Origin of the sequence: Streptomyces sp. SudanB182_2057 (assembly GCF_964272715.1) — a bacterium.
GTDB lineage: Bacteria > Actinomycetota > Actinomycetes > Streptomycetales > Streptomycetaceae > Streptomyces > Streptomyces rubradiris.
The window spans coordinates 287,883-345,553 of sequence record NZ_OZ186798.1 but is presented as its reverse complement, the minus strand read 5'-3'; the positions used below and the strand labels follow the sequence as shown (position 1 = coordinate 345,553).

The window sequence follows — 57,671 nt, the reverse complement described above, 5'->3', positions numbered from 1 at the left end:
CGGTTCGGGCCGCGCGCGCCGGGGGCCGCCGACATTAAGTCATTCGACTGTCGTCCCCGGCCCCTGCCTGAACGATGCTGGGACAGCCGCCGGTGCCCCGGTGCCAATGGTCGTCGTGCTCGGAGGAGCCAGTCGTGAAACGTACTCCCGTCGTCTTCATCCACGGCGTGTGGCTGCACGCGCGCTGCTGGGAGTCGTGGGTCGCGCGCTTCACCGGCATGGGCTTCCTCGCCCTCGCGCCCGGCTGGCCGGGGGAGGCCCCGACCGCCCCGGACGTGCGCGCGTCACCGGAGCCGCTCGGTCGTGTCGGGCTGGACGCGCTGATCGAGCACTACGCCGGAATCGTGCGGTCGTTCGATGTCGCGCCGGTGATCGTCGGACACTCGGTCGGCGGGCTCATCGCGCAGCACCTCGTCGCCGCCGATGTCGGCCGTGCCGCCGTCGCCATCGCCCCCGCCCCGATCAACGACGTCCCGCTGCCCGCGTCGCCCGGCCGACTGCCGCCGCCCGGCCGGTGCGGCCCCGCCGAGGAGGAGTTGGTGACCCTGTCCAGGGAACAGTTCCACCAGGTCTTCGCCGGCACACTCGAAGCGGAGGAGTCCGGCCGGCTCTACGACCGCTACGCCGTCCCGGCACCGCGCCGTCTGCTCGCCGACCTCGGGTGCGCGGGCGTTCCCCGCAGCCCGCGCGCCGTGGCGGACGTCGGGAACGCGGCACGCGGCCCGCTCCTGCTGATCTCCGGACAGGAGGACAGACTCGTACCGGACGAGGCCACGCGCGCGGTGTACAAGCAGTACGGCGACACCACCGCCGTCACCGACCTGAAGCAGTTCCCGGACCGGGGCCACTCCCTGGTCGTCGACAGCGGATGGCGCTTCGTCGCCGACTACGTGCTCGGCTGGCTGGACGAGCACGGCATCCGGGCCCACGCCCCGCAGGGCTGACACACCGCGGCCCGCGCGCGGAACCCCGGGACGCCGGGCACCGCCGCCTGCCGCTGTCAGGCGTCCTGGCCGTTGGGCAGCTTGCCCAGGGCGTCGCGCAGTGCGGCACGCGAGGTGATGCCCAGCTTGGGGAACACCCGGTACAGGTGTGAGCTGACCGTGCGCGGCGACAGGTGCATACGCGCGCCGATCTCCTTGTTGGTCAGACCGCCGGCGGCGAGGCCCGCTATCCGGCGCTCCTGCCAGGTCAGCGTCGCCAGGTGTGCCGAGGAGGCGAGCGGGGGCGCTCCGGCGGCCCGCAGTTCGGCACGGCTGCGTTCGGCCCAGGCGGGCGCACCGAGGCGTTCGAAGGTCTCGGTGGCGAGGGTGAGGGGGAGACGGGCGGCTTTGCGGCCGTGGGCGTGGCGCAGGTGGATGCCGTGGGCGAGGCGGATCCGGGCGAGTTCGTAGGGGAAGGAGGCGGCGGCGGGGTGGGTTTCGGCCCGGTGGTAGTGGTGGTCGGCTTCCGCGGGATCGGTGGCGGTCATCGCGAGGGCGCCGTGGGTGACGACGGCGAGGCGGGGGGAGATGTCGGGGAGCCGGGCCTGCCGGGCGGCGAGGGCATGGGTGCGGGCTTCTTCGTGGCGGCCGGTGTGCAGGGCCGCTTCGACGAGGTCGAGGAGGGTGCGGGGGGCTTGATGGGCGTAGGGGGTGAAGGTGCCGGGGGACGTGATGCCGATGGCGTGGAGGTAGGCGGCTTCGTAGTCGCCTTCGGTGAGGGCGGTGGCTGCGCCGGTGGCGTCGGCGATCTGGGTGAGGAAGCCGACGCCGCGCGGCCGGGCCCAGGCGTCGACGGTCGCCTGGAGCATGCGGGCGCGGTCGCTCTGGCCGCGCATCGCGGCCAGCAGGCCGAGATATGCCCGGGCGTGGTGCGCGAACAGCATGTGGCGATGGGACGTCGCCAGGTCCAGGCACCGCTGCCCGGTCCGCTCGGCCTCGTCCCACTCGCCGACCGCCATCTGGTCCAGCATGATCTGGTGCAGCATCGTCATGCTGGTCGCCATGGCTCCCGTCCCGGACTCACGGTCCAACGCGCGCTCCAGCAGGGGCCGGTACTGGCCGAGGACGTCCACGTGATAGGCGGCGACGCCCAGCCGCGTGATGTCCCACGGCTCGGGATCGCGCAGGGCGGCGAAGGCGTTCTCCACCCGCTCGCGCACACCGGAGCCGCGCCGCACCACATCCCCCCAGGCATCCTCGTAGATACGGGAATGGGCGGGCACCAGATCGCCCAGGCCGTCGAGCAGCGCGTGCGTCCGCTCCCACGCCGTCTCGTCGCTCGCGTACTGGTCGATGGCCAGCAACAGGTTGATCAGTCGCGTGAGCGTGAGCACCTCGGGCGAGTCCTTGACCCCGCTGTCCCGCAGGTTCTCGATCGCCGCGACGACATGGCGCCGCGAGGACCGTACGTCCCCGTCCTCGTACAGCGCCGCGTAGGCGGCCGCGACCACCGAGGCGGGGGAGTGGCCGTCGCCGGGGGCGGGGCCCGAGCCGACCAGCTGCCGGGCCTGGCCGAGCAGGCCGGCGTGCCCGGCGACGAACGCCGCGTCCCCCAGCCGCCTGGACCGCTCCTCCGGCCGCTCGCTCAGCTCCGCCGCCCGGGTCAGCCACGACACGGCGACCATGGCGCCGCCGCGCCGGGTCACCGACTCGGCCGCCGCCTCCAGCGCCGCCGCGACCTCCTCGTCCGGGTCGACCGTCGCGGCCGCCAGGTGCGTGGCACGCCGTTCCACGTCTTCACGGTGCACCTGGGCGAGGGCCGCGTGCGCCGTGCGCCGCTCGTTGGGGGTCGCCAGCTGGACGACGGTCGAGCGCACCAAGGGGTGCCGGAAGACGAAGTCGCCGCTGAGCGGATCGACGTCCAGCAGGCCGCCGGCCGCGGCCTCGTCCGCGTTCAGCATGCGGTAGCGCGTGCCACGCGGGTGCCGGGCCGCCGTGCCCGCTCCGACGCCGTCCAGGGCGCCGCGCAGCAGCTCCGTGCGCACGGCGTCGCCCAGCGCCCTGATGCGGTCGCCGTACACCTGCTGGAGGCGCTGGGGCAGGGGGAGGCCCGTGTAGCCGGACAGGGCCTGGCGGTTGTCCGCCGGAAGGCCGCTGCGCAGCACATGGGGCGGCAGTTCCAGCAGGGCCAGCGCGTTGCCCTGGGCCTCGTCGAGCACCAGACGCCGGACCACGGGGTCCAGCCCCGGATGGCGCAGGTCCAGGAGCTGCTCGGACGCCTTCTCCGACAACGTGGTCACCGCGAGTCGGGGCAGCGCGGCCGTGTCGAAACCGGAGGGCACGTCGGAGCGCAGGCCGACGAGGAGCTTCACCGAGCTGCCGGTGAGCCGTCGTCCCACGAAACCGCACACCTCGATGCTGGCGGTGTCGAGCCACTGGCCGTCGTCGAGCACCAGCAGGACGGGTTGCTGCGACGCGGCGAGCGAGAGCACGTCGAGGACGGCGATGCCGAGGGTCATGACCGAGGGAGGTGAGCCCTCGCCGCGGCCGAAGACGACGTCGAACGCCTCCCGGTGGCCGTCGTCCAGCCGGTCGATGTGCGGGAGCAGCGGGTAGAGGAACTGGTGCAGGCCGGCGAAGGGCAGCTGTGACTCGGCCTCCACACCGGCCGCCCGGACGACTCGGTGCCGCTCGCCCGCGGCGAGGGCGGCGGCGTGTTCCAGCAGGGCGCTCTTGCCCACGCCCGTGTCGCCGCGCAGGACGAGGGCCCGGCCCTCGGCGGCTGTCACGAACTCGGACAGCACCTCCTGTTCGCGCTCACGGCCGACGATCGTCCCGGCGATCGATTCCATCGTCCCCCACTTCCTTCCCCGCTGGACGGGACCGGCTCACACGTCACGGTCGCCGCCCACCCCCGCCATGTGCCGGCCTCACGCGAAAGACTAGAGGTCTTCAGGGTATTCCGATACCGGGTATGGCCGGACACGTGTGACCCGGTCCTGGCCGGATGTCGTCGGCGGGACACACCGGCCCGGCGTGGCGACTTGAACACGTGTGAGCCGGTGTCGGGTGTGCGTCCGCGCCGCCCCGGACCGCTGAGGGCCCGTCGCCCTGTCAGGAGGCGCCGAGGCCGTGCAGCAGCGTGTCGACGACGACGTCCGCCGCCCGGCCGGGGCTCAGTTCGGGCCGCTGCCGGGACACCAGGTGCATGAGGTTCGGCAGGAGTGCGCTCGCCCACCCCTCCGGCAGCCCGGGCCGCAGAAGCCCCTCGTCGGTGGCCCGTTCGAGGAAGGCGTCCACCTCGCGGACGGCCGCGTCACGGCGTGCCCGCACGCGCTCGTCGGCGAGCATGCGGGCGAGGTCCACGGGCCAGGTGCGGTTGACGGCGATGATGTTCTCGACGTAGCGGTGCAGCGCGACGGCCACGGGTGCCTCCCGCAGCCGGGCGTCCTCGATGGCCTGCTCGATGGCCGTCAGCCGGGCTTCGTAGATGGCGGCGAGGAGGTCCTCGCGGGAGGCGAAGCGGCGGTAGACGGTGCGCCGGTCCACACCGGCCTCGGCGGCGATGCTCGCGATGCTCGCGCCCGGGTCGGCGGCGAGCACGCGCGCGCCGGTGGTCAGGACGGCTTCCAGGTTGCGTGCTGCGTCGGCTCTCACGGAACCGAGTCTAACCGTGGAATGTGGAGCCTGAGGCATTTAATGCCTCAAACACGCGAAAGCTAGTGCACTAACAGTGACATTGATGTGGCAATTCTTGGCCTTCGCGGCAGGGCCGCGGATCACGTTCGCGACCACCGCGTGAGTGCCGTCTTCGACGGCGGTGAGCAGCCAGGCCTGGTACACCTGCACGCCCGCGCCCACCCCCGACCAGCCGAGCCGACGGGGTGTCACCTGCTCTCCCAGAAAGACCTCGAACCGCTGCCCGTGGAACAGCACCTCGTACGTCCTGGCGAGCGGACCGGCCCGCGCCTCGGTGATGCCCGGAACCCACTCCGGCCACCCCGGTACGTCGGCCAGCAGGGCGAAGGCCGTGGCGGGCGGGGCGTGCACGACGACCTCGGCCTGGCAGAAACCGTGGGCCTGCGCGGGTGAGAAACCCGACGGCCAGTGGAAGTCCGGATGGCTGTCCGAGGCGTCGGGCATCCGGTCCTCCTTTCGCGTCGCCGTCGGCGGCTCCGGGGACGGCCACCGCGGGAGAAGGCTCCAGAGCCGCTCCGGCGTCCACTGTGCGCGGGGCCCACGGACCCGGCATACGTCAAATGACTGAGCGGACGCCCGAGTCGTCGGCGCCTCCCACCCCTCGTCACTCCTCCCGGTCGAGGCCCAGCTCGGAGAGCGCGTCCCGCAGCGCGGCACGGGAACTGATGCCCAGTTTGGGATAGATCTGGTAGAGGTGCGTGCCGATGGTCCGGTGGGACAGGAACAGCCGCTCCGCGATCTGCTTGTTGGTCAGCCCCGTCGCCGCCAGCGTGGCGATCTGGAGCTCCTGGGCGGTCAGGGTCACGGGCCCAGGCCGCACGGAGGCCCGCGCGGACAGGCCGCTCGCCCGCAGTTCGGCCGCCGCACGCGTCACCCAGGGCTTGGCGCCCAGCCGCTGGAACGCCTCCATGGCCTGGGTCAGCTGCTCCCTGGCCTCCGTGGTGGCACGCAGCCGCCGCAGCCGTTCGCCGTGGAAGAGACGGACCCGGGCGGCGTCGAACGGCCAGCGTTCCGGCCCCGGCAGGGCCAGTGCCCGCTCGAACAGGGCGACGGACTCCTCGCCGGGAGTCGTCAGCGCCTCACAGGCCACGACCAGCAGTTCCAGGCGGGGCGACAGCTCGGCCATCGCGGACGCGCGCATCGCCGCCGCGTGGGCGGCCGCCTCCCGCTCCCGTCCGGTCCGCAGAGCCGCCTCGACCAGGTCCATGGTGCCCCACATGGCGATCGGCACGTACGGGGCCACGGTCCCGGGCGGGCTGAGCGCGCGGGCGTGCCGGTAGGCGGTCTCGAAGTCACCGTCGCCGACAGCGGCCAGCGCCCTGGCGTGGCAGGCGAAGAACCGCGCGCCGAGGACCCCGCGGGGCGTGGCCCACCGGACGATCTCCTCGGTCAGCGCGGCGGCGGTCTCCGCGTCGCCCCGTACCGCGGCCACGGCCGCCCGCACGTACTGGAAGTACCACGCGAAGAACCGGTAGTCGTGGTCCGTGCACAGGGCGAGCCCCTCGGCGGCCAGCTCCGCGGCCTCGTCCCAGCGACCCAGGTGGAAGTAGTCCAGGCCCAGGTGCATCAGCGCGCCCAGGTGCCGGCGCACCGGCGAGGTGCCGGCACGGCCCTGCTCCACCAGCCGGCGGGTGGCGAACCGGAAGTCCCCGAGCCGGTCGGCGAAGACCGAGGCGGTGCCGACACGGATCACCCGGGTGGGATCGTCCCCGACGGTGGCGATCAGCTCCTCCAGCCGGGGCAGCGCGGAGGGACCCGTGCGCGCCGGGTCGGCGAAGGTCCGCACGATGACCCACAGCAGCTCCGGCGGTGCGGGGGTGAGCCGGTCCACGAACGTCAGCAGCGGCTGCCACAGCGCGGGCTCACCGCCGTACCAGCACAGCAGCACCATCAGGTGCAGGGCCTCGACGAGGGCCTCGTCGGAGGCGTCGTAGCCGTGGTCACCGGACTCGATCGCCCCGACCAGCAGCCGGTAGGCGGTGTCGATGTCGCCGTCCCGGTTGATCAGCAGGAACACGGACGCGGCCGCCGCGTGCAGCGACTGCCGCCCGGTACCGGGGTGGGCCAGCCGGGCCCCCGCCAGCAGACGCGAGGCGTCCTCCAGTTCACCGCTGGAGTCCACGCCCACGTACGCCGCCTCGGCCAGCCGTCGGCTCTCGTCCGCCGCCGTGGGGCTGAGCCCGGCGGCCCGGGTCAGCGCCGTCACCGCGCCGAGCGCGTCGCCGCGGCGAAGCCGGCGCCGCGCCGCCTCCTCCAGCAGGGCCGCGACCGTCGCGTCCGGGCCCCGGGCCGCCTCTCCCAGATGCCAGGCGCGCCGCTCCAGCTCGTCGCCGAGCGCATCGCCGAGCGCGTCGGCGAGCGCCTGATGCGTCCTTCTGCGTTCGGAGGCGGTGGCCATCTCGACCACCGCGGAGCCGATCAGCGGGTGCCGGAAGGACAGCCGCCGGTTGTCCGCCGAGACCGTCACCAGCCGGCCGCGTTCGGCGGGGGCCAGATCGTCGAGGGCGGCCCGGCCGGCCGCGGCCGCCTCGATCGTGGCCAGGTCACCGGTGCCGTCGAGGGCGGCGATCAGCAACAACTCCCGGCTGCGCTCGGGCAGCCCGGCCACGCGCGAGGCGAACATGGCCTGCAGGCGCTCGGTCAGGGGCAGCACGGTGGGCACCGCGGCAAGGGTCGCGCGCTGCTCGGCGGAGAGCGCCACGGGCAGCTCCACCAGCGCCAGCGGGTTGCCGCGTGCCTCGGCGGCGATCCGGCGCCTGACCGCGGGGGAGACATCGGGGTGGGCCAGAGCGAGCAGCTCGGCCGACGCCGCGTCATCGAGCGGTGCCAGCCGGTGCTCGGTCAGGCCGCTGGACTCGAAGAAGCTGTCGGAGCCCGCGCGGGAGGCCGCGAGGAAGCCGATACGGCTGCCGACGAGCCGCCGCGCCACGAAACCGAGCACGGCGTTGGTCGCCCGGTCCAGCCACGGCAGGTCGTCCACGACGAGCAGCAGCGGTGTGTCGGCGGCTATCAGCCGGAGCAGCAGCAGGACCGCGGTGGAGGTCAGCAGGCGGTCGGGAGGCGGCCCGCCGCCGATGCCGACGGCGACCCGCAGGGCGTCGCGGTGCGGGTTGTCCAGGATGTCGAGTTCGTCGAAGAGCGGCACGAGGAGCTGGTTGAGCCCCGCGTAGCCGATGTCCGCCTCGAACTGCACACCCGCCGCGCGCAGGACCCGGACGCCCTGGTGCGCGGCGCCGGCCGCCACCGCGTCGAGGACCGCGCTCTTGCCCACCCCGGCCTCGCCCGACAACAGCAGGGCCGCACCGTGGACCTCGGTGTTGCCGAAGAAGGAGTGGATGAACGACAGGTCCGCGTCGCGTCCGACCAGCCGTGGCGTGGCCGGGCGGACGGTCGAGTCCGGGTCAGTCATCGGGTTGCCTCCAACGGCCCGCGCATGGAGGCCCGGTTCCTTGCGCCGGCCTTGCTGTTCCCGCATCCAGGATCCGCGCGTCCCCATACGGTCACCGCAGTCTAGAGGACGCCGGGAGCAGCACCCCGGCCGAACGCCGGCCCGGTCCGGTACGCGTACGAAGGGGAGTTCGTACGCGCCGCGCCGGACCGTGGGGGACGACGTCCGGTTCGGCGCACAGGGCCGTTGGCCACCCCTTGGCCGGCGCCCGCGTTCACTGCCGGGGGAGGTGCCCGGGCTGCCGAGGAGTCCCGCCCTTCGCCGTGTTCCGGGCGGGCGGCCGCGCGGTCCAGGAGCCGAGGATGCGCAGGGCGTCGTGGGAGGGGGTGCCCGGCTCGGCGGTCAGGACCATCAGGCGTTGTCCCGAGCCGTCGGGGCCGGCCCAGGTGTCGCAGTCGAGGGTGAGGTCGCCGACGAGGGGGTGGCGGTACCGCTTGGTGCCGTAGGTGGCCGTGACGACGCGGTGTTCCGCCCACCACGTGCCGAAGTCGGGGTCCCGGCTGATCAGTTCGCCGACGAGGCGGGCCAGGTGAGGATCGTCCGGGTCGGCCGCGGCCTCCATGCGCAGGGCGGCGAGGGCGTCGCGGGCGTCGTGTTCCCAGTCCCGGTGCATGCCGCGGACGGCCGGGTCGGTGAACAGCAGGTCCACGTAGTTGCGGCGGTCGGGCGGGAGGGTGGAGAAGTCCGTGTAGAGAGCGACCGCTGCCTGGTTCCAGGCAAGGATGTCCAGGCGCTCGCCGAGTACCAGGGCAGGGGTATGGGTGAGTTGGTCGAGCAGACGGCGCATGGCGGGCCGCGGACGCTCGGCGGGCCGTCGGCGGCGTGGGCGGTCGTCGCCGCGGCCGGCGAGCTCGTACAGGTAGCTCTGCTGGTCCTCGTCGAGACGGAGGGCGCGGGTGAGGGTGGCGAGGACGGGGGCGGACGCGCGGACGCGGCCCTGTTCGAGGCGGGTGTAGTAGTCCACGCTGATCGCGGCGAGCCGGGCGACCTCCTCGCGGCGCAGCCCGGCGACCCTGCGGCCGGATCCGGTATCGGGCAGGCCGCACTCCCGCGGCGTCAACTGCGCCCGGCGCGCTCTGAGGAAGGCACCCAGGCGGGCATGGGGGTTCATGTCATTCACCGTCACATGTCAGTCGGTCGGACACGACGAGGCCGGGAACGGGCACCGTCTCCGGCTTTCCGCCCCGGCGCGCTTTCCGCCCCGGCGCGCGACCGTGCCCAGTACGGCGCTCGGAGGCGGCACCGGACGGCACCGGGCTGCGGGAACCCGTTCGCTCAGTACCGCGCTCGGGGTGGCACTGCGCTGTGGGAACCCGTCCGGGCCCGGTCCGGCGGAGCCGGGGAGGGTCAGCGCACCGTGGCGCGGGCGGCCCGCTCGATGACGTCCGCGACAAGGTGGGGGCGGGAGACGGCGACGGAGTGCGAGGCGGCCACCTCGGTGACGTGGGCGTGGGCGCGCGCGGCCATGAAGCGCTGGGCGGCGGCCGGGATGTTGAGGTCCTCGGTGGTGATGATGTCCCAGGTGGGCTTGGTCTTCCAGGCGGCTGCGGTGGCCTTCTCCGCCAGGGCGGCCTGGGCGATCGGGCGCTGCTCGGCGGCCATGAGGGCGGCCTGCCCGCTGGGCACGTCGGCCGCGAACTGGCGGCGGAACGCGGACTGCCGGATGTACAGGTCGGTGGCGCTGGTGCCGTCGGCCTGCCGGTAGGTGACCGGGTCCAGGGCGTCGGAGAGCGTGGAGCCGGGGAACTTGCCGGTGAGCTCCAGCGCGGTCTCCCCGGGGGCCGGGAGGAAAGCGGCGACGTAGACCAGCGCCTTGACGTCGGGGTCGCCGACGGCGGCCTCGCTGATGACGTTGCCGCCGTAGGAGTGGCCGACGAGGACCTTGGGGCCCTTGATGTGATCGAGGACCGTACGCAGGGCGGCGGCGTCGGAGGCCGGGCCGCGCAGCGGGTTGGCGGCGGCGACGACGGGGTAGCCGTCGGCGCGCAGGTCGGCGATGACACCGTTCCAACTGGAGCCGTCGGCGAAGGCGCCGTGTTCCAGGACGACGGTCGGCTTGACGCGCGGTCCGCCGGCGGCGGCCTCGGGGCCGGTCGCCCCGTCGGCGGTCCCGCTCAGGGCGAACGCGCCGAGCGCGAGTCCCGCCGTGAGCGTCGGGACAGCACCCGTCACCACTCGCTTGCGCCCACCCTTGATGCTCACCACGACATACCTCTTTCACATGTTTCGGAAGTGGGCGGACCGGCTTCGCCGGATCATCACCGCCCTGAATGGTGACGAATGTGTCAGATCTAATCGTCACCAGTCGCGCTGGTGACGAATGGATGGAGATTCGCTGCTCGGGGCTGCGGTCTCGGTGATCCACCCGCAGCGCACCGCCGGCTTCGCAGCGGGTCGCGTGTCAGAGGTGGGCGGCGTCGACGACCGCCTGGGCGAAGACGGTGGGCGCCTCCTGCGGCAGGTTGTGGCCGACGTCCGCGAGGGTGCGGTGCTCGTAGGGGCCGGTGAAGTGGCCGCGGTAGGCGGAGCCGTCCCCGGGCGGGGTGAAGGGGTCCAGGGCCGGGTCCAGGGTGATGGTGGGGACGCCGATGGGGGGCTGGGCGGAGAGCCGCTGCTCGTAACGGTCGTAGCGGGGCTCGCCGTCGACGAGTCCGATGCGCCAGCGGTAGTTGAAGAGCACGATGGCGGCGTAGTCCGGGTTGAGGAAGGCCTGGGCGGTGCGCTGGTACGTGGCGTCGTCGAAGTCCCAGTTGGGGGAGACGAGGGTCCACACGTAGCGGCACAGGGCGAGGCGTTCGTCGGGATTCTCCATCGCCTTCTTGCCGCGCTCGGTGGCGAAGTACCACTGGTACCACCAGTTGCGCTCGACGGCGGGAGCGGCCGGCTTCAGCTGCGCCGTGCGGTCGGTGATGACGTAACCGCTGGTGGAGACAAGCGCCTTGACGCGGCCGGGCCACAGGGCGGCGATGATGTCGGCGGTGCGCGAGCCCCAGTCGAAGCCGGCCAGCACCGCTTCGTGGATCTTGAGCGCGTCCATCAGGGCGATGATGTCGAGGGCGATCGCGGACTGCTCGGCGGTGCGGGGCGTGCGGCTGGACAGAAAGCGCGTGGTGCCGTGGCCGCGCAGGTAGGGCACGATCACGCGGTAGCCCAGGCCGGCGAGGAGCGGGGCGACGTCGACGTAGCTGTGGATGTCGTAGGGCCAGCCGTGCAGGCAGATGACGACCGGGCCGTGGTGGGGCCCGAGCTCGGCGTAACCGACGTCCAGGACACCCGCCTTGACGTGCTTCAGCGTGGGGAAGGTGGTGTGGGTGCCGGGGGCGACGGCGGGCACGGTGGGAGCCGCCCCGCCTCCCGGCTGCCGCGCGGCGGTCGTGGCGGACGCCTGGCTCTGCGGGCCGGTCAGTGCCACGGTGGCCGCGCCGGTGCCCAGGCCGACGGCCTTGCTGAAAGTACGCCTGTCGATCATTCGGAACCCCTCCGTCGTGCGTGTCCGGTGACCTTCGCATGTGATTCGTCACCAGTCAAGTAGGTGACGCACTCCTGAGGGTATCCGCGCACGGGCTGGAGGCTTGTTTTATGTATGACGGCACCAGGCGACACGTGTGTCTTGCGACCGAGCCGTGCGCGAGCTTGTCTCCACTCGAATGAGTCGCTTACTCAAGTAAGTGCTACATTCAAGTGACATTTGGTGGGCGCGCCCGGCCACTCCGGACGCGCGCCGGACGGAAGAGGGGAAGCAGATGATCACCTACGACCGGCTGTACATCGGAGGTCGCTGGGTCGAGCCGAGCGACCCGCGGTTGCTCGACATCGTCTCGCCGCACGACCGGTCGGTGATCGCCCGCGCCGCCCAGGCGCGGCCGGCGGACATCGACCGCGCGGTCGCCGCCGCCCGGAAGTCCTTCGACGGGGGCGTGTGGCGGCTGACCCCGCCGGCCGAGCGGATCGCTGTCCTGCGCCGGTTCAACGCCCTGCGCGAGGAGAACGCGGAGGACATCGCGGAGCTGATCTCCAGGGAGAACGGCTCGGCCGGCTGGTTCACCCGTGCCGGGCAGACCGGCTTGACCCGTCAGGCCAACGCCTACCTGAAGGCGGCGGAGGGGTTCGCGTGGGAAGAGACGCTGGCCCCCTCCGATCCGGCCTCCCCGGTGCGCAGCGTGGTGCGCCGGGAGGCGATCGGCGTCGTGGCCGCGGTCATCCCGTGGAACTCGCCGTTCTCGTCGGCCACTTCGAAGATCATCCCCGCCCTGGTCACCGGGAACTCCGTGATCCTGAAGGTGTCTCCGGAGAACTCGCCGAGCATGGGCTTCCTGGCCGAGCTGATGGAGCGGGTGGGCCTGCCCGAGGGTGTGCTGAGTGTGCTGCCGGCGGATCGGGAGACCAGCGAGTACCTCGTGTCCCACAAGGACATCGACAAGATCGCCTTCACCGGTTCGACACGCGCCGGCCGTCGTATCGCCTCGATCGCGGGAGAGCGGTTGAAGCGGGTGAGCCTGGAGCTGGGCGGCAAGTCCGCGGCCATCATCCTGCCGGACGCGGACCTCGGGAAGGCGGTCGCGGGCCTGAAGTCCGGTTCCCTGCTCAACAACGGCGAGTCGTGCGTCGCGCAGACCCGCGTCCTGGCTCCCCGCAGCCGGTACGAAGAGGTGGTGACCGCGGTGAAGGAGCTGGTGGAATCGCTGAAGGTCGGTGACCCCGGCGACCCCGAGACCTTCATCGGCCCGATGATCCGCCCGGACCAGCAGGAGCGCGTGCGCGACTACATCCGGCTCGGCATCGAGGAAGGCGCCCGCCTGGTCACCGGCGGCCCGCACATCCCCGAGGGCCTGGAGAAGGGCAACTACGTCACGCCCACCGTCTTCGCCGATGTCGACAACTCCATGCGGATCGCGCGGGAGGAGATCTTCGGTCCGGTCCTGGTCGTCATCGCCTACGACGACGAGGACGACGCGGTGCGCATCGCCAACGACTCCGAGTACGGCCTCTCCGGCGGTGTCTGGTCCGCCGACGAGGAGCGCGCCCTGGCCGTGGCCCGCCGCCTGCGCACCGGCACCGTCACCGTCAACGGTGCCTCCCTCGCGTTCGACGGGCCGTTCGGCGGCTTCAAGGCCAGCGGAATCGGCCGCGAGTACGGCGCGGTCGGCATCGGCACCTACACCGAGTACAAGACCATCACCGTCTGATCCCCGGGAGCCGAACCGCCGACGGCGGCAGGTGGCCTGCCCACCTGCCGCCGTCGGGTGTGAACGGAACACACGTGTCTGTTACGCCGGGACCACCCGGTAGCTGAGCGCCGCCCACGGAAGGTTGGACTGTGCCAGCGAGCCGCTGCCCCAGGCGTAGCCGGTGCAGCCGGTCCCGGAGTAGATCACCACGGAGCTGGAGCCGGAGACGATCTGGATCGACCGGGACGGCTCCGACGGGGTGTGACACGTGCCGAAGTCGCCGAGGTCGACCGTCGTCACCGCGCCGGTCCCGTTGCTGCCCGCATACAGGTAACCGCCCTCCTGGAGCGGAGGCCAGCCGGCGGCCCCGGCCGCCCCGGCACCGAGGCCGATCAGGGCCGCGGCCATGGTGGCGGCGACGGCCGCGCTGCGGATTTTCGTCCTGCGGAGAAACATGTGACCCACCCTTTCGTCTGCGTGCCGCCGCGAACGCGCGTCGGCACCAGGGGTTCGGCATATGACCGCCGCAGATCATTGCACATTGAAGCATGTGTCGAGCAGGGCCAATCCGGCCACACCGGTGGAACGTGTCATCAGGGTGTGTGCCATGAAAGATGCGTCACCGGCTTGACTGGTGACGTAAAAGGGTTCAGGCTGGAGTCGTCCCCGGGGTGACAGGGGGCGCCTTCCACGATCGAGGAAGTGGACCATGGCCATGAACCAGGAACCCACCGTCGACGCGGCCGCCGAGGCGGCCCGGCACGCGCGCTACGGCAGGCTGCCCGAGCGCATCCGCTTCGAGGAGATGACCGAGGGGGTGGAGACCGGGCCGAGCGACGGGACGCGCGCCTCCTACGACCGGGAGGGCGCATGGAAGTACTACTCGTGCCTGGCCCTCGATCTGGGCCTCTAGTTCGGGAAACGGCACGCGCGCCGCAGTCGGCGTCCGTGTCGCCGCGCGGATCCCGCGGTCCGTGGGTCAGCGGGCGAGGGAGACGGCGAAGGGCTCGAAGCCGTGCCGGCGCAGGATGTGCGGCACGACCAGGATCATGGCCTCGGTCGCGCGGGCCGTGGTGATGCCGCCGAGATCCTCGATCCATTCGGGCCGCCAGCCCAGATCACCGAGCAGATCGGTGACGGTCTTCTTCGCGTGTTCGTCGTCGCCGGAGAGATAGGCGGTCGGCGGGGTGGCCAGGGTTTCCGGAGCGGTCATGACCATGAAGAGCATGGTGTTGAGAGTCTTGACCACATGTGTGCCGGGGAGCGCCGCCTGGAGTTTCTCGGCGAGGCTGCTGCCGGGAAAGCAGAGGTCGCCGGGCAGACCGTCATCGTCGTCGCGCGTGGCATTCGAGACGTCGACGAGGATCTTGCCGTCCAAGTCGGCGCGCAGGTGGGTGAGGCGGTCCAGGGAACTGTCGCCGGGCGTCGCGTTGATCACGATGTCCGCGGTGCGGGCAGTCGTGCGCTGGTCGGCGAAGCCGATCCGCGACGGGAGCCCGGCGGCGCGGGCGGCGGTGTCTTCGGGGTTCCGGCCACCGAGGGTGACGTGGTGTCCGGCCGCGGCGAGCTTGCCGGCGAGGTTGGTGCCGACGCGGCCGGTACCCAGGATGCCGATGCTGGTCATGTGGTGGTGCTCCTTGCGGTGTTGAAGGGTGGGAAGCAGCGAGAATTCCCCGGTCAGGCGGTCGTCGAGAGGATCTTGAGGGCGGCGCCGTGGATGCCGGGGGCGGCGGCCAGGAAGTCGCGGCTGCCGGTGTTCCAGGGCTCGCCCGTCAGGTCGGTGACGGTGCCTCCGGCCTCGGAGACCAGCAGGGCACCGGAGACCAGGCCGGAACGGACGTCGGAGAACTGCCAGAACGCGTCCATGCGTCCGGCGGCGACGTGGATGAGCTGCAGTGTGGCGGGCACGGACACACGCACGACCAGGCCGTTGCCGAGCATCGCGGTGACGGAGTCACCGATCCGCCGGAAAGTGCGCTCGCTCTCGCCGGGCTTGGCCTGGCCGGTGCCGATGAGCGCCGCGCCCAGGTCGGTCTTGGCGGACACCTTCAGGGGCCGGCCGTTGCAGCGGGCGCCGCCGTCGGCGACCGCGGTGTAGGTGTCGCCGGTCAGCGGCAGGTTGACGACGGTGAGCACCGGCCGGTTGTCGCGGACCAGGGTGGCGGTGACGGCCCAGTCCGCCATGCCGTGCACGTGGTTGATGTTGCCCTCCGCCGGGTCGACGACCCACCATTCCCCGGGCGGGAGCGCGCCGCCGGCCAACTCGTCCTCGGCCCACCGCGACCCTCGCCGGACCCGCAGCAGCGGTTCCCGCAGCACGTCCAGCACCGCGTCGTCGTTGGCGTGGATCTCGCCCACTATCTCGTCCAGACTCACGCCCCGGGCGTGCGAGGTGGCGCGGTCGCGCAGCGTGTCGCCGGCGGTCCGCACGGCGGCCGTCACGTCGGCCAGCAGTGTCGTACCGGCGCCGAAAGGCATGACTGTGCTCATGGCGGGCTCCTTGGGATCGGTCGAAGCGGGGCGGTCGTCCGCCCCCGCGCTTCGACGTTAGGCCGCCCGATCATTGACAACAAGTGCATGCTTGTCACTCGTAGAGTTACTCGCATGCAACTGGATCTGAACCTGCTCACGGCCTTGGACGCGCTGCTGGAAGAAGGCAGCGTCGCCGGAGCCGCAGCACGCCTGCACGTCACCGCACCGGCGATGAGCCGCTCCCTGGGCCGCATCCGCAAGGTCACCGGTGATCAGATCCTGGTCCGCACCGGCCGCAGTATGGTTCCCACCGCCCGCGCGCTGGCCATGCGCGCCGAGGTCCACGCCCTCGTACAGCGGGCCCACCACCTTCTGTCCGCGCGGGAGGAACTCGACCTGGCGGCTCTGGACCGGGTGTTCACCGTGCGCTGGCACGACGCCCTGACCGCCGCGTGCGGCACCGCCTTGACCGCGGCCGTCCACCATCAGGCCCCGGGTGTCCGGCTGCGCCTGTCCGCCGAACCCGGCACCGACGACGCCGAACTCCGCCGGGGTGAGGTCGACCTCGCCTCAAGCTCCAAGGCACCGACGCTCCCCGACATCCGCCACCGCCTCGTCGGCGAGGACCGGCTGGTCGTCGCCGTCCGCCCGGGCCACCCGCTCACCGCGGGCCCGCTGAGCCCCGAGCGCTACGCGGCCGCCGAACACCTCACCGTTTCCCGGCGCGGAAGCCTGCGCGACCCGATCGATGACGCCCTGACCGCACACGGCCTCGAACGACACGTCGTCGCCGCCGGGCCCACCGCCGCCTTCGCCCTGCGCCTCGCCCTCGACACCGACCTGGTCGTCACCCTTCCCGAGGCGGTCACCCGGGCGGCCCGGGACGAACTCGGCCTGGTCACACTGCCGCCGCCGCTCCCGCTGCCCGACGTACCCCTTTACCTGCTGTGGCACCAGCGGTACGACAACGACCGCGCCCACGCCTGGCTGCGGGACCTGGCCACCGAAACCGTCGAGGCACTCTTCACACCACCGGCCGCCCCGCGACAGCCCGTCGCCGCCCGGACCGGGACGTGACGGGCCGCCGAGCTGCCGAGCGGTCCGGGGACGGTGTCATGGTTCTCCCGTGGTCGGGGTGACCCCGGCCAAGGGTGTCTCCTCGGGCCGCCGGCGCCGGTCCCGGTGGTCCAGCAGGGCCAGCAGCGGCGCCGTCATCACCGTGGTCACCAGGGCGACGATCACGAGGACGCCGAAGAGCGCGGGAGACGCGATGCCCGCGGACAGGCCCACGTTGATGGCGATGAGCTGCATCAGACCTCGTGCGTTCATCAGCGTGCCGACGCGGACGGCGACGGCCTGCGGCTCGCCCAGCAGGCGCGCCGTGGCCCAGCAGGCACCGAACTTGCTGATGATCGCCACCGCGACACAGACCACCGTGAACAACAGCAGCCCCCCGTCGGACAGCAGGGTGAAGTCCGTGTTGAGGCCGGAGTAGGCGAAGAACAGGGGCAGGAACACGATCCGGCTCACCGGCGCGACGGCCTCCACCGCGCGGGTCACCACCGGGTCGCGGGGGAAGGCGACGCCGAGGCTGAAGGCGCCGAACACGGCGTACAGGCCGATGCGGTCGGTGTACCACGCGGCGAGGAACAGCAGCAGGACGGTGACCAGCAGCATCTGTTCCCCGGTCAGGCGCCGGGCCCGCTCGAGAGCGCTGGGCCGCAGGCGGAGGAAGATCCCGAGGAACACGGCGAGCCCGACCGTACCGATGACCGCGCGCAGGAAGGTCTCCGCGCCGCTGCCCGCCATGCTGAGCACCCCTGCCAGCAGGACCCACGCCACGGCGTCGTCCAGCGCGCCGGCGGCCAGGGAGACCGCGCCGAAACGGGTCTTCGTCAGGCCCCGCTCGGTGATGATCCGGGCCATCATCGGGAAAGCGGTGATCGCCACGGTGACGCCGACGAACAGCGCGCCCACCGAGGGTGAGATCCCGTCCGGGTAGAGGTCCACCGCGTCGTGCGCCGCCCAGGCCAGTCCGGTGCCCAGGAGGAGCGGTACGACGATGCCGGCCGCCGAGACGGGCACCGCCGTACGGCCCACCGACCGCAGCCGGTCGGTGCGGAACTCGTAGCCGGACAGGAACATGAAGACGACGAGACCGACCTGCCCCGCCACGTACAGCACGGGACGGATCTCGTCCGGGAACACGGCCTTCTCCAGGCCGGGCGAAAGGAGGCCCAGCACGGAGGGACCGAGGGCCACGCCGGCGACCATCTCGCCGACGACGGGTGGCTGGCCGAGCGGGCGCAGCAGCCTGCTGACGAGGCGGCACGCGGTGAGGATGACGACCACGGCGAGGAAGAACGCCGGGCCCATCTCGGTGGTCGACAACGGTGACTCCTTGACGAGGAGACGTATGGGGGGTGTTGCCGCTGTCAGGCACCGCGGCCGGTGAACGGGCAGGCGGCAGCGGCCTGTTCGGGCCCCGCCGCGCGGCCGGGCGGGGGGTGCGGGCCGTCCAGCGGACGGCCCTCGGTGTCGTGCCGGGCGAAGTACGTCGTCGCGGGCCTGGTGCGGCGGGCGTCGAGCACCATCCAGGTGCCGAGGACCAGTTGCAGCAGGCTGCGCCCGACGTCCTCGGCGCGGTCGCGGACGGTCAGCGCCGTGCGCAGGACGCGGCGCGGACGGTCCGGGACCGGCCGGCCCCGGGGGAGGAGCAGACACGGAGCGCGGTGCGGGATGGAGCGGGTGTGGCCGACGGGGGAGTCGAGCACGTACCGGGCCAGCACCTCGCGGGTCGCGGCACGCATGACGACGGGTGCGAGGCGCCAGGCGGGACAGGGCCGGTTGGCGGCGACCCCGAAGGGGATGTGGTGGGCGTTCTTCGCGGAGAGCGCCGCCCAGCGGTCGGGGTCGAAGCGGTCGGGGTCGGCGTAGCCGGTGGCGTGGTAGTCGGGGTAGCTGAAGGTCAGGACGGAGCCCGCCGGGATCGTGGGCAGGCCGTCGAGGGTGATGTCCGCGGTGGTGATCCGGTGGGCCACTCCGAACAGCGGGTAGAGACGGAAGGTCTCGTTCATGACCTGGGTCAGGTAGCGGTCGTCGTCGGGGCTGGCCGCCACCCGTTCCTGCACGTCCGGGTGCTGGGCCAGGGCCAGCAGAAGGTGGGCCGTCGCCTCGGACATCTGCACGACGGCGGTGTTGAAGAAGGTGCCCTGGAGGTAGTGGGCCTGCTGCCGGCGGGTCAGGCCGGCGGGCAGCGCGTGCGGTACGTCCCCGGCGGCCAGGCGGCGCAGCAGGTAGCGGGTGAGCCGGTTCCTGCGGCGCATGTGGCGTGGACGGGTGCACTTGAGGGCGTTGACGACGTCCTCGGCGTGGGCGACGATCAGCCGCCGGGCCTCGGCCGGGCAGGGCTCCTCGAAGACCAGGCCGTAGAAGAACTCGGCCCACACCGGCATCATCAGATCGCGCAGCCGTACGACGCGCACGCGGCCGGTGTCCGCCGCGTCCAGGGCCTGCCGGGTGTGCCGTGCGGCGGCTTCGTACAGCTCCGCCGACGGGCCGGACAGCAGGTCGAGCGTCCGGCGGGCGACCTCGTCGTAGCGGGGTCCGGCCTCCAGGTGTTCCTGATGGATGTCGGCGCCGGGCGCCAGCCAGTACCAGAACAAGTCGGACAGCGCCGCGCCCTTGCTGCGGCCCCCGGCGGACGGGTGGCCGTAGACCTCCTGGAAACGGTCGGGGTCGAACGTGGCGTTGGGGAGGAGCATGCCCTCGTCGCCGTTGACGCGGGCGAAGACCTTCGTGCGGAGGGCGACGACCTTGCCGGGCAGCCAGGACGGGGACGACAGCAGCAGCGCCCCGCCCGCGGCCAGCGCCGCCGCCGTTCTCCTGCTCACCATGCGCGTTCTCCTCTCCAGGGCCGGTACGGAAGGCGGCGTGCGGCCCCCTGTCCGGCCGCGAGACCGTACGGCGGGTACGGCAACCCGCGCGGCACCACCTGGTCGGTCGTCAGATCCCGCGGCCGGCGCCCGCCGCAGAGGGCGAGCACCTGCTCGAAGTCCTCGCGCAGTGCCGTCAGCGCCTGGCGTACGCCGTCCTCGCCGCCCGTGGCCAGGGCCCACAGCACGGGCCGGCCCACACCGACGGCCCGGGCTCCGAGGGCGAGGGCCAGGGCGATGTCGGCGCCCCGGCGCACTCCCCCGTCCATCAGGACGGGCACCCGTCCGGCGACGGCCTCGGCCACGGCCGGGAGCGCCTCGACCGACGCCGGAGCGGCATCGAGCTGCCGTCCCCCGTGATTGGACACGACCAACGCGTCCACGCCCCGGTCGACGGCGGCACGCGCGTCCTCGGGGTGCAGCACGCCCTTGAGGACGAGGGGCAGGCCGGTCAGTTCGCGCAGCCGCGCCAGGTCGTCCCAGCCGGCCGGCCACATGGCGATGTCGCGGGTGGTGCCGGGTGGCACGCCGGGCAGGTCCCGCATGTTCTCGGCGGCGAGGCCGGGCGGCAGGTCGTGGAATCCGTTGCGCAGGTCCCGGGTGCGGGTGCCGAAGACGGGCGAGTCGACGGTGACGACGAGGGCGGAGCAGCCCGCCCGTTCGGCCCGGAGCACCAGCTCGGCGGTGACCTCGGGCTCCGGTTGCAGATACAGCTGGAACCAGACCACGGCCTCCGGGTCCGCCTCGCGGGCCGCGGCGACGACGTCCGCGACGGCGGTGGTGGCTGCCATGCCGGTGACCAGCGGGATGCCGGCCGCGGCGGCGGCGCGCGCGGTGGCCGGTTCGCCGTCGGGGTGGGCGAGGCGGTGGAAGGCGGTGGGCGCGACGAAGAGCGGCGCCGGCCAGTCCCGGCCCAGCACGCTCACCCGGGTGTCGCGGTCGCCACCGCCGCGCAGCACCCGGGGAAGCAGGGCCAGTCGGTTGAAAGCGTCCGCGTTCTCCCTGAGCGCCGTCTCCTCGCCCGCGCCGCCGGCGAAGTAGTCGTAGTGCTCGGGGCTGAGTTTCTCGCGTGCCGACTCGGCCGGATCGTGCGGCGGGCCGGGGCGCGGGCCGGTCATGCCCGGGGCGCGGCGATGTCCTCGCCGGCCGCGAGGTCGGCCCCGGCGGGCAGCCGGGACGCGAGGAAGGAACGCAGCGGACCGACATGGACGTCGGGGTTGTCCCACTCGTTCTCCAGGTTCTCCGTGATGTGGTGCTCGGCGACCGGCTTGCCGGTGCCGTCGGGCAGGAACTGCCGCACCACGGGGTGCAGGTAGCGCGCGTCGAGGCCGCTGGTGTCCTGCTGGGGCGTCCTGCTGACGGTGATGTCGAAGGGATCGACCTGGTCGTGGTCGGCGCCGTACTCCAGCGTGACGGTGAAGTAGGAGGCCAGGTCGCCGAACCGTCCCTGGGCGGCGGCATGGTGCAGGTGTGCCACCGGGATCTCCTCGCAGTGGCGCACCGCTCCATCGGCGGTGACGAGCACCGCGTCGCCGAGGAACCCGAAGAGCTGCCACAGGGCCGAGGTCCGGTTGACCCGCTCGATGAGCGCGTCGGTCACCGGGCCCGCGGCGGCGGGCAGGGCGGTGTGCGGCCAGTCCTGGTCGTGGTAGCGGAGTTCGAGGATGCGGTGCAGCGCCTTCACCCCGTACCGGAACCCGTGGATGAATCCGCTGGTCGACTTCTTGAAGTCCAGGGACTGGGTGATGGTGCCGGCGAAATACAGATCGGGCACGTTCACGGATTCCCAGGCGTCGGTGAGCTTCGGGAAGCGGTCCTTGATGACGAGGTCGGGTCGGCAGTCGTCGTCGAAGATCGAGGCGTCGAAGCGGAAACCGGTGGCCAGGATGACCCGGTCGTACGGGATGTCCTTCACCACTTCCGCGACGCGTGCGAATTTAACACTCACGACATAGGTGCCGTCGGGGTTCCGTGCTATACGGAGGATGTCGCCGTCCAGTACGGCGTTCTGGGACTTGAGCTGGTAGGTGTCCAGGAAGTTGTTGTTCACGGCCCGGAGATGTCCGACGAAATGCGTCCGCCAGGCGAGCTTGAGCGAGCCGGGTCCGGCGACGTGGATGACGGCCGCGGTCTCGATGAGATGGTCGGCGGTCTCGAACGCGGAATTTCCCCGCCCGATGATGAGTACCCGCTTGTCGGTGAATTCGGCGGGGTCGACCGACACCTGGGCGTAGTGCTCGGCCTCCGCGGCGCCCTCGATGGGCGGCACGTACGGCCGCGAGACACCGGTGGCGACGATGACCCGGCGGGCCCGGACAACGTTGCCATTGTCGTCGGCCGCCACGAAGAAGCCGCCGTCGGGCCGCGAGATACGGGTGATGCGGGTGTTGAACCGGATGTTCAACCCGTGCGTCCGGGCGAAGTCCGCGAGGTAGCGGACCATGTCGTCGGCCGGCGGGAAATAGCGCGGGGAGTAAGCGGTGAACAGCGGGCCCTCGTCCGAGAGCAAGGAGTTCCAGTCGACGCGCAGACGCATCTCGGGGTCGCTCCAACCGGTGTGCACCTTATTGGAGGAGATAAGGGTCCGGTGTCTGGGAAAACGGGTGAAGAAAGCGCCGGGAGCGTCGCTCTCCTCCACGATGAGGTAGTTTCTGCCGCTTTTCTGGAGGAAGTACCCGGCTTGGAGGCCCGCGGGGCCGCCGCCGATGACGAGATAGTCAACCTGTCCTGAATCGGACATGGCCTTCTCCTGCCTGACGTGGGGGTGGGAAGGACGGTACTTGACGGTTAAAGCATGGAGCCACCCCTAGTGTTGTGTGATCTAGATCACACAACACTAGGGGTGGCGCATTTCCTCCTTCGGCTAACGTGAAGTCGTGAGGGGCGGTCCGGAGTGTCGGGCGCGCCGGCCATGGTCGTTTTCCAGTCATTCACACTGCCTTTACATCGGTTATCGGCCCAGAGTGGAGACGAAGTGGACGAAAAGCCCGGGGAAGTCTTTCCGCAACCGCTCGTCGACGCGTTCCGCGAAGCTCCCGGTCTGCCCGCTTTCGAGTACCGGGGGCGCGCGGTCACCAGGGGGCAGGTGCTCGTCCAGATCGCCGGGTTCGTGAGAGGGCTGCGCGGTGCGGGCCTGACCGCCGGATCCCGCGTGGCCCTCGACACCGGTGTCACGCCCGAGGCGTTCGCCGTCCGCGTCGCCGCCCATGTAGTCGGCTGCCAGGTGGTGGCACTGCGCCCCGGGCTGACCCCCGAGCACCTGCGCGACATCCTCGCCCGCGGCATCAGCGCCGTGGTGACGGACGACCCCGCGAGCCGGCCGGCACAGGCCGCCGAAGCGGGCGGGATCCCGCTGCTGGACACCGGCGGAGCGCTACGGCCCCCGGCACCCTTCACGCCCGGCCCCGAGGACCTCACCGCCCGGGGCGACCGCGACGGCATCGGCGTCATCCACCTCACCAGCGGCAGCACCGGCCGGCCCAAGGGCACGATGGTGACCTACGGCGCCCTGTCGGAGGCATGGGCCCTGCGACCCGGCCGCTGGACCGACCGCACCCGGCGCCTCGCGGCACGGTACGCGCGCTTCCTGCTCTTCGGCACACTCAGCAGCGCCGTCATGTTCGAACACGTGTGTCTGTCGCTGCTGGGCGGAGGCACCGCCGTCATCCCGGACCAGCCCCTGCGCTTCCCCGAGGTCTTCGCCGAGCACCGCGTCAGCGCCTGCATGACGACGGTGCCGCGCCTGTACGGCATCCTCGACGCCGTCCGCGACAGGGCCGTCGACACCGGCAGCCTGCGCGCCCTCGTCGTGGCGGGCTCCCCGCTCGCCCCGCACCGGCTGACCGAGGCGGCCGGGCTGCTCGGTCCGGTGGTCCACCACGCCTACGGCCAGACGGAGACGGGCATGCTGACCGTCCTCGAACCCGGGGAACTGGTGGCCGATCCCGGCCTGGCCGACAGCGTCGGGCGTCCGCTCGACACCGTCGAGATGACCGTGCGGGATCCCGACGGACGAGACCTCCCCGCGGGCCGGACGGGCGAGGTGTGGGTCCGGCTGGCGGACGCGTTCCACGGCTACTGGGAGGACCCTCGGGAGACCGCGGAGGTCCTGCGGGACGGCTGGGTCCGCACCCGGGATCTCGGCCGGCTCGACACACGGGGGTATCTGCGGTTGTCCGGGCGCACGCGCGACATCGTCATCGTCAACGCCGTCGTCCACTACGCGGGCCCCATAGAGCGGGTCCTGGCCTCCCATCCGGACATCGACCAGGCCTACGTCGTCGGAGTCCCGGACGACCGCACCGGCGAGGCGATCCACGCCTTCGTGGTCCCGCACCCCGGGGCCGTACCGGCCGTGGACGCGCTGCGCGAACTGGTGGCCCGGGAACTGGGGGAGGCCGCCGCCCCGGTCCGGGTCGACAGCATCACCGAGGTGCCCGTCGCACCGAGCGGCAAGCCGGACAAGGCGGCGTTGCGCGCCTTGCTGGAGACCTCCTGACCGCACACGGGTCACCTGGCCGTCCGCCCTTGCCGCTGACGCCGGGCAGGCGCGCGCCGCGACCCCCGATCCCCGGCCGAGAGCGGCCGGGACAGGCCCCCCGAACCTGATCGAGCGCCTCGTCCGGGCACCGCGGCTGTCGGGCCGTCGGGAGCGGACGTCACTCACCTTGCCCGGACCTTTCTCCACGATGACGCGGAGCGCCCGGCGAGGGGCGCCGAACGTGGACGGCCGTCCGCTCTGCCGCCGCACCGGAAACTCCGATGCGTCGGTTCCCGCGCCCCTGCGATCATCCGTGCATGGCACATGGTCTCGCAGCACTGGTCATCCGGCACACGCACCGGGTTCCCTGCCCCGGCGGCGCTGCCGGGGAAGGCGCCGCCGCTGCACGGCAGTTCGACGCGGCGTTGATGTCCGTCGGCTTCAAACTCTCGGCGCGACTGCTGGAGCGGCTCGCCGGAAAGTCCGAGCCTGCCGTCCTGCACACCGCCAAGCGGGTGCTGCGCACCGTGAGCGAGATGGTGGGGGACCACGTCCGGCACAACGCGTACTTCATCGACTTCCCGGCGAACGTGCCGGACACCGAGGAGTTCTGGACGCGGTGCGTGCCGGCGGCCCTCGGCGACGAGGAGTCGCGCGACAACGTGCGGCGACAGGCGGCGAACGGGACGCTGGACCTGCTCGGTCTTCCCGCTTACGGCCGCTACCAGCACACCTACGAGGAAATGCTCGCGGCGCAGGACGAGTTGATCGCCTCGGCGGGCGACCGGGTGACCGTGCTGCACCTCGGGCGCGACCTGGACGACGAACTCACCGACCTGTACCTGGCGTTGGCGGGCAGCCCGACGCCCCTGGCCGAGGAGCACCTGAGCGATCTCAGGATTCTCGCCGAGCGGTGCGCTCTCGGCCCCCAGCCGGAGTCGATCCCGGTCCGGGAGAACCGGGCGGTCGTCAACGCGGCCCGTCTCACCGCCGGAGCCGACCTCCTGCTGGACACCGTCGTCGACGTGCTGCGACTGGCCTGCGCCCTCTCGGGCGGCGACGTGACGCTGCGGGAACCCACCCGGTTCCGCGCGCTGCCACGGGCGGTCCGCCGTGCGCTGCTCGCGGGCCTCGACGCCGTAGTCGCGGCGAACCCCGCCAAGCTGGCCGACGTACCCGCCTACCGCGAGCAGTTCAAGCGGCTGGGCGAGCGTCTGCACCCGCACGAGTACCCGCGCTGGCCGAACGCGGCCGAGGTGTTCGCCGTGGCACGGGGCGAGAAGGAGGCGCGCTCCTTCGACAGCCGTGCCGAGCGACTGCTCGCCGGGTCCGACGTCATGGGTGCCGTGCGTCTGCTGTCGTCCGCGCCCGGCAAGTTGTTCCGGGCGCTGGACCTGCTGCTGCGTGTCGCCGCCGACCAGGACGAGCGTGACGCGGTGGTGGACGCCGCGGTGCGGGCCGCTCCCGAGGTCTCCGGCCGGGTCGTGCTCTCGGTCCGTGAGCACTTCCTCAACCGGGAGCGGGAGAGCGGCAGGCCCCGGATCTTCGTCAATCGCCGGGGCCGGGGCTGGGTCGCTCCCGACACGCGGCCCCCGGTCCCGGCCGCCGACCGCGACCGCCTGATTGCCGCCCTCGACACCGAGGTACGCCGCAGACTCCCCGCGCCTGGCCGGCTGCTGGTGGACCCCGACGTCCTCGACGTGGCGCTCCCGCTCAGCGGCAGGGCGGCCCCGGCCGGGCTCGGTGTGCTCCCGCGCGGTACGGTCTCGGCGGTCGAAGGCGAACTGCTTCGTTTCTTCGTGTACTGGAAGCAGACCGAGAGGCGAACCGACTACGACCTCTCGGCCCTGCTGCTCAACACCGATTACAGCACCGACTGCTGGCTCTCCTACACGTCTCTCAGCGCGGTCGGGGGCCGGCACTCGGGCGATGTCACCGAGGCACCCGACGGGGCCTCGGAGTTCATCGACCTGTCGCTGGACCAGATACGCGCCACTTTCATCGCTCCACAGGTCAACATCTACGCGGGCGAGGATTTCGAGGAGGCCGCGGAATCTGTCTTCGGCTGGATGCTGCGTGAGGGGGAGCAGAAGGGCCGGCCGTTCGAGCCGCGAACGGTGCGGATGAAGTCGGAGCTGCGGGGGACGGGCCGGGTGGCGCTGCCCCTGGTGTTCAGGCGCGACTACGACGGCCGGTGGCACGCGAAGTGGCTGCACCTGTATCTGCGGGGCATTTCGTCGGCCAACCGGGTCGAGGAGAACCAGACGTCGGTGTCCACGGTGGTGCGCGCCGTCGTGGAGCGCGAGTACCTGACGGTGCGCCATCTCGTCGGCCTGATGTCCGACGGCGTCACGGAAGTCGACCTGTGGGACGGGGGTCCGGTCCCCGACGAGCCCGTCACCTACATCGGTCTTGAACGTCCCGAGGAACTGCACCCGGACTCCCGCGTCATCACCGTCGAAAACCTGCGCGACCTGATCCCCGGCTGAGTGCTAGCGTTACCCGTGGCGAGGCCATGAAAGGGCTTCCTTCTCCCTTCTTCGACTGAACAAGTCTTTTCGCTTTCCTCGCCTTCACGTCGCTCCGGGCGGCGCACGCGCTCACCGCGCGTGCGCCGCCCGGAGTCGTTGTCTCACCGGCGCGGCGACGCGTGCGCCGCACGCTCTCCTAAGGTGAAGGCGAAGTACCATCCCTGCTCTCAGCGGCATAATCCATCAGAAGGCGCACAACATGCCCAAAGCGAGCCGACCCGACATCCAGGAATGGGCTGAGCAGGTACACCGGACCACCCTCGATGTGGCGGACATGCTGGGAGTGTCCCCGGAGGCTTGTGCCCGTGACCCCATGAGTCTCATCCCGGCCCTCCAGGGCTGGGTCTCGCGGGCGCCACTCGATGAATTCGGGCACCCCGACTGGCTGGCGCTGCACGAGGACCTGCTGTGTTGCCTCTCCGACTTCCTGATTCGACGGCACGGCGCACGGTGGCAGGCGCAACGCGACTCCGTCACATCCAGCGGATACCGTTACGTCATCGAGGCCACGGGGGTCGATGGACGGACACGCCGGCTCGACCCGGACGGGATCGTCAGGAGGGAACTCGCCGCTCTCCCGATCGACGTCGTACGCATGCTGGCTACCGCGGAACTGGAACTACGCCTCACCCGCCAGCCGGTCGAGGACGCATAGGGTCCTCCTTCGTGGGCGGTCCGCTGTCAACTGGCAGCCGCGCGGCGCCCTCGCGGCAGGGCCGCGGTCCGGAGCACCCGGCGAACCGTGCGGCGAGGAACTGCCGAAGCCGACTCGGCACCACGCAACTAAGCTGACTAGTCTGTGGTGTTGGCGAGCCCCCCTCCGCAACCTGCGCGGCGCGGGCCGCAGTCCGTGTGCCATGCGGGTGCCGTGGCACACTTCAGCACGCTGCTGCCGGCAGAAGGGAAGAGGGAATCGGCGTGAGCGAACGGAAGTCCGCCCCGACCGTGCCGGCCGTCGTCCTGGGCCGGCGCCGGTTCCTCCTCTCCTGAGCCCCGCGTCACCCGTACCCCCGAAGTCGCGGTTCCCCTTACAAAGGACACACGGAATAACGATGACATCGAAGCCCATTGACACCAGTCGGCCCCACCCGGCGCGCATGTATGACTACTACCTTGGTGGCAAGGACAGTTACCCGGTCGACGAGGAGGCCGCGGAGAGGGTCATATCGTTCCTGCCAGCCATCAGGATCGCCGCCCGCACCAACAGAAGCTTCATGAACCGAGCCGCGCGACTGTTGGCCGAACGGGGTGTGACCCAGTTCCTCGACATCGGAACCGGTATCCCGACCGAGCCCAACCTCCACCAGGTCGTACAAGCGGTCAATCCGCGAGCACGTGTGGTGTACGTCGACAACGACCCCATCGTTCTCCGTCATGCGGAGGCGCTCCTCCGGAGCACCCCCGAAGGGGCGACGAAGTACATCGAGGCGGATGTCCGCGAGCCCGAGAAGATCACCGAAAGCGCCAAGGAAATCCTCGACTTCGAGGAACCCGTCGCTCTCTCGCTCGTGGCCCTCCTGCATTTCGTCTCCGACGAGTACCAGCCCTACGAACTCGTCAACAATCTCTTGGCCCCGCTCTCCTCCGGCAGCTTCCTCATGCTCTCGCACGTGACGGGCGACTTCGATCCTGCCGGGTGGGCCAAGGCCGTCGACATCTACCGGAAGAGCGGCGTGCCCGCGCAAGTACGCTCCCGGGACGAAGTCGCCCGGTTCTTCACGGGCCTCGACCTGATCGACCCGGGCGTACAGGTCGTCACCGACTGGCACCCGGAGCCTGACCAGGAGTTCGCCGACGAACAGGTGCCCCTCTACGTCGGCGTGGCGCGGAAACCGTAAGCGCCCGGCGGTGCGGCAGCGACACGGACGGCCGACCCTCCCGAGGGTTCGGCCGCCGTGCTGTTCGAGGCCGAGCCACCAGGGGCGTCGGCGTGGCGCCCGTGAGACGTGCTGAAGACCATCGTCGAGGAGCAGGACCGAGCCGGCCCCCGGGCGGGGCCGCAGCGTCGGCCGGATGACCGGTGACGGCGCCCTTGAGCACGCGAAAACGTCGCCGACGATCCCGGTCCGTTCGGCGGGGCGTATCGGCATGGTCGCCCGGCACACGAGTGACGCGACCGGCTGCGCCGTGGTGGCCGCTGTGCTCGTGCTGACGAGCGGCCTCGCCGTAGGCGGAAACGAGGAGCGGGGCGCCCCCGGCGGCCTGAGTGGGATCGTCGTGATCGTGGCCGTGCCCGCCGTCCACCGGCAGGTGGGCCGGGGAAGGCGGGTGGCCGAGCTGGTCAGCGGTCGTCGGCCGTCGGTGGCCTCCCCCCCGTTAGCGGAGGCCACCGACAGCGTCACGTTCTCAGCGGTTGGTCCACAGGTTCCACTTCCAGGGCCACATGTTGCCCTCGGCGCACTGGTAGCGGTCCCAGTGCCCACGGTCGATGCCCTGCTGGCCGGCCGTCTGGCAGCCGCTCAAGGTCATGAACTTGCCGCGGTGGATGTCGAGGCTGTCGGCCGCCTGGACAGCGGCCACCTGGTGGGACGCCGTGCCGGGGACCGCGACGGCGGGAGCCGCGGACGCCAGACCGAGACCGGTCACCGCGATGGCCGCGAAGGCGGACAGTGTGGTGCGCATACGCATGATGAACATCCTTTCGGTTGGGGTGTGAAGTCGGTCCGTGCGGCATCCGCCGACACGGCCCCGACCACCGGTCACGCTCACCCTCGGGGGTGATCCGCTCAGCCGGTATGCCGAGTTTGCGCAGGAAGGTGCGCCTTCACAACCAGATCCCGTTTGCTTCACCGATGTCGGGATAAATAAAGTCCTGACCTGCTGGGACATGCCTGTCCCGGGACATGGGTCAGTCGGCGGGACGCTGTTGCCCCGCCCTTGAGGAAGGCCCCGATCGATGACCGGCCAACAACCAGACCGGGGTACGGCAGCACGAAGGCTGGGGGACGCGCTGCGGAGCCTGCAGCAGCAATCGGGGCGTACGCTCCGCAGCCTCGAGGCGCAGGTCCGTATCAGCGACTCGTCGCTCTCCCGCTACTTCCGCGGCGAAACCGTGCCGGCCTGGGGCGTGGTGAGGGACCTGTGCCGGGCGTTGGGCGCGGACCCCGCCGAGTACCGCGCACTGTGGGAGGCAGCCGACCGGAACCGGCCCGACCTGCCGGCCGGCACCTACACCGCCGGTGCTACCGGCCCGTCTTCCCGTTCCCGTCCTGCCTGGTGGCGACGGCTGCGTGGAGCCCTGTCCAGCCGCGGGGGCATCGCCGTGGCCGCTGCCGTCGGGGGTGCGCTCGTAGCGGGACTGCTGTTCGCGCTGGGCCTGCGCGGTGCCTCCGATGCGGCGCGGAGCGCCGAGGGAAGCCCGGGCGAGAGCGGCAGCGCCGGTGTTCTCGTCCACAACGTCGAGAAGAAATGCCAGGAGCCCCGTACGCACGAATGCGCGCTGTCCCTCGCCTACAACCCGTACCGCCCCTACGTGACCTCCAACTCCGCCGACCGCGTCTGGCACCACGACCTGCTCCAGGCACGCTGCACCATCGCCAACGGCGTCACCGTCACCGACGAGAACCACAAACACACCAGCATCTGGATCCAGGTCACACGGAATGGAAAGCACCTGTGGCTCCCCGGGATCCGCGTCCGCCCGAACGACCTGAACCAGCTCACCACCATCCTGCCCACCTGCTCTCCTCAAAGGTTGTGAGTGCTGGTCAGCCGTCGAGGGTGAGGACCCCGGCCCCCCGGACCCCCTGCGCTGGGAGGCGTTGACCTCGGGCCTGCCGTGGCCCTGCGGGCGCGCCTGGTCGATGACGCGGCCGACGGCGGACTTCGACACCCCGAACAGCGGAGCGAGCTTCCGCAGCGTCAGGTCGGCCCGCCAGCAGCACCAGATCCTCCAGCGGCGGCAGTCTCCACGGCCGCCCGTCAGCGAACCGGATCCGCTCCCTCCCGCCGCAGCGCGGCGATCATTCCGCCGAGCGCCACAGCCCCGTCCCGGCCGTCAGGGCTCCGGGATGAAGGCAGGGTCGATACCCATCGCGGCAACACCCTCGCGCACAGAGCGGTCGAACTGTTCGATCGCCGCCACCAAGACGTCCCAGGTGACGGGAGCGGTCCAGAAGTCCGGCGTGAAGACGGAGCCGACCCGCCAGCCGTCGACGGAGTTCACGATGCGGATCAGTCCCTCCTCCGCCTGCATCGAGTCGAGCTGGAAGTCCTCTTCGCCGGCGGTCGGCCTCTGCAGCCAGAGCGCCAAGTCATACGCCAGCTCGGTCACGGGGAACGCCTCTTCCGACCACACCACCCGCCCCTGTTCCCAGATGGAGAACTCTGCCTCGATGTCGAGGAGGAGCACTTCCAGAGGAGCCTCTTGCGGGGTGAGCCCGCGCTGCGGCAGATCCGACAGTCCGAAGTTCCGGCAGACGAACCGCACCGCACGGCCTCCATGTGATCTGAGGCCTTCGACTCGTCCAGGCCCACCCAAATGCGAAGAGCATTACCGTAGAGGACCTCGGACGGCGGAGATATGCGGTACGGGGACGAAGCCGAGCCGCTCGGCCGCGCGGGCCGCCAACAGCCGGGTGGCGGTGTCCTCTCCGGCCAGGAAGGTGATGTTGATCCGGGTGCCCGGCGGGCTGCGGTCGCGCGCCCGGGGTTCATCGCGGATCTCGGCTTTCGTACGGCTGTCTACGGACCGTCGAGATTTGCGCTGCGGTACCGGGGCCGGTGGCAGGGCATCCGCCGCCGGTCGCGCGCCGGGTTATGGACCTGTGCGCCGCACCTTGTATGGCCCTGGTGACCGGGCCAATGGTGGGACAGGGTGGGGCGACGGCGGGACTTGATGATCGCCGCGCTGGCCGGGCAGTTGCCCGGTGCGGTGGTGCACGGCGCGGCCGCGGGTCTGCATCTGACGGTCACCTACCCCGGGCGCGTACCGGACACCGAGTTCGCGGCGGCGGCGCTGGCGCACGGGGTGAAGTGCCACCCGTTGTCCTGGCACCGCCAGTCTCCCGGGCCGCCCGGCCTGGTCCTCGGCTACGCGGCCGGCTCGCCCGGTGTGATCGCCGACGGCGTGGCACGGCTCGGCCGGGCCCTGCGTTCGCTGAGCTGACCAGCCCGCCCGGCTGGACGATTCCCGCGTCCGGTGCCCTGGAGACCGACGCGGCAACGCCCGCCGAACGCCCCCGCCAGGTGTCCCCGTCAAGCCTCCTCCGCCACCGCCGACGCGGCGGTGTTGTAGCGGGCCAGCAGGGTGCGCAGGGCCTTCACCTCGTCCGGGGACCAGCCGGTGGTGCGGGCGTCGACCTCGCGGTACATCCGGGCGTCGGCGCGGGCGAGCAGTTCCCGGCCCCGGTCGCTGGGGCGCAGCAGCTGGACGCGGCGATTGCCGGGGACGGGCTCGCGTACCAGCAGGCCGGCCCGCTCCAGGGCGGTGACCTGGCGGCTGATCGTGGACTTGTTCAGCCCGTAGAGCCCGACCAGGTCCGCCGCCCGGGCCCCGTCGCGTTCGGACAGCTCGGACAGCAGTGAGTACTCGACGAAGCTCAGGTCGGGGTGGAGCCGTTCGGCGTGGGCCCGGAAGCGCCGGGAGAGGGTCACCAGCTCCCGGACGAGCCCCGGGACCTCCGTGTCGTCGTCGGTCACGTGTGTCCGTCCTTCCCCATGATTCCGGTACGCATGATCACACATGCGGACTGGAGTTGCCTTTTGCAACTCACTCGCCCCGGCGTTACAGTGGCTTCAGTTGCTATTTACAACTCACCGATCGTGCGGCCCCACCCGAACCTCTCCAGGGGCAGTCGGGCGAGATGTTCGCCGCACTTTGGCCCCTTATGCTCCGGATAGTCCGGAGCGGGCCAGGAGAGGCAGGCGAGAGTCATGCGAGCCGAGGACGTCGTCCGTGCACCGTCGACACCTCTGGATGCCCCGGCCTTCCCGGCGGGCCCGTACCGGTTCACCGACCGCGAGTACCTGAACATCACCTACCGCACGGACCCCGAGGCCCTGCGCCGGGTGGTGCCGGAACCACTGCGGGTGGCCGAGCCGCTGGTCCGCTTCGAGGTCATGCGGATGCCCGACGTCACCGGACTGGGCGACTACACCGAGGCCGGGCAGCTCGCCGTCGTCGAGTACGAGGGCGAGGCGGGCGAGTACAGCATCTCGATGCACGTGGACAACTTCCCCGCCATCGCCAGCGGCCGGGAGACCGGCGCCTTCCCGAAGAAGGCCGGCCGCCCCCGGCTGTACGTCGACCAGGACACCCTGGTCGGCACCCTCGACCACGGCACGCTGCCCGTGGCCCGCGCCACGATGGGCTACAAGCACCGGCCGCTGAACATGGAGCAGGCCCGCGAAGAGCTGACCCGGCCCACGTTCATGATCAAGAAGCTGTCGCACTACGACGGTTCGCCGCGCATCTGCGAACTCGTCCGGACGCAGATCGCCGACATCGTGGTCAAGGGAGCCTGGAGCGGCCCCGCCCGGCTCCAGCTCTTCGCCCACGCGCTGGCCCCGCTCGCGGACCTGCCGGTCCTGGAGGTCGTCTCCGCCGCCCACGTCCTGACCGACCTGACCCTGGGCCGCGCCCGGGTCGTCCACGACTACCTCGCCTGACCGCTCCCAGGGGCTGGAGCGGGAAAAACCGGCCCGGAGCAGGAGACCGGCCCGGCACAAGAGCAACCGAGAGGAGAAGGGCGCGCATGTCAGAGCACGACAGCATCGCCGGAATCCGCAACGTCACCGTCGTCGGGGGAGGGGTGATCGGCGCCTCCTGGGCGGCGTTGTTCCTGGCCCGCGGGCTGTCCGTCACGGTCAGCGACCCCCAGCCCGGTATCGAGGAGGCCGTGCGCGGGCACATCGCGCAGGCCGCGCCCGCGCTCGGCGCGCTGGGGCTGGACACCTCGGACCTGACCGCACGGCTCGCCTTCGTACCGGACCTGGCGGACGCGGTCCGCGCGGCGGACCTGGTGCAGGAGAACGGCCCGGAGCGGCTGGAGGTGAAGCACGAGATGTGGCGCGTCATCGAGGAGAACGCCCCCGCCGGCGCGCTGTTCGCCACCTCCACCTCCGGCATCCCCGCCACCGAGATCGCCACCGCCCTGAAGGACCCGGGGCGGCTGGTCGTAGGGCACCCGTTCAATCCGCCCCACCTGGTGCCGCTGGTGGAGGTCGTGCCCGGCGAGCGGACCTCACCGCAGACCACCGAGCGCGCCCGCGCCTTCTACGAGGCCCTGGGCAAGCGTCCGCAGGTGCTGCGCAAGGAGGTGCCGGGGTTCGTCGCGAACCGGCTCCAGTCGGCGATCTTCCGGGAGTGCGTGTACTTGGTGAGCGAGGGAGTGGTCACCATGCGGGAGCTGGACGACATCGTCACCTCCTCCCTGGGGCAGCGCTGGGCGGTCGCCGGCCCCTTCCGCTCGTTCCACCTCGGCGGCGGCGACGGCGGACTGCCCCACTTCATGAGCCACCTCGGGACCGGCATGGAGCGCCGCTGGGCCGACATGGCCGAGGAACACGTCGCGTTCGACGAGCGCACCCGGCGGCTGCTGACCGAGCAGGTGAAGGACTTCGGCGGCCCCGTCGCCGACCTCGCCGCCGAACGCGACCGCCGGCAGATCGCCGTCATGCGCGCCCTCGGCGAGGGCTACGACGGCTGACCCGACCCACACTCGCACAGAGGCTGAACATGAGCACGAGCACTGAAGAAGTCACCGCACGCATCCGGAAGGCCCTCGCCCACCCCCTCACCCACGAGGACGACGGCTTCGACATCCACGAGGCCCTGCGCGAGGTGCTGGCCCCGGCCGGTCTGCGCCGCGAGGACAGCGGCGGAAAGATCACGTTCATCGGCAGCGACCCGGTCGTGCCGAGCATCATGCGCCTGGGCGCCGTCCCCGCCCTGGGAATGACCGCCAAGTCGGTCGCGCTGGCCGCGCTGTGGCGCCGGCGGGGCGGCGAGGGCCAGGACATCACCATGGACCTGCGCAAGGCCCCGCACCGGCTGTGCCCCTTCTACGACAAGAAGTGGGAGCTGCTCAACGGCTACCCCGGCGGCACCCCCTCGGACCCCGTCAACCCGCTCGGGTTCGACTTCTACCAGACCCGCGACGGGCGCTGGGTGATGCCGCTCAACCCCTACCCGAAGATCAAGAACGCCGTCTACAAACTGCTGCGCACCTGGCCCGAGAAGCAGGCCGTCGCCGCCGCCATCGCCCAGTGGGACGCCGCCGACCTGGAACGGGCCGGTGACGAGATCGGCGTGGTCATGCCGATGCTGCGCACCACGGAGGAGTTTCTGCGGGAACCGGCGTACGAGTACATCGCCGAAGAACCGCTCATCAAGATCGAGAAGATCGGCGACAGCGAGCCCGAGCCCCTGAGCGCCGGCGCCGACCAGCCGCTGTCCGGCGTGCGCGCCCTCGGCATGGGCCACATCATCGCCGGTGCCGGCGTCGGCCGGGACCTGGCCCAGCACGGCGCCGACGTGCTCAACATCTGGCGGCCGAACGAGCTGGAGCACGACTCGACGTACAACAGCGCCAACGTCGGAGTCCGTTCGGCCACCATCGATCCCTACGGCGCCGACGGCCGGGCGAAAATCCGTCAACTGCTGCGCGACGCCGACGTGTTCTACGCGAACCGCCGCCCCGGCTACCTGGAGAAGATCGGCCTGAGCGCGGAGGAGGCCGCGGCCGTCCGCCCCGGCATCATCCACTGCAGCTTCTCCCTCGCCGGCGAGACCGGCCCATGGGCCCACCGGGTGGGCTTCGACCAGACCGCCGGCGCGCTCAGCGGCATCATGCTGATGGAGGGCGAGGACGGCGTCACGGCCGGCCCGACCAGCGCCCCGGGCCTGCCGTACATCATGGTCGTCAACGACTACGTCCTGTCCTGGCTGGCCACCACCGGCGCGCTCGCCGCGCTGATGCGGCGCGCCGAGGAGGGCGGCAGCTACCGCGTCACCCTCAACCTCACGCGGATCGCCACCTGGATCCTCAGCCTCGGCGTCTTCGACCGGGGTTACGCCCAGGAGACCGCTCTCGCCCCGGACCCGGACTCCCCGCACGCCTACCTCGACCCGGACACCTTCACCGCCGACACCCCTTGCGGCCGCTACCAGGGCGTCACCGACCAGGTGATCATGTCCAGGACCCCGGGACGCTTCCGCACCGCCCTCGTGCCGCGCGGCAGCAGTGCCCCCGTGTGGCTGCCCCGTCCCCACTGACCGGCACCGGGTCGCCGGACCGTGCGCTGCGACGGCCGTGCGCGGCGTCATCGACGGGGAACGCCGTGCGCGGCGTCATCGACACGGAACGGCCGGGCCCGGCCGTGCGAAGCGACCGGGCCCGGCGAGCTTCCCGGGCGAAGAGCGCTTCGGCCAAGCGGGCGCCCGACGTGCCGGCCACACCCGTTGGCCGTCTCTTTCCGGCGTTCGGCGGACAGTGCCCGTCGCAAGCCTCACCATGGAGAGGCCATTCTTCCTGCCGATCTTGAGGAGACGGGGATGGGTAAGCACGAGAAGCCGCCGGCCGACCCGAGTACGGGCACCCCGCCGCCCGGCAACAGTGACGGACAGGTTCCTCCGCCTCCGCCCAGTACCGGCAAGCACAAGAAGTAGCCGTACGGTGCTGATGACCGCACCCGGCGTCGGCAGGCTGCGGCGATCGCTGGCCGCGGCCATGGACCAGCGCGGCGACTGGCCCGAACGATCCCCTTGGATCCGTGAGGCCGTGGATGCCCTGCCCCGGCACCGGTTCGCCCCGGACCGCGTCTGGCGGTGGGACGGACACGTCTACGTGCCGGTGGACCAGCGGATCGATCCGGCCGGCTGGGCGAGGGAGGTGTATCCCGGCCCCGACGCGGCGACCGTCACCGAGGTCACGGACGGACTGCCGGCATCCAGCCTGTCCAGTCAGGCCGTCGTGGTCGACATGCTGGACTCCCTGCTCCTCGAACCCGGCCACCGCGTCCTCGAGCTGGGAACAGGCAGTGGATGGAACACAGCCCTGCTCAGCCGCCGCACCGGCCCCCGTCTCACCGTCAGCGTCGAGACGAGGCCCGGCCTGGCACGGGCGGCCCGCCGGGCACTGGCCGGAGCCGGACTCGCCGCGCACGTGAAGGTCGGTGACGGCAACCGGGGATGGGCCCCCGCAGCACCCTACGACCGGGTCATAGCCACGTACGCCGTCGAGCGGATCCCGTGGGCCTGGGTCGCACAGACACGGCCGGGCGGACGCATCGTCACTCCCTGGGGCCGACTCGGACACGTCGCGCTCACAGTCGCCGACGACGGCCGGTCCGCGACCGGATGGATCCAGGGCCTGGCACAGTTCATGCCCGACCGCGCCGCGTTGCGCCGCGAACCCGGCTTCACACAAGTGCGCGCCCGCAGCGAACCGGAGGGGGAGCGGACCTTCCCCCGCGACCTCACCCCACTGCATGCCGACGTACACCTGCGGTTCGCGCTGCGCGTCGCCCTGCCTCAGCTGAGGATCACGCTCGCCTACGACGCCGACGGCCTCAACGCCTGGATGCACGACGCCGAGGAGTCCTGGGCCGTGCTCTCGGCCATCGGCGGCGGCCGGACGATCGCCACCCAGGGCGGCCCCCGACGCCTGGCCGACGAACTCGAGACGGCGTGGGACACCTGGCTGGACCTGGGCGGCCCCGACCTGTACGACTTCGGCATGACCGTCACCGACAGCGGCGCGACGCAATACATCTGGGTCAACGACCCGGCGGCCGAACCCCGTTGGGCGATCACCTGCGACTCCACGCCGACGAATGACTGACCGCGGCAGCGTCGAGACCGCGACTCGGCTGGTGCCTGTCCCGTTCCCTACGGGCTGATGCCAACACCTCGTTGCCGAGCCCGCGTGCCTGGGTGCCGTCCGCCTCACCGTCGTCCGTCCCCCTCAGCGCCGTGCCCGTCGCCCACCCTGCCGCGCATGATCCACTGATCCGGGCACAAGCGATGTCGCAGCCGCCCGCCCGCGGTCGGGCACGGCCGCCTCCTCGGAGCACGCGCGCCGAACCGTCCGATCTGCTCGCCGTCCTCCCCCGTGCAGCCGCCGGCTTGGCCAAGGTGCGGGCCCTGCGCGTCCGGCCGGACGCCGTGGGCCGGTTCGGGCGAGGGGCGTTGTCAGTGGGTCCCGCTAACTTGATCCATGTCCCGCCGATCCGGCGATGGGGCTTCCCTTGTGCTGCGAAGGAGATGGTGCGTTGTCCGATCACGAGAGGTCGAGCACGGCGCGGGTGATCCCGCCCGCCCGGCCGCGCAAGCTCGCCAAGGTGCCGTTCGTGGAACTGGCCGAGGGACGCCTCCAGGGCGTCGTCTCCAGCGGCTCGGCCATCGAGCGGGTCTACGTCTCCTCGGTCGCCGCCGGGACATACGCCTACGCGTGCAGCACCAACAACAACCGCCCCTGCGGCGGCGCCCGAGGCGGCTTCTGCAACCACATCGGCGCCCTGATCAGCGAAGCGGTGGTGCAGTACGGCGCCGAACGCGTCGCCCGCTATCTGCGGGCCGACCTCGGGGACGGCGAGGCGAGCGCGCAGACGATCAACGCCGGCATGAGCGCGACCCGCCCGTCCCCGGCGGACAGCAAGGCCGCGGCGTCCGTCTTCAGCCGGTTCCTGCGCCACCTGACCTACCTGGAACTCGCCCCCGTCACGGCGCCGTTGCCGGAAATGCAGTGGTTCCCGACCACGCGCGCGGAGAGCACGGATGTACCCCTGGGGGAGGCCGGCGCGGGCGACGAGGAAGGACTCGACGCGCTCACGGAACCCGTCGACGGGCTGACGGAGGCGCTGACCGCCGTCGACGCCTTCGACCGTGCCCTGACCGGCGGTCTGCTGTGCCCACGGCCCGCCCAGGCGGAAGACCTGATCACGCTCGCCGACGCGGTCGCCGCGAGCCCGCTCGCCGCCCGGGTCGCCGAGGCCGCCGAGAAGGCGGCGGCCGGCGCCGCGAGCGAGGACCACTTCGTCACCCTCGCCGCCGCCCGCACCGCCCTGCTCGGCTCCGCACACGACGCGCTCACCGCCCGCACGGACGAGATCACCGGTCGCGCCCGCGAGGAGGCCACCGTGCCGCCCGCCGCCGGAGGGCAGGCGCCGAACCTGCTCGCCGCCGCCCGCTCCTGGCTGTGCGACCTGGCCCGCACCGGCTGGCAGGGCATCGACCACGACGTGGTCTCCGGCGCCGCCCAGATCGTCTCCGCGATGCTCCCCGACCCGCGGCTGCGCCGCCTGGCGACCCTCCTCGACGGCTTCGCCGCCGAACTCGCCGCGTCCTGCCCCGGCGCCGCCCTGGAGCGGATACCGGTGCGCCGGTGGGCCGACCTGTGGGCACGGGGCATGCTGCTGACCCTCCCCGGCGCCGCCGCCGCGCCCGCCGCGCACACCGCCACGGGCCGGCTGCTGCCCCTCGGCGTCGACGTCCAGGAACACGCCACCGCCGTACAGGCCCAGGTGCACGCCGTGTTCGAACCCGCCGACGGCACCGCTGCCCGGCTGGTCCGGGCGAGTGTGTCCGTACCGAAGCCCGACACCGTCCTCGGCGCCGGTGTCTGGCAGTTGCTGCGCCCGCACATGACGCTCCTGGCCGCGGCCGGCGAGGGCCGCTCCATGGACCTCACCGACATGCCCGTCACCGCCGAGGGCGACCTGATCTGGCAGGACGAACACGCCCGCCCGGGCGAGCCGGCCGACCCCTTCGCCACCGCACGCGTCGCCCTGCCCACCGCCACCACGACGTCGGCCGTACCCCTGGACCGGCACCCGGCGCGCCTCGCCGAGCCCGTGTTCCTGGAGGGCTACGGCATCGACCGGGACGGCGACACAGTGACCTTCACCCTTCCCGCGTACCGCCTGCCGGTCGACACCGACCGCGTCCCGGTCGCCGGCCCCCTCACCGCGCAGTCCGTCGCCGCCTCCAGCGCCTGCATCGGGCTGCTCCGCTGGGACGCCGGCCGGTTCCGTCTCCAGCCGCTCGCCGTGGAGACCACCGTGCGCAGGAAACCGGTCGCGGTGCACGCCGGCGCCTGGGCCGGGGGCACCACCGACAAGGCCGGGACCAGGGCCGAGAAGGCCGCCACCGACGCGGTGAACGTGCTGCGTGAGCGCGCCGGAAGGCTGCTGCGGAAATGACCGACCACACCACCGACCAGACCACCGCACCCGCCGTCGAGGAGACCGTGTCGCCCGGCGCCGACGAGAACCGCCGGCAGGTCCTGTACTGGCGGCTGCTCGCCCGCCTCTTCGACCACGAGGAGCAGGCCGCCCTGGAGTCCGCCTCCCTCGCCGTCGTCGAGGACATCGGACTGCCGCCCGCACTGCTGGACCCGCAGGCATCCATCGACGCCATCGTGCAGCGCCACCCCGAGCTGGCCGCCGAACTCGACGCCCTGATGGTGCCCGAGCCGGACGAGGAGGGCCGCGACCGGACCGCCGAGGTGCGCCGCGCCGCCCTCGCCTCCAAGGTGCTGCTCAACGTCTTCGCCACCGGCACCGGCACCGTGACCGCCGGGCAGCTCGCCCGCTGGCAGTCCGACGCCGGATGGCTGGAACGGGCGCTCGGCTGCCGGCCCGGCGAACTGCGCGGCGGCCGGGGCACGGGACACGGCGGCCGGGGAGCGGGAGCCGGCACGGGCAGCGGTGGCGCGGGCGGGGGAGTGAGCCCGACCGGCACCGGGGGCGGCGGCCGCACCCCCGACCTCGGCAGGCTCGTCCCGGAGATCGGCCCCGAACTCGGCGCCCTGGAAGCCGACCTGGTCAAGCGGATGCACCTGCGCGAAGTCCTCGCCGACCCCGCGCTCGCCGCACAGCTCACCCCGAGCATGTCGCTCATCGAGCAGTTGCTGCGCGACAAGAACAACCTCTCCGGCGTCGCCCTCGCCAACGCCAAGGCACTGATCCGCCGCTTCGTCGACGAGGTCGGCGACGTCCTGCGCACCCAGGTCGAAAAGGCATCCGTCGGCGCCCTGGACCGGTCGATACCGCCCAAGCGGGTGTTCCGCAACCTCGATCTCGACCGCACGATCTGGAAGAACCTCACCAACTGGGACCCCGAGGAGGAACGGCTCTACGTCGACCGCCTCTACTACCGGCACACCGTCCGCAGGACGACACCCCAGCGCCTGATCGTGGTCGTCGACCAGTCGGGCTCGATGGTCGACTCGATGGTCAACTGCACCATCCTGGCGTCCATCTTCGCCGGACTGCCCAAGGTGGACGTCCACCTGATCGCCTACGACACCCAGGCACTCGACCTCACCCCCTGGGTGAGCGACCCCTTCGAGACCCTGCTGCGCACCAACCTCGGCGGCGGCACCGACGGCACGGTGGCCATGGCCCTGGCCCAGCCCAAGATCACCGAACCGCGCAACACGGTCGTGGTGTGGATCTCCGACTTCTACGAATGGCAATACGAGCCGCTGTTCGAGTCCATGGCGGCCGTCCACCGCTCCGGGGCGAAGTTCATCCCCGTCGGCTCGGTGACCAGTTCCGGTCGGGGCAGCGTCAACCCGTGGTTCCGGGAGCGCTTCAAGGACCTCGGCACGCCCGTGATCTCCGGACACATCCGCAAGCTCGTCCACGAACTGAAGACATTCCTCACCTGAGCCGTCCCGCGCCTCAGCACTCTTCCCTCCCCTCTCACCGAAAGGTATTCGACATGTCCGACCTGCTGCGCGCCCCCGCCGAGATCAAGTACGCCGAGGAACTGGACTGGCTGGAGTCGATCGACGACAACCCCAAGCCCTACTCCTGGCGGCTGTCCCCCAAGATGATCAGGCTGTTCGTCCTGGGGTCCGAGCGGGCCGACGGCCTCGACCGCGAGGTGGCCCAGAAGTGGTTCGGCGACCGGAGCATCGTGGAGCGGGCCATCGTCACCCTCGCCTCCGACCGCGGCCTGCTCCTGATCGGCGACCCCGGCACCGGCAAGAGCTGGCTCGCCGAACTGCTCGCCGCCGCCGTCTGCCGCAACTCCACACTCGTGGTGCAGGGCACGGCCGGCACCACCGAGGACCACATCAAGTACTCGTGGAACGTGTCCATGGTCATCGCCAAGGGCCAGTCCCGGGAATCGATGATCCCCTCACCGATCATGACCGCGATGGAACAGGGCGTCATCGGCCGCTTCGAGGAGCTGACCCGCTCCACCAGCGACGTCCAGGACGCGCTGATCTCCATCCTCTCCGAAAAGTACATCTCGGTCCCCGAACTCGACAGCGACAACATCGTCTTCGCCAAGCCCGGCTTCTGTGTCATCGCCACCGCCAACAGCCGCGACCGGGGCGTCAACGACCTGTCCTCCGCGCTCAAGCGCCGCTTCAACTTCGTCCGCATCCCGGTGGTCACCAACAAGAAGAGCGAGGCGGAGATCGTCCGCTTCCGCACCCAGGAACTCCTGCGCCGCCACCAGATCGAACTCGACGTGCCGCCCACCCTGCTGGACGTGCTGCTCCAGAGCTTCGCCGACCTGCGCGCCTCCGCCGCCGCGGCCGGCAGCGACGACGAGAAGCTGGAGTCCGCGCTGTCCACCGCCGAACAGATCGGCGTCCTGGAGGACGCGATCCTGCACGGCAACTTCTTCGGCGAACGCACCCTGACCGCCCGCACCCTCGCCTCCTCCCTGGTCGGCTCCCTCGCCCGGCGCGAACCGGAGGACCTGGCCATCCTCAACAAGTACCTGCACGGCGTCGTGGAGCCGCGCAGCAAGGAAGAGGGCGGCTCCTGGCCGGAGTTCCTCGACGGCGGCCGCGACGCGATCGCCACCCTGTCGTGACCGCCCGGAACAGCACCAAGGACAGCACGGTGAACGAGGGAACCTTCACCGCCCTGCGGACCCAGCTCCAGGAAGCCGCCGCCGCGTTCGCCGACGGACCCGGCGCACTGGAGGGCATCCTCCTCGGCATCGTCGACGACGTCGACCGCGCGGTACGCGAACCACTGGAGATCTTCCCGGTCTGCCACCACTCGCCCGCCTCCGCGCTCGCCATGGCCCGCCGGCTGCGCGAGAAGCAGCCCAAGGTGGTCTACCTCGAACTCTGCGAGGACATGGCCCCGCTCCTGACCGAACTGCGCAACTGCCGGCTGCCGGTCGCCGTGCAGGCATTCGCGACCGAGGTCGACGGCTTCCCCGCCGAGTGGGCCCCGCTGTCGGTCGTCGCCCCCCTCACCGAGGCATCGGCCGAGTACCAGGCGATCGCCTACGCCCTGGACACCCCCGGTGTCGAACTCGTCCTCGTGGACCGCTCCTCCGACCACGTCTTCCAGTGGCAGGAGAGCAAGGACGAACCCGCCGAACCCGCCGACCCGGACGCGCCACCGGCCGAGGAGGAGGCGGCACTCCACGGTGACTCCGTCGGCGTCGAGATCGGCGACCTGCGCCCCCGCTTCGCCGAACTGGAGGAGCACCTGCTGCGGCACGGGCGGGTACGGCACTGGTCGGAGTGGTGGCACCAGTACGTCGAACTGCCGCTCGGCGACAGCGACCACGACACCTACCGCCAGGTCATGCTGCTGATCGGCAGCCTCTTCAGGCGCCTCGCCCCGGGGGAGGCGTACCGGGTCCGCGTCGACGAGGACCGCGAGCGGTACATGTGGACGCGGATGCGCCGGCACATGACCGCGACCGGCACCGACCCGGCCGACGCCCTCTACGTGTGCGGCGCCTTCCACGCGGCCAGCCGCGTCGCCGAGTTCGGCGTCCACGGCGCCGACACGTTCGAGATCGGCCCGCCCAGCGCCACCAAGTGGCAGCACGGGCTGATCCCCTCCAGCCACGCCGCGATCGAGGCGCAGTTCGGCCTCGCCGCCGGCTCGGTGTCCATCGCCGCGGCCCAGTGGGCGAAGAACCTCAAGCGCACCCGGGTCAAGCCCTACCGGCTCGCCGGGCAGGCGGGTACGAAAACGACCGGGAGGACCGCGAAGGCCGTCGCCCAGGCACCGACCGCCGAACCCGCCGCCCCGGACCGGCTCACCGGATTCCTCCAGCGGCCCCCCGTCCTGGACCGCCTCGACGAGGCCGAACTCCTCGGCTGGTCCGTGGAGATCGTGCGCGCCGCCCGCCGCAACGGCTACCTCGCCTCCACCGCCGACGCCATCGCGGTGTTCGAGACGTCGATCCTGCTCGCCGGGATGCGCGACCGGGCCAGACCCACGCCGTACGACTTCCAGGACGCGGCGGTCACCTGCATCGAGAAGGACACCGTGCCCGGCCGGCGCGATGTGCGCCGCCTCGTGGAGATCATGCTCGGCGGCGACCGCGTCGGCCAGGTCGGCTACGACGCCCTGCCGCCGCTCGCCCGCGACGTGCACGACCGGCTCGCTCCGCTGAACCTCAAGCTCCAGCAGCGCGGCGTACAACGGGCGCTGCTCGACATGGCGTCCCGGCCGGAACTTCGGCAGTGCTCCGACGTGCTGTGGATGCTGCGGTACCTGATGCCGCACGGCGCCGCACGCACCGTCATGGGCGAACGGCGGCTCGGCGAACGCTCCCTCCAGGAGTCGTGGGACCTGGCCCTCGGCACCCACCAGCGCGCCCTGATCGAGCTGGGCTACGAGGGCGTCAGCATCGAGCAGGTCCTCGAACAGCGGCTGCGGCGCACCGCGTACGGCCCGCAGGCCACCACGGCGACCGTTCTCAAGGCCGTCGAGGACGCCACCCTCTACCTGGGCAGCCGCCGCCTCGCCGACGAACTCGGCCGGCACGCCCTTCAGGTCCTGGCGACCGAGCGGAGCGTCGACGGCGCACCGGAGGTACTGCGCCGGGTCCGCGGACTGCTGGCCTACTACCGCACCAGCGAGCCGTCCCTGCCCGCCTGGATCGAATCCTTCGTCAAGGCCGGCTACGCCCACTACTGCACGCTTCTGCCGACGGCGTTCGCCGACGACGACGCGAGCGTCCGCCAGGTCGCGGCCATGCTGGGCTTCCTGTTCAGCATGGAGGGCCTCGCCCTCTCCCTCGGCTGCGACCGCAACCAGCTGGAACTGGCCGTCGCCCAGTCCCGCCCCGGGGAAGCGGCCAAGACGGCGCTGCTGTGGGCGGCCGAGAACCAGCTCGGGCACCTCTCGCGCGCGGACCTGCGGGCCCGCTGCGACGAGCTGCTGGGCAACCCTCTGACCCTGCCCGCCTATCCGCGCTACCTCAGCGGATTCCTGCACGCCCTGGAACCGGTGCCCGGCCTGGCCGACTTCGCCGTCGAGGCCGTCTCCAACGCCTTCGCACGCCTGCCGGACCCGGTGCTGCTGCCCTGGCTGCCGACGCTGATCACCACGGTCCGGGGCGGCGGCGCCGACCTGGCGCCCCTGCTGATCCGCGAGGCCGGCCGGATCTTCCCGGGCCGGCTGGCGGCCCTGGACACCTGGGTCCCGCCGTGGCAGGCCGAGCCGACTACGGCCGCGGCCCGGCCGTCGCGCGACGGCCGGGCCGCGCCCGGCGGTGTGCCGCTGCTCTCGGCACACCCCGCGACCTGCGACGCGGTGGCGGACCTGCTGGGCTGCGAGGGCGGCTGGCGGACGCCCGCACCGTCGTCCCGTACCGGCGCGGTGCTGCTCGCCCGCCACCCGCAGACCGCCCGAGCCCTGGAGGAACTCCTGGCCACCCCCTGACCCCCGGCAGCCCGGGCCACCACACGCCGGTGCGGTGGCCCGGGCGCGAGCTGATCCCACCGGGAAGGGCGGCCGGTCCGAGAACCCGGCGGCTACTGCCATACCTGTGCGGCGACGCGGCGGAAGTTGCCGCCGAGGATCGCGGTGACGGCGTCGTCGGGATATCCGCGAGCGATCAGCGCGTCCTCGACGGTCAGCAGACGTTCCGGGGCAAGGAACTCGATCGGCCCCCAACGGGTGTAGGAGTCGGGGAACAGCTCGGGGCTCTGTTGGAGCATCGCGTTGAAGTCGTCGTGGTCGAACGGGTAGTCGGTCGACACTCCCACGTGTTCCGGGCCGACGAGTTCGACCGCGTAGTCGATGTGCCGCACGAGCGCGTCGACGGAGGCGTCGTTGGGGCCGAGGAAGATCCCGACACCGGTGATGCCGACGACCCCGCCCGTGGCGGCGCACTCCCTGGCCTGCTCGTCGGTGATGTTGCGGGGATGGTCCCACAGCGAGCGCATGCAGGAGTGGCTGTAGATCACGGGCTGTTCGGAGACCTCGCACATGTCCAGCCCCGTGCGGGCCCCGCAATGAGACCCGTCCGCCACCATGCCGACGGCGTTCATCTCCCGCACCAGCGCCCGGCCGTAGGCGGTGAGCCCCTCGTCCACCGCGTCGAGGCAGCCTCCGCCCGCCGCGTTGCGGTTGTTGTAGCTCGGCAGCATCGTGCGGACACCGAGTTCATAGAACTGGCGCACACGCTCCAGCCGCCCCGCGAGCGGACCAGAATCCTCCAGGTCGAAGGCCACGGCCACGCTCCCCTCACGGCCGGCGGCTTCGACATCACCGATACTCTCCGCCGGCCGCAAGCGGTGATCCGCGGCGATCCGCTCCCGCCAACTCGTGATCAGCCCGGCGACGTCAGCCGCGGAATGCGGGACGTAGCCCACGTTCACCGACACGAAACTGCCCCCTGGCCTGCGGTAGCGAGCCAGCTCACCGACATCGGCGTGCCGCTCCAACGGCAGACAGCAATGCTGCTCCCACAGCAAGCGCGGGCGGCGTAGTCCTGCGTCTGCGTATGCCATGGCAGGAATCGTGCCCACCCCTTCCCGCCCCCAGACCGGTTCCCTTCCGGTGATCGGCTCGTGCGTCCGCACAGCCAGGGGGCGGCGAGGGGTCGCCGTTGGCGCATTCGCCCTGGAAGCGTGGCCGTACGGGAATGATCGCGGCAGCGGGAGGGGCGCCCGCGGAGGCCGGCGCCGCGAGAAGGCGGCTCATGAGCCCAGGATTCGGGCCACCCAGGAGTTGCGTGCGGCCGTCATGGCGTGCGCGAGGGCCGTGTGGGGCGCGGTCAGGTCGAAGCCGTGGAAGCCGCCGGGCCAGACGTGGAGTTCGGCCTGGACACCGGCCGCCCACAGGGCACTGGCGTAGGCCACGTCCTCGTCCCGGAACACTTCCGCCGACCCGCAGTCGATGAAAGCCGGCGGGAGCCCGGTGAGGTCGGTCGCCCGGGCCGGAGCGGCGTAGACGGAGACGTCGTTGGTACCGCGCCGCTCGCCCAGCAGCGCCGTCCACCCCACCCGGTTGCTCTCACGGTCCCACACACCCACGCCGTCGAACTGCCCGCTCGACACCGTCCGGTCACGATCATCGAGCATCGGATAGACGAGCACCTGGCCGATCAGCCGCGGCCCCTTGCGGTCGCGGGCCAGCAAGGCCGTACCGGCCGCCAGCCCGCCCCCGGCGCTGGCACCCGCGATCATGATGCGGGCCGGGTCGATACCGAGCTCGGCCGCCTGATCGGCCATCCACAGCAGACCCGCATAGCAATCCTCGACCGGGAAGGGGTCGGGATGTTCGGGTGCTAGCCGGTATTCGACAGTGACCAGGACGGCGTCGTGCTCGACGACCCAGGGAAGTACCTGGAGCAGGCCGGAGAAGCGATGACCGGCTACCATGCCGCCGCCGTGGGTGTGATAGATCCCCGGGCCGAGCCCTTGGCGATCGCGGCGGGCGATCACCGAGACGGTGATGTCGTCGCCGAGATGTCCCGGGACCGTGACGTCCAGCCGCGTCAGACCGGCGGACTCGAGGGCGTCGTCGGTGACTTCCGCCGGTGCCGCCTGGCGCAGGCCGGGGATCATCTCGGCAGTCAGAGTCGGCGGGACCTGGTCGGCGAGGATCGTGAGGACAGCCTTCAGCTCCGGGTCGAACGGCGGTCGCGGCATGTTCCCGGCCATCAGGTCTCCTTCGGCTGCGCCGCGCGTGCGGCGTCGTATCCATCGTCCTGCGTGGGGGCGCGGCAGGGACCGCTGAACGCCGCGCTATCGGCACACGGCCTCGGTCGTTCGCGCGCTCCGCCTGCCACGGCACCGCGACCGGGTACGGACGGCCCCGCCGACGCCGTCCGCACCCGGCCCGGGGGACGCGTTCAGCCGACCTTCAGGAGGATCTTCCCGCCGATACCGCCGCGCAGCGAACGGAGGGCGTCGAAGACACCTTCCAGGGGGAGTTCCCGCACCCAGCCGGTGGTGTCGTAGAACCCGTCGGCCATGGCCGCGATGACCTCGTCGAACTCCGCGGGCCGGTATCCGACCGCGCCGACGATCTCCGTCTCGGCCATCATCAGCTGCGTGGGCTGGAGCTGTGCCGGGTGCTCGTGCAGCGCGGGAACCACGAGCCGGCCGCCGGGGGCGAGGCCCGCCAGGGCAGAGGTGATCGCCGGGCCCGCACCCGCGGCGTCCACCGCGATGTCCACGCCGTCGCCGTGGGTGAGCGAGGCGATGGCGGCCGGAAGGTCCTCGTTCACCGGGTCCACGACCCGCGCACCCAGCCCGGACATGATGGCCCGGCGGTCCGCGCTCGGCTCCGACACCAGCACCTTGTCCACACCGCGCGCCTTGAGCGCGAACCAGGAGCCGATGCCGATCGGACCGGCGCCTGCGATGAGCGCCGTACCGCCCGGTTCGACACCGCTGCGCGAGACGGCGTGCCAGGCCACCGCCATCGGCTCGACGAGCGCACCCATCCGCAGGTCCACACCGTCCGGCAGCACGTGCAGCTTGGACGCGTCGAGGGTGACGTACTCCGCCAGGCCGCCGCCGGTGACATTCGACCCGAGCGAGCCCATCAGCGGACAGGAGAAGGGCAGGCCCTTGCGGCACGCCGCACACGTGCCGCAGGAGACCGCGAGGGGATAGACGGCGCCGCGGTCGCCGACCTTCACGTCCGCCACTCCCTCGCCGACCTCGACGACGGTGCCGGAGAACTCGTGGCCGAGGATCTGCGGCAGCGTGGCACCGGTCAGGGGATGCGGCTTGTCGAGCGCGAACGGCAGCGACTCGGGGTAGAAGAAGAAGTGGAGATCGGAACCGCAGATGCCGGCGTAGGCGTTGCGCAGCTTCACCTGTCCGGGACCGGGAACGGGCTCCGGCACCTCCTCGATGCGGAGGTCCTCTTTCCCGTAGAACCGTGCTGCCTTCATCGTTCTGCTCCTTTCTCCTGACGGGACCGGGGTCGCCGGTCACCGTGGCGGGGCCGGCCCGCACCCCCTCGCGAGCTGGGAAGGCGTGCCCGTTCGGTAGCCGCGGGCGGCGCTCCTCCCGCGTCCTCGTACCGCACGGCCCGAGCGCCGCGTCGCGGTCATGGGCATCGGACCGGCCGACTGTGGGCGCGCCCGCCGTGCGGTCGCGTTGTCCGGCTGTCATCGTCGCGCGCGCCGATGTCTCGGGCCGACCGCCGGACGTGGCTGGTTCGGGAGATCCTGCCCGCCGTTCGCGCGGTCGGGAGCACGGTGTCTGCCCGGCAAGGGCAAGGGCCTCGGGTCCCCGGCCGGGCGGTGCGGGGCACCTCGCACCACGACGGTGTGCTCGAACGGCGGGCTGATCGGCCGACATCCGCGGCGAACGGCGGTGCCCGGCTCCGGCGTCCCCCGCCCACCATGGACACGGCTCACCGGAGGGATGTGAGCGGTGGACAGGGGGAATGTGAGCGATGGACAGGGTGAAGGAGCACACCATGGACTGGCCGGCTGGTGAAGCGCCATTTGTCACGGGCGCGGCGTCCGGGATCGGCCTCGGCATCGCCCGGGCGCTCGTCGCCGCGGGCGCGAAGGTAGCGCTGGCCGATGTCGACGAAGATCGGCTCGCCGAGGCCGCGGAGGAGCTGACGGCCGCGGGCGGCACCGTGACGGCCGTACGGCTCGACGTGAGCGACGAGAAGAGCTGGTCGACCGCGGCCGACCGGGCGGAGGAAGCACTCGGGCCCGTCTCACTCCTGTGCAACGTCGCCGGCGTCAACGGCGGCGGCCCGATCGAGGAGACGCCGCTCAAGGTCTGGCGGTGGGTGCTCGGAGTGAACGTCGACGGCCAGTTCATCGGCGCGTCGACATTCCTGCCCCGGTTCAGGAGCAGCGGCACGCGAGCGCACATCCTCAACACGGCCTCGGTCTCCGGGCTGGTGCCGATGGCCAACGTGGGGGCGTACACCGCGTCGAAGTTCGCCGGCGTCGGCTTCACGATGGTGTTGCGCGAGGAACTGCGGGACAGCGACGTCGGCGTCTCCCTGCTCATCCCGGGGACCGTCGCCACCCGCATCAACCTCACCGCCGGCGAGGCCGAGGCCAAGCTGCTCGGACGGCGGCTGAACCGTGAGATGGCCGAAGCCAACCACGCGGTACTCGCCGCGGGCGCCGATCCCGACCGAGTCGGCGAACAGGTCGTCGAAGCCGTCCGAGACGGCCGGTTCGTCATCGTCACCCACCGTGAGTGGGGGGCCCTGGTCCGCCGTACGCACGCCGAGATCGAGGACGCCTACGAGGCGTTCGACGGACGCCACGGCCCGGATCCGACCGCTCGGATGCTGGCCGGCGGCACGAACCCGGTGTCGGCCTGAGCGCGCCGCGGCAGGAGGCCGCCGCGGGCCGCGCGCGGCCGCCCGCCGTTCGCCCCGGAACCCGAGGCCGTCCGCGCGGCCGTCCGGGCGGTTGTCCGGGCCGGTGCAGCGGCGATCCTGCCGACGTGATCCGAGGAGGCACGCCGGAACAGCCGCCTGGGCCGTCGTACCGCCCGGTGCGGACGCCTCCCGCCCGAGAAGTGCTCGCGCCCGTCGGAACACGACTCACGAGAACCCCCATCGCCGCCGGCCAGGACGAAGCCGCCGACGGCCGCCCCGGTACGGCCCTGTGCGCCCCTGCCGCGCCCGCACCGGCCGGAGGAGATCGCCACGGCCCTGATCGCGGCCCGGGCACGGGCGGGGCGCTCGCTCCTCGCGGCACGGGCACGGGCACGGGCACGGGCGCTGCGATGGCTCCTCGTGGCCCGCCCCTCACCCGCCCCTCACCTGCGGACTCTCTTCACCGGGAGTACGCCAGCCGCCCGACCCAAGCAAAGGAGTAACCCATGACGACGTCGTCCCTGCCCCGCCCGCCGTTCGACCCGGAGCTGGAGAAAACGCTCGGCCAGATGGCCGAAGTGGCACCACTCACGTTCACCGCGGACATGATCCCGGTGGTCCGCGCCAACCCGCCGTACCAGCTGACGAGCGAGGACTTCGACGCGATGGGCGTGACGGTCCGCGACGTGACGATCGCCGGTCACCAGGGCGATGACATCCTCGTCAGTGTCATCACCCCCAAGGGCCACCAGCGCCGCGGCCCGGGGATCTACCACACCCACGGCGGCGGCATGGTGACCGGCGACCGCTTCGCCGGAATCCAGCACGCCATCCCCTGGGCCGTGGACAACGACGCCGTGCTGGTGACCGTCGAGTATCGCCTTGCGCCGGAGTTCCCCGACCCTTACCCGGTCGAGGATTGCTATGCGGGTCTGCTGTGGATGGCCGATCACGCGGCCGAGCTCGGTGTCGACCCGGCCCGCATCATGATCGCGGGTGCCAGCGCCGGGGGCGGTCTGGCGGCCGGTACCGCCTTGCTGGCCCGCGACCGCAAGGGGCCACGGCTGATCGGCCAGGTCCTCGTCTATCCGATGCTCGATGATCGTGACCGGACCGTCTCGAGCGGGCAGTTCGACGGCGTGGGTGTGTGGGACCGTCAGAGCAACCGGGTGGGGTGGACGGCGCTGCTGGGCGAGCGGCGCGGTACCGACGACGTCTCCGTCTACGCCGCTCCGGCCCGGGCGACCGACCTCACCGGGCTCCCGCCGGCTTTCATCGACTGCGGGTCGGCGGAAGTGTTCCGGGACGAGGACGTGGCCTACGCCAGTGCCCTGTGGGCGGCCGGTGTCCAGGCCGAACTCCACGTCTGGCCCGGCGGCTTCCACGGCTTCGACCTCGTCGCACCCGACAGCGCCCTGGGACAGGCGATGCTCAACACCCGCCGCGCGTGGGTCAACCGCCTCCTGGGCGGCTGACACCGGCAGCTCCGGCTCCGGGCGGCCGATCCCTGCGGCCGCCCGGAACCGTGCAGGCACCAAGCCCGCACTGCGCGCATCTTGATCGCTGGTGCTGGTGCCGGTCTTGGTGCTAGTGGCAATGGGCAGTGCGGGTGAGGGTGAGGGTGAGGGTGCGGCTGCCGGGGGTGGGCTGGCGGCCGGTACAGCCCGCCTGGCAAGGACCACTAGATCCGGCGGGGCGGAGCGGGCGGTAGGCGGGCCAGAAGGGGACGGTAGACTGGCTGCCTGAGCGAGGGAGAGCAGATGCAGGAGCTCCTCGGACGGCTCACCGCCCTCGATCCCGAGGCCAGCGAGAGCCTCAAGGTCGTCTCGTACTTCGACACACTGGTCACCGCCGGCGCCGGGCTCGACGCCCTGCTGCGCGGCGCGGCCGCGCTGTCCGGAGTCGTCGCGGGGGCGGACCGGCGCGGGCGGACCAGCCGTCGCACCCCCGACGGCCGAACACTCCAGACCGAGCCGCTCGCCCGATCGCCGCAGCGGACGTGCTCGGCCGGATCCGTGTGGCTGGAACGTGTCGGCACCCCCCGCGCCAACGACGAGATGATCGTCGAACGCCTGGCCTTGTCGCTCGACCTCATCGAAGCACGACACAGCCCCGTAAACGCCCTCGAAATCGTGATCGACCCGGCCCGCACCGTCGCCGAGCGGACCACAGCGCTGGCGAAGCTGCGCCTGGAGCCGGCATCACGGGTCCGGATCGTCGCGACGCGGCCCGACACGCCCGCCACCACCGCGGCGTCCGCCGTCGTGCCCACCAGGTACGGGATCGTGCGGGCGACCTTGTGCCGTACCGAGCAGGAGCCGCCGTCGCAGCCCGCGGGGCTCGGCCAGTGGGTACGGGCCGACCACGCGCCCGACTCGTGGGACGGCGCCATGATCGCGCTGCGGCTCACCGACGCGTCGGACCCGGTGGTGGATGCGACCGACCTGGGAGCGCTGTTGCTGCTGGCTCGGGCGCATGATCCGCGGGAGCCGCATGAGGATGTCAGGGGGCTCGCTCGCCTGGACCCTCGCTCAACCCTCGTACTCCGCACGCTCATCGAAGCGGACAGCTTGCGGTCGGCGGCTGTACGGCTCGGTATGCATCACTCCACCCTTCAGGCGCGGCACGACGCACTGACGCGTGAACTCGGGTACGACCCGCGCACCGCTTCGGGCAAGGCCCGCTACGCGGCCGCCGAGTTCCTCCTGCGACTCACCGACCCGCCCACCACACCACGCCCCGGCCCTGCCCGAACCTCATGAACAGCAACTGCTGAGACATCGCTCTTTCCCGCAGCTCTCACCCGCATCCAGGGCGGCGATCGGCACCAACACCGTCCTCAATATGATCCGGTGCCGCTGCGAGGCGCTCGGCGAAGAACACCCCGGCTTCCGGGACCTGCGCTTCACCCCGCACGACTTCCGGAGGAACTTCGCCACCGAACTGGTCAGTGGCCGACTGCGCATCCACATCGGCGCCGCCCTACTTGGCCACCTCAACATCCAAACCACCCGTGGATACGTCGCGGTCTTCAACGAAGACGTCATCCGCCACTACGTCACCCACTTCGACAACCGCCGCAAGATCCGCCTCAGCGACGAGTACCGTCCAGCCAGCACCGAAGAATGGGACGGGTTCACGGAGCACTTCGACGTCCTGCCGAGGACGATGCTGGGGAGAGAACAGTTGTCACCGAAGGACGACGCTTACGCTCCGCTGCTCGAAGATATCCAGGAGCAGGTCGAACACCGACACTTCGTCATCGCCGGTGGGCACACGTTCTGCCAACCGTGCCCTGGCTTCGACCGAGAAATCCCAGTGCAAGGTGAATGGGGTACGGGCGCCCCAGCCGCCGCTCAGACAGTCGTCCAGGGCGTCAGGGTTCCAGCCGAAGTATCCGCCGGGCCCGTTGACGGCTTCACCGATCGCGCAGTAGAAGCTGTCCCTGTCAATGATGCGTCGACCGTCCAAGGTGAACACCTGGCCTGCAGGGGCGTCGGGTCTTCCCTGGCGTTGGTACTCCCGGGACCACAGCGCTACGGACAGCCACGCGTGCCTGTCCTTGGGGTCGAGTTCGTGCCACATGCCGGTGTGGTTCAGCTGACGCGTGCGGATCAGATCCCACACTCGCTCCGATCCGGCCAAGGCGTTCTCGCACCACAGCGTCACCGTGAGGTCGACGAGGCCGGCTCCGCGGGCGGAGGGTTCGACGTCGATGACGGTGACCTCGTTGACGAAGTAGGACCCCATGGTGGCACCGTCACCGTCGAGGAGTTCCAGCCAGGCATTACCCGCCATGGCGCGACGACGGCCAACGTGGTCGACGCTCTTCAGTAGGCCACCCTGCGGGAGACAGCCCGCCAGGCGCACTCGGCGGGCTCCGTCTTCATCCGGCAGCGGCGTGAACAACCCGTCGGCCTCGTGAGCGAAGCCCCAGAAGTCGACGTCGTCCTCGTCCGAGGTGAGCGCGTACTTCTGCCCTTCGCCGCCCCGCCTTGATGATCGCATCGCACTCCCCATGAGAGCGCCGATCGTACCGGCCATGCGACCAGCCGAGCTGTCGCCGACCATCCGCCTTCCCCATCCCATCCACTTCGAAGGCTCTTTGCCGAGTCACCCCGCTGTGCGGACCACTGGAGGGAGACCCCCACCATGTCGGATATGCCGGTGGGTCCCGGCTGAGCGGGGGCGGTGCCCGGCATTGGATTGGCGTGGCGGGGCGTTGCCACAGTTGTGGACGGCTGCGAGGAGCTGGACTTGGAGGGGATCCCTTTCGTGCCGGGGGGCGGGGGGCGGGGGCGGTGGTCGCAACCGCTGCGGGTGCGGACCAGCCCCATTCAGCGGGCCGAGTTCTCCAGGGTCGGACCTTACGAGCCGGGTCAGCTCCTTCGTGCCGCAATGTGGGCCGGCCGCTGCGGACAACCGCAACCTCTCTGCGGGGCACGGGAGTTGTCAGGTGCGAACGTCACCGTCGGCAAGACCACGGTCATCGCGGGCGGCGGCTACCGGGCACCGGTCTCATCACCTTGCACCGCCGCGAATCCGTCCGGGCCGCGATAGATCATTCACGGCACGATGCCAAGGAGCGCGAGAAGCCCCGTCGGGGCAGGGTGACCAAGTGGGTTCCCTGCCCCGACGGGGCTCGGTCGGCTGGGCGGCGGGTTAGCGGTCGCCCGGCAGACGTCGATAGCGTGCGCGGCGCTCTCCGGCTCAGCCGAAGTTGACGTCGCTGCACCACATGTAGGCCTGGTCGAGGTGCGAGGCCTGCCAGATCACGAACAGGATGTGGTGTCCGGTGTAGCCGGAGGTCTGGACGGGGAACGTGATGTCCTGTGCCGGGGCGTAGCGGCCGGTCTGTGTGATGAAGTCGAGGTTGCCCCAACCCAGGGTCTGGGTCTTGGGGTTGAAGCCCTGCTTGCTCACGTAGACCTTGAAGTAGTCGGCACCGTGGGACGCCTGGTCGTACAGGTGGACCGAGAAGTTGTTGCTGACGTTGGTGGTCTTCCACGCCCCGGGCTTGTCCAGGCTGGAGTTCCTCGAGAGGTTGTTGCTGCAGAGCGTCCCGTCAGGGGTCCGCGCCTGGAACTGGCCACCGAGGCCGTCGCGGAGCGCGCTCATCCAGTTCCACATGGTGTCGGGGTTGGCCTGGAAGGCCTGCCAGCACATGGGGTCCTGGGTCTGCATGGCCGGGTTCGTGTGGTTGCTGCCCCACGTCTTCCAGCACTGGTACGCGCGGGAGGCGGGGTCGACGATGGTGCCGTGGGCCTGGGCGGGGGCCGACCAGGTCAGTGCGCCGACAACCACGGCGAACAGCATGGCGAGCGCCTGGAGAGGCCGGCGGAGGGGCGACCGGGAACGCCCGGTTAACGGACTCTGGTTGCGCATGTGGGGGGAACTCCTTCCAGTTGCAAGGCTGTTATGGGAGCGCTCCCAACGGTAGGACGTCTGAGTGAAATGTCAATGAAACGAACAGAGTTGATCACGCGGGCGGGCGGCGAGCAGGGATACAGCCGGGAGCCGGCAGGTCGCGCGGGGAGACCGGCGGTGCCCAGGAGCATTTCGGCGGTGTGGGCCGGTGCCGGGGTGCAGGCGGGCGGCCCTGCGGCCACCAGGGCATGTCGCTCACGGCGGCAGCCGCAGCCGCAGCCGAGGGGTCGTTCTGGAGCCGGTGACAGGCCTGGGCAAGGTGCTGTGGGGGAGTGCGGCGCGGAGGGCGGTGAGGTGGTCCTCCGCGCGGTTGAGGTCGGTGCGGGCGGTGATTCGGTCGTCGGGGTTTGTAGGCCATCGCTGGTGGTGGCGAAGCCGAGAGCCTGTCCGGCGTGGCTGAGCAGGATGGTCAGGAAGCCGTCGTCGGCGAGGACGAACCACCCCCGCGGGCGCGAGGGCAACAGCGATCCTGTGTCGGCCTCGTCGGTGGTGAGGTATCGGCGCAGGTTCGTGTTTCGCCGCAGTGGCTTGTTGTGTTCGCAGCCACGCCGAGTGGTCGGCGCTCTGGTGCGTGCCAGGACGAGGTGATCGTCAGCAGGCGCGGAGCCACGCCTCGTCGTCGGTGGCATGCGCGAGGACACGCTGGAGGAGGCGGCGCAGGGTCTCGGCTTCGTCCGGGGCGAGATCGTCGAGAAGTTCCGACTCCACTCGCTCCAGCGGCTCGTGGACCCGGGCCAGCAGGTAGTGCGCCGTGTCGGTGATCTCCAGCCGGCGTGAGCGGTCGTCGGCGCCCGGGCGGCGGCGTACGTGGCCGGCCTCGACGAGTTCGTTGACCAGCTGGTGCACCGACTGCCGTGCGATGCCCAGTTGGCGGGCCAGCTCCGCCATGGTCAACTCGGGTTCGAGGGAGAGCTGGGCGAGCAGTCCGTACTGGCGTACCGTCAGGTCGTAAGCGACGAGCTGCTCGTCCACCCGGCGCGTCGCGACGGTGCTCGCCACGGCTAAGAGATACGGGATGTGCATGCTCAAGGCGATGTCGCCCCCTCGGAGACAGTGGTTATCGGGCCCTGACCGTATGACATACGTCGGCACCTTGTAGCTGTTGGGCCGGGATCGGTCTCGGCGGGTGTTGCACCACACCGGGGAGGGACAACAACCTCTGGTAGTCCCTCGTGGGCCAGGCGGCACGGTCAACGCCGTCTGCCCGGAGTATGCCGAGACGCCGATGGCGGTACGGTTTCGTGCCGGCTGCGCGGCGACGTGGGACATCTCCACCGAGGCCGTGCTCGAACCGGCTCCAGGCGAAGACCGCCCTGGCCGGCGCACCCCCCCTGAGAGGGCGGCGGGCCGGGTCGGCTGTCTGATCACTGACACGGCCGCCCCTGTCACCACCCAGGCCCTCAACGTCTGCGGCGGCCTCGGTAACTACCGGCCCCGGGGTGTGCATACGCCATGCCCAGCCGGATCGACGTCCGCTGCGGTCATGTCCGGATCCGGGTCGGCGGCTCTCCCCTTGAGGGTGTGGAACGCGGGAGTACCGGCCACCAGCAGTGTCCCGTCCCACAGCCGCCCCGCCGATTCCCCCTCCGGTACGCGGGAGATGACCGGCCCGAAGAAGGCCACGGAGGGTCGGTCCGGCTCTGCCGGCTCCCTGACGGCGATCACCGGCGTCCCCGGTCGTGGGCCGAGCAGCGTCACGGCCTGCGCGTGCGAGGCCCGCAGCTCTCCGTCGTAGGCGGCGGAGATCCCGGCCGCCGCCAGCTCTCCCGGCAAGCCCGCGTGGGCGAGTGCCATGGCCGGATCGTTGATCCACTTCCGGCTGCCTGCGCCCTGCTCCCCAGGGGGTGGAGATCGGCCCACAGTGAGGCGTGGAAGCCGGCCAGGGCCTCCTGTCCATAGTGGTGCCGGACGGCGGTGCCGATCCGCACCGGCACCATCAGGTACCCCTCCGGGTCCTCTTCGGGGTCGTCGTCCCGGCCCTCGTTGAGGAGGGCCAGGCTCATCAGGTGCCAGCGCAGTGCCAGTGGACGGACCTGTGCCGCCTCCCGCAGCCAGCGGGCGGTCAGCCAGGTGTAGGGGCAGGCGGGGTCGAACCAGA

45 protein-coding genes and 4 pseudogenes (1 of these 49 only partly in view) are annotated in these 57,671 nt (G+C 71.5%); 23 read left to right on the top strand and 26 right to left on the bottom strand.

All coding sequences use genetic code 11. From position 1 onward, the window contains the following. Positions 1–134 precede the first annotated feature (134 nt). Complete coding sequence (locus ACSURM_RS01220) at positions 135–944, top strand: alpha/beta hydrolase (protein WP_436952556.1); 810 nt, start codon at positions 135–137, stop codon at positions 942–944. A 56-nt stretch (positions 945–1,000) separates the two neighbouring features. Here the strand turns inward: ACSURM_RS01220 and ACSURM_RS01215 are convergent, their stop codons facing one another. The 7 genes from ACSURM_RS01215 to ACSURM_RS01185 all read right to left on the bottom strand — a co-directional run bounded on the left by ACSURM_RS01215 (position 1,001) and on the right by ACSURM_RS01185 (position 11,539). Next, positions 1,001–3,775 carry an AAA family ATPase gene (locus tag ACSURM_RS01215; protein WP_436952554.1) on the bottom strand — a complete coding sequence of 925 codons (2,775 nt, stop codon included), beginning with the start codon at positions 3,773–3,775 and terminating at the stop codon, positions 1,001–1,003. 262 nt (positions 3,776–4,037) lie between these two features. Beyond that, positions 4,038–4,526, bottom strand: coding sequence for a TetR/AcrR family transcriptional regulator (locus tag ACSURM_RS01210; RefSeq protein WP_436960872.1), 489 nt, complete (start codon positions 4,524–4,526; stop codon positions 4,038–4,040). 93 nt (positions 4,527–4,619) lie between these two features. Next, positions 4,620–5,066 (bottom strand): SRPBCC family protein, encoded by a 447-nt coding sequence (locus ACSURM_RS01205; protein WP_436952552.1) that lies wholly within the window; start codon positions 5,064–5,066, stop codon positions 4,620–4,622. 160 nt (positions 5,067–5,226) lie between these two features. Beyond that, the gene (locus ACSURM_RS01200; protein ID WP_436952551.1) at positions 5,227–8,031 is read right to left on the bottom strand and encodes a helix-turn-helix transcriptional regulator; all 2,805 of its coding nucleotides are present in this window, start codon (positions 8,029–8,031) and stop codon (positions 5,227–5,229) included. 253 nt (positions 8,032–8,284) lie between these two features. Beyond that, positions 8,285–9,181, bottom strand: coding sequence for a helix-turn-helix domain-containing protein (locus ACSURM_RS01195; RefSeq protein ID WP_436952549.1), 897 nt, complete (start codon positions 9,179–9,181; stop codon positions 8,285–8,287). Positions 9,182–9,417: 236 nt separating this feature from the next. Then, entirely contained in the window at positions 9,418–10,275 is an 858-nt protein-coding gene (locus tag ACSURM_RS01190; RefSeq protein ID WP_436952548.1) for an alpha/beta fold hydrolase, read from the bottom strand. Between the two features lie 196 nt (positions 10,276–10,471). Beyond that, positions 10,472–11,539, bottom strand: coding sequence for an alpha/beta fold hydrolase (locus ACSURM_RS01185; RefSeq protein ID WP_436952546.1), 1,068 nt, complete (start codon positions 11,537–11,539; stop codon positions 10,472–10,474). Between the two features lie 274 nt (positions 11,540–11,813). On the opposite strand from ACSURM_RS01185, the gene ACSURM_RS01180 reads away from it, so the two are divergent. Beyond that, positions 11,814–13,256, top strand: a complete 1,443-nt coding sequence (locus ACSURM_RS01180) for an aldehyde dehydrogenase (RefSeq protein ID WP_436952544.1) — start codon at positions 11,814–11,816, stop codon at positions 13,254–13,256. 81 nt (positions 13,257–13,337) lie between these two features. On the opposite strand, the gene ACSURM_RS01175 is transcribed toward ACSURM_RS01180, so the two are convergent. Continuing rightward, on the bottom strand, positions 13,338–13,694 hold the full coding sequence (locus tag ACSURM_RS01175) for a hypothetical protein (RefSeq protein WP_436952542.1): 357 nt from the start codon (positions 13,692–13,694) through the stop codon (positions 13,338–13,340). Positions 13,695–13,953: 259 nt separating this feature from the next. Between ACSURM_RS01175 and ACSURM_RS01170 the strand changes: the two genes are divergently transcribed. After that, on the top strand, positions 13,954–14,151 hold the full coding sequence (locus tag ACSURM_RS01170; protein ID WP_436960870.1) for a hypothetical protein: 198 nt from the start codon (positions 13,954–13,956) through the stop codon (positions 14,149–14,151). Between the two features lie 66 nt (positions 14,152–14,217). Here the strand turns inward: ACSURM_RS01170 and ACSURM_RS01165 are convergent, their stop codons facing one another. Both ACSURM_RS01165 and ACSURM_RS01160 read right to left on the bottom strand, forming a co-directional pair. Continuing rightward, the gene (locus tag ACSURM_RS01165) at positions 14,218–14,862 is read right to left on the bottom strand and encodes an NADPH-dependent F420 reductase (protein ID WP_436952540.1); all 645 of its coding nucleotides are present in this window, start codon (positions 14,860–14,862) and stop codon (positions 14,218–14,220) included. A 53-nt stretch (positions 14,863–14,915) separates the two neighbouring features. Next, a complete protein-coding gene (locus tag ACSURM_RS01160) occupies positions 14,916–15,728 on the bottom strand; it encodes an inositol monophosphatase family protein (protein ID WP_436952538.1) in 813 nt (270 codons plus the stop codon). A gap of 114 nt (positions 15,729–15,842) precedes the next feature. On the opposite strand from ACSURM_RS01160, the gene ACSURM_RS01155 reads away from it, so the two are divergent. Further along, a complete protein-coding gene (locus ACSURM_RS01155) occupies positions 15,843–16,787 on the top strand; it encodes a LysR substrate-binding domain-containing protein (RefSeq protein WP_436952536.1) in 945 nt (314 codons plus the stop codon). A 36-nt stretch (positions 16,788–16,823) separates the two neighbouring features. On the opposite strand, the gene ACSURM_RS01150 is transcribed toward ACSURM_RS01155, so the two are convergent. Genes ACSURM_RS01150 through ACSURM_RS01135 form a run of 4 tightly spaced genes read right to left on the bottom strand, consistent with a single transcriptional unit; the run spans position 16,824 to position 22,385 of the window. Next, on the bottom strand, positions 16,824–18,101 hold the full coding sequence (locus ACSURM_RS01150) for a cation:proton antiporter (RefSeq protein WP_436952534.1): 1,278 nt from the start codon (positions 18,099–18,101) through the stop codon (positions 16,824–16,826). 44 nt (positions 18,102–18,145) lie between these two features. Next, on the bottom strand, positions 18,146–19,606 hold the full coding sequence (locus ACSURM_RS01145; protein WP_436952532.1) for a cytochrome P450: 1,461 nt from the start codon (positions 19,604–19,606) through the stop codon (positions 18,146–18,148). Continuing rightward, the gene (locus tag ACSURM_RS01140; RefSeq protein WP_436952530.1) at positions 19,600–20,763 is read right to left on the bottom strand and encodes an alpha-hydroxy acid oxidase; all 1,164 of its coding nucleotides are present in this window, start codon (positions 20,761–20,763) and stop codon (positions 19,600–19,602) included. Before ACSURM_RS01140 ends, ACSURM_RS01145 begins: the two co-directional genes overlap by 7 nt. Further along, on the bottom strand, positions 20,760–22,385 hold the full coding sequence (locus tag ACSURM_RS01135) for an NAD(P)-binding domain-containing protein (protein ID WP_436952528.1): 1,626 nt from the start codon (positions 22,383–22,385) through the stop codon (positions 20,760–20,762). The genes ACSURM_RS01140 and ACSURM_RS01135 overlap by 4 nt, the downstream gene beginning before the upstream one ends. 234 nt (positions 22,386–22,619) lie before the next feature. Here ACSURM_RS01135 and ACSURM_RS01130 point away from each other — a divergent pair, with 234 nt between their 5' ends. The 4 genes from ACSURM_RS01130 (at position 22,620) to ACSURM_RS01115 (ending at position 28,494) form a co-directional block, all read left to right on the top strand. Continuing rightward, a complete protein-coding gene (locus tag ACSURM_RS01130; RefSeq protein ID WP_436952526.1) occupies positions 22,620–24,143 on the top strand; it encodes a class I adenylate-forming enzyme family protein in 1,524 nt (507 codons plus the stop codon). 299 nt (positions 24,144–24,442) lie between these two features. After that, a complete protein-coding gene (locus ACSURM_RS01125) occupies positions 24,443–26,614 on the top strand; it encodes a hypothetical protein (RefSeq protein ID WP_436952524.1) in 2,172 nt (723 codons plus the stop codon). A gap of 355 nt (positions 26,615–26,969) precedes the next feature. Further along, positions 26,970–27,311, top strand: coding sequence for a hypothetical protein (locus ACSURM_RS01120; RefSeq protein WP_436952522.1), 342 nt, complete (start codon positions 26,970–26,972; stop codon positions 27,309–27,311). Between the two features lie 397 nt (positions 27,312–27,708). Further along, positions 27,709–28,494 (top strand): SAM-dependent methyltransferase, encoded by a 786-nt coding sequence (locus ACSURM_RS01115; RefSeq protein ID WP_436952520.1) that lies wholly within the window; start codon positions 27,709–27,711, stop codon positions 28,492–28,494. Between the two features lie 508 nt (positions 28,495–29,002). Here the strand turns inward: ACSURM_RS01115 and ACSURM_RS01110 are convergent. After that, positions 29,003–29,284 (bottom strand): hypothetical protein, encoded by a 282-nt coding sequence (locus tag ACSURM_RS01110; RefSeq protein ID WP_436952518.1) that lies wholly within the window; start codon positions 29,282–29,284, stop codon positions 29,003–29,005. A 268-nt stretch (positions 29,285–29,552) separates the two neighbouring features. On the opposite strand from ACSURM_RS01110, the gene ACSURM_RS01105 reads away from it, so the two are divergent. After that, the gene (locus ACSURM_RS01105; RefSeq protein WP_436952516.1) at positions 29,553–30,356 is read left to right on the top strand and encodes a helix-turn-helix domain-containing protein; all 804 of its coding nucleotides are present in this window, start codon (positions 29,553–29,555) and stop codon (positions 30,354–30,356) included. Positions 30,357–30,443: 87 nt separating this feature from the next. Here ACSURM_RS01105 and ACSURM_RS01100 read toward each other — a convergent pair. Together ACSURM_RS01100 and ACSURM_RS01095 are read right to left on the bottom strand one after the other, a co-directional pair. Further along, positions 30,444–30,676, bottom strand: a pseudogene (locus ACSURM_RS01100) (IS5/IS1182 family transposase); the annotation flags it as partial. After that, the gene (locus ACSURM_RS01095) at positions 30,654–31,085 is read right to left on the bottom strand and encodes a DUF7878 domain-containing protein (RefSeq protein ID WP_436952514.1); all 432 of its coding nucleotides are present in this window, start codon (positions 31,083–31,085) and stop codon (positions 30,654–30,656) included. The gene ACSURM_RS01095 and the pseudogene ACSURM_RS01100, both read right to left, overlap by 23 nt. A gap of 393 nt (positions 31,086–31,478) precedes the next feature. Here ACSURM_RS01095 and ACSURM_RS01090 point away from each other — a divergent pair. Then, positions 31,479–31,763, top strand: a pseudogene (locus ACSURM_RS01090) (PLP-dependent aminotransferase family protein); the annotation flags it as partial. Between the two features lie 89 nt (positions 31,764–31,852). On the opposite strand, the gene ACSURM_RS01085 reads toward ACSURM_RS01090, so the two are convergent. Then, entirely contained in the window at positions 31,853–32,296 is a 444-nt protein-coding gene (locus ACSURM_RS01085; RefSeq protein WP_436952512.1) for a MarR family winged helix-turn-helix transcriptional regulator, read from the bottom strand. A 234-nt stretch (positions 32,297–32,530) separates the two neighbouring features. On the opposite strand from ACSURM_RS01085, the gene ACSURM_RS01080 reads away from it, so the two are divergent. The 9 genes and pseudogenes from ACSURM_RS01080 to ACSURM_RS01040 all read left to right on the top strand — a co-directional run bounded on the left by ACSURM_RS01080 (position 32,531) and on the right by ACSURM_RS01040 (position 45,265). Further along, entirely contained in the window at positions 32,531–33,265 is a 735-nt protein-coding gene (locus ACSURM_RS01080; protein ID WP_436952510.1) for an acetoacetate decarboxylase, read from the top strand. 86 nt (positions 33,266–33,351) lie between these two features. After that, positions 33,352–34,305, top strand: a complete 954-nt coding sequence (locus ACSURM_RS01075) for a 3-hydroxyacyl-CoA dehydrogenase NAD-binding domain-containing protein (RefSeq protein ID WP_436952508.1) — start codon at positions 33,352–33,354, stop codon at positions 34,303–34,305. A 29-nt stretch (positions 34,306–34,334) separates the two neighbouring features. Continuing rightward, positions 34,335–35,873: a CoA transferase gene (locus ACSURM_RS01070; protein WP_436952506.1), complete on the top strand. Its 1,539-nt coding sequence runs from the start codon at positions 34,335–34,337 to the stop codon at positions 35,871–35,873. A gap of 406 nt (positions 35,874–36,279) precedes the next feature. Next, entirely contained in the window at positions 36,280–37,440 is a 1,161-nt protein-coding gene (locus ACSURM_RS01065) for a methyltransferase domain-containing protein (protein WP_436952505.1), read from the top strand. Between the two features lie 394 nt (positions 37,441–37,834). Further along, a pseudogene (locus tag ACSURM_RS01060) lies at positions 37,835–38,365 on the top strand (hypothetical protein); the annotation flags it as partial. Further along, positions 38,339–39,799, top strand: coding sequence for a hypothetical protein (locus tag ACSURM_RS01055; RefSeq protein ID WP_436960868.1), 1,461 nt, complete (start codon positions 38,339–38,341; stop codon positions 39,797–39,799). The pseudogene ACSURM_RS01060 and the gene ACSURM_RS01055, both read left to right, overlap by 27 nt. After that, positions 39,796–41,271, top strand: a complete 1,476-nt coding sequence (locus ACSURM_RS01050) for a VWA domain-containing protein (RefSeq protein WP_436952503.1) — start codon at positions 39,796–39,798, stop codon at positions 41,269–41,271. Before ACSURM_RS01055 ends, ACSURM_RS01050 begins: the two co-directional genes overlap by 4 nt. Before the next feature lie 53 nt (positions 41,272–41,324). Continuing rightward, complete coding sequence (locus ACSURM_RS01045; protein WP_436952501.1) at positions 41,325–42,437, top strand: ATP-binding protein; 1,113 nt, start codon at positions 41,325–41,327, stop codon at positions 42,435–42,437. A 29-nt stretch (positions 42,438–42,466) separates the two neighbouring features. Further along, positions 42,467–45,265, top strand: a complete 2,799-nt coding sequence (locus tag ACSURM_RS01040; RefSeq protein WP_436952499.1) for a hypothetical protein — start codon at positions 42,467–42,469, stop codon at positions 45,263–45,265. 92 nt (positions 45,266–45,357) lie between these two features. Here ACSURM_RS01040 and ACSURM_RS01035 read toward each other — a convergent pair whose 3' ends face one another. From ACSURM_RS01035 to ACSURM_RS01025, 3 genes are all read right to left on the bottom strand, one after another. Next, positions 45,358–46,338, bottom strand: coding sequence for a dipeptidase (locus ACSURM_RS01035; protein WP_436952497.1), 981 nt, complete (start codon positions 46,336–46,338; stop codon positions 45,358–45,360). A gap of 189 nt (positions 46,339–46,527) precedes the next feature. After that, complete coding sequence (locus ACSURM_RS01030; RefSeq protein WP_436952495.1) at positions 46,528–47,493, bottom strand: alpha/beta hydrolase; 966 nt, start codon at positions 47,491–47,493, stop codon at positions 46,528–46,530. Between the two features lie 191 nt (positions 47,494–47,684). After that, on the bottom strand, positions 47,685–48,737 hold the full coding sequence (locus ACSURM_RS01025; protein ID WP_436952493.1) for a 2,3-butanediol dehydrogenase: 1,053 nt from the start codon (positions 48,735–48,737) through the stop codon (positions 47,685–47,687). Positions 48,738–49,270: 533 nt separating this feature from the next. Here ACSURM_RS01025 and ACSURM_RS01020 point away from each other — a divergent pair. The 4 genes and pseudogenes from ACSURM_RS01020 to ACSURM_RS01005 all read left to right on the top strand — a co-directional run. Then, a complete protein-coding gene (locus ACSURM_RS01020) occupies positions 49,271–50,146 on the top strand; it encodes an SDR family NAD(P)-dependent oxidoreductase (protein WP_436952491.1) in 876 nt (291 codons plus the stop codon). Between the two features lie 506 nt (positions 50,147–50,652). Next, the gene (locus ACSURM_RS01015; protein ID WP_436952489.1) at positions 50,653–51,621 is read left to right on the top strand and encodes an alpha/beta hydrolase; all 969 of its coding nucleotides are present in this window, start codon (positions 50,653–50,655) and stop codon (positions 51,619–51,621) included. 285 nt (positions 51,622–51,906) lie between these two features. Continuing rightward, positions 51,907–52,908, top strand: coding sequence for a PucR family transcriptional regulator (locus tag ACSURM_RS01010; RefSeq protein ID WP_436952487.1), 1,002 nt, complete (start codon positions 51,907–51,909; stop codon positions 52,906–52,908). Positions 52,909–52,990: 82 nt separating this feature from the next. Further along, a pseudogene (locus ACSURM_RS01005) lies at positions 52,991–53,119 on the top strand (hypothetical protein); the annotation flags it as partial. Between the two features lie 216 nt (positions 53,120–53,335). Here the strand turns inward: ACSURM_RS01005 and ACSURM_RS01000 are convergent. From ACSURM_RS01000 to ACSURM_RS00980, 5 genes are all read right to left on the bottom strand, one after another. Beyond that, the gene (locus ACSURM_RS01000; RefSeq protein WP_436952485.1) at positions 53,336–54,190 is read right to left on the bottom strand and encodes a barstar family protein; all 855 of its coding nucleotides are present in this window, start codon (positions 54,188–54,190) and stop codon (positions 53,336–53,338) included. Positions 54,191–54,856: 666 nt separating this feature from the next. After that, entirely contained in the window at positions 54,857–55,462 is a 606-nt protein-coding gene (locus ACSURM_RS00995; protein WP_436960867.1) for a lytic polysaccharide monooxygenase auxiliary activity family 9 protein, read from the bottom strand. 702 nt (positions 55,463–56,164) lie between these two features. Continuing rightward, positions 56,165–56,572 (bottom strand): MarR family winged helix-turn-helix transcriptional regulator, encoded by a 408-nt coding sequence (locus ACSURM_RS00990; RefSeq protein ID WP_436952483.1) that lies wholly within the window; start codon positions 56,570–56,572, stop codon positions 56,165–56,167. A gap of 426 nt (positions 56,573–56,998) precedes the next feature. Next, positions 56,999–57,367: a mycothiol-dependent nitroreductase Rv2466c family protein gene (locus tag ACSURM_RS00985; protein ID WP_436952481.1), complete on the bottom strand. Its 369-nt coding sequence runs from the start codon at positions 57,365–57,367 to the stop codon at positions 56,999–57,001. Then, a protein-coding gene (locus tag ACSURM_RS00980; protein WP_436952479.1) for a DsbA family protein crosses the window boundary here: on the bottom strand, positions 57,268–57,671 show its 3' portion. It continues 55 nt past the right edge of the window; only the last 404 of its 459 coding nucleotides appear in the window; its start codon lies off the right edge, out of view; it ends in the stop codon at positions 57,268–57,270. Before ACSURM_RS00980 ends, ACSURM_RS00985 begins: the two co-directional genes overlap by 100 nt.

Bases quoted from the DNA above. Each gene is read 5' to 3' on its own strand.
- ACSURM_RS01215 (WP_436952554.1), bottom strand. From the start codon at position 3,775: ATGGAATCGATCGCCGGGACGATCGTCGGCCGTGAGCGCGAACAGGAG.
- ACSURM_RS01205 (WP_436952552.1), bottom strand. From the start codon at position 5,066: ATGCCCGACGCCTCGGACAGCCATCCGGACTTCCACTGGCCGTCGGGT.
- ACSURM_RS01200 (WP_436952551.1), bottom strand. From the start codon at position 8,031: ATGACTGACCCGGACTCGACCGTCCGCCCGGCCACGCCACGGCTGGTC.
- ACSURM_RS01195 (WP_436952549.1), bottom strand. From the start codon at position 9,181: ATGAACCCCCATGCCCGCCTGGGTGCCTTCCTCAGAGCGCGCCGGGCG.
- ACSURM_RS01185 (WP_436952546.1), bottom strand. From the start codon at position 11,539: ATGATCGACAGGCGTACTTTCAGCAAGGCCGTCGGCCTGGGCACCGGC.
- ACSURM_RS01180 (WP_436952544.1), top strand. From the start codon at position 11,814: ATGATCACCTACGACCGGCTGTACATCGGAGGTCGCTGGGTCGAGCCG.
- ACSURM_RS01175 (WP_436952542.1), bottom strand. From the start codon at position 13,694: ATGTTTCTCCGCAGGACGAAAATCCGCAGCGCGGCCGTCGCCGCCACC.
- ACSURM_RS01170 (WP_436960870.1), top strand. From the start codon at position 13,954: ATGAACCAGGAACCCACCGTCGACGCGGCCGCCGAGGCGGCCCGGCAC.
- ACSURM_RS01165 (WP_436952540.1), bottom strand. From the start codon at position 14,862: ATGACCAGCATCGGCATCCTGGGTACCGGCCGCGTCGGCACCAACCTC.
- ACSURM_RS01160 (WP_436952538.1), bottom strand. From the start codon at position 15,728: ATGAGCACAGTCATGCCTTTCGGCGCCGGTACGACACTGCTGGCCGAC.
- ACSURM_RS01155 (WP_436952536.1), top strand. From the start codon at position 15,843: ATGCAACTGGATCTGAACCTGCTCACGGCCTTGGACGCGCTGCTGGAA.
- ACSURM_RS01145 (WP_436952532.1), bottom strand. From the start codon at position 19,606: ATGGTGAGCAGGAGAACGGCGGCGGCGCTGGCCGCGGGCGGGGCGCTG.
- ACSURM_RS01140 (WP_436952530.1), bottom strand. From the start codon at position 20,763: ATGACCGGCCCGCGCCCCGGCCCGCCGCACGATCCGGCCGAGTCGGCA.
- ACSURM_RS01135 (WP_436952528.1), bottom strand. From the start codon at position 22,385: ATGTCCGATTCAGGACAGGTTGACTATCTCGTCATCGGCGGCGGCCCC.
- ACSURM_RS01125 (WP_436952524.1), top strand. From the start codon at position 24,443: ATGGCACATGGTCTCGCAGCACTGGTCATCCGGCACACGCACCGGGTT.
- ACSURM_RS01120 (WP_436952522.1), top strand. From the start codon at position 26,970: ATGAGTCTCATCCCGGCCCTCCAGGGCTGGGTCTCGCGGGCGCCACTC.
- ACSURM_RS01115 (WP_436952520.1), top strand. From the start codon at position 27,709: ATGACATCGAAGCCCATTGACACCAGTCGGCCCCACCCGGCGCGCATG.
- ACSURM_RS01110 (WP_436952518.1), bottom strand. From the start codon at position 29,284: ATGCGTATGCGCACCACACTGTCCGCCTTCGCGGCCATCGCGGTGACC.
- ACSURM_RS01105 (WP_436952516.1), top strand. From the start codon at position 29,553: ATGACCGGCCAACAACCAGACCGGGGTACGGCAGCACGAAGGCTGGGG.
- ACSURM_RS01080 (WP_436952510.1), top strand. From the start codon at position 32,531: ATGCGAGCCGAGGACGTCGTCCGTGCACCGTCGACACCTCTGGATGCC.
- ACSURM_RS01075 (WP_436952508.1), top strand. From the start codon at position 33,352: ATGTCAGAGCACGACAGCATCGCCGGAATCCGCAACGTCACCGTCGTC.
- ACSURM_RS01070 (WP_436952506.1), top strand. From the start codon at position 34,335: ATGAGCACGAGCACTGAAGAAGTCACCGCACGCATCCGGAAGGCCCTC.
- ACSURM_RS01065 (WP_436952505.1), top strand. From the start codon at position 36,280: ATGACCGCACCCGGCGTCGGCAGGCTGCGGCGATCGCTGGCCGCGGCC.
- ACSURM_RS01055 (WP_436960868.1), top strand. From the start codon at position 38,339: ATGCAGTGGTTCCCGACCACGCGCGCGGAGAGCACGGATGTACCCCTG.
- ACSURM_RS01050 (WP_436952503.1), top strand. From the start codon at position 39,796: ATGACCGACCACACCACCGACCAGACCACCGCACCCGCCGTCGAGGAG.
- ACSURM_RS01045 (WP_436952501.1), top strand. From the start codon at position 41,325: ATGTCCGACCTGCTGCGCGCCCCCGCCGAGATCAAGTACGCCGAGGAA.
- ACSURM_RS01035 (WP_436952497.1), bottom strand. From the start codon at position 46,338: ATGGCATACGCAGACGCAGGACTACGCCGCCCGCGCTTGCTGTGGGAG.
- ACSURM_RS01030 (WP_436952495.1), bottom strand. From the start codon at position 47,493: ATGGCCGGGAACATGCCGCGACCGCCGTTCGACCCGGAGCTGAAGGCT.
- ACSURM_RS01025 (WP_436952493.1), bottom strand. From the start codon at position 48,737: ATGAAGGCAGCACGGTTCTACGGGAAAGAGGACCTCCGCATCGAGGAG.
- ACSURM_RS01020 (WP_436952491.1), top strand. From the start codon at position 49,271: ATGGACTGGCCGGCTGGTGAAGCGCCATTTGTCACGGGCGCGGCGTCC.
- ACSURM_RS01015 (WP_436952489.1), top strand. From the start codon at position 50,653: ATGACGACGTCGTCCCTGCCCCGCCCGCCGTTCGACCCGGAGCTGGAG.
- ACSURM_RS01010 (WP_436952487.1), top strand. From the start codon at position 51,907: ATGCAGGAGCTCCTCGGACGGCTCACCGCCCTCGATCCCGAGGCCAGC.
- ACSURM_RS01000 (WP_436952485.1), bottom strand. From the start codon at position 54,190: ATGGCCGGTACGATCGGCGCTCTCATGGGGAGTGCGATGCGATCATCA.
- ACSURM_RS00995 (WP_436960867.1), bottom strand. From the start codon at position 55,462: ATGCTGTTCGCCGTGGTTGTCGGCGCACTGACCTGGTCGGCCCCCGCC.
- ACSURM_RS00985 (WP_436952481.1), bottom strand. From the start codon at position 57,367: ATGGCACTCGCCCACGCGGGCTTGCCGGGAGAGCTGGCGGCGGCCGGG.